The organism is Nocardia sp. XZ_19_231, assembly GCF_015355705.1.
Taxonomy (GTDB): domain Bacteria; phylum Actinomycetota; class Actinomycetes; order Mycobacteriales; family Mycobacteriaceae; genus Nocardia; species Nocardia salmonicida.
Window position 1 is genome coordinate 857,459 of record NZ_JACUZI010000002.1, and the last position, 57,671, is coordinate 915,129.

The 57,671-nt window shown below is 68.8% G+C and carries 28 protein-coding genes and 1 pseudogene (2 of these 29 running past the window's edge); 20 read left to right on the top strand and 9 right to left on the bottom strand.

The genetic code is table 11. The features are described 5' to 3' along the window. The 6 genes and pseudogenes from IBJ82_RS11315 to IBJ82_RS11340 all read left to right on the top strand — a co-directional run. Nucleotides 1–5,500: the 3' portion of a non-ribosomal peptide synthetase gene (locus IBJ82_RS11315; protein ID WP_194825846.1), read on the top strand. 1,850 nt of this gene lie to the left of the window's left edge; 5,500 of the gene's 7,350 nt are visible here — the last part of the coding sequence; its start codon lies beyond the left edge, outside the window; its stop codon occupies nt 5,498–5,500. A gap of 78 nt (nt 5,501–5,578) precedes the next feature. Further along, nucleotides 5,579–11,428 (top strand): annotated as a pseudogene (locus IBJ82_RS11320) (amino acid adenylation domain-containing protein); the annotation flags it as partial. Between the two features lie 141 nt (nt 11,429–11,569). After that, entirely contained in the window at nt 11,570–19,078 is a 7,509-nt protein-coding gene (locus IBJ82_RS11325) for a non-ribosomal peptide synthetase (protein WP_194825848.1), read from the top strand. 71 nt (nt 19,079–19,149) lie between these two features. Beyond that, nucleotides 19,150–36,045 carry an amino acid adenylation domain-containing protein gene (locus tag IBJ82_RS11330; RefSeq protein ID WP_370585269.1) on the top strand — a complete coding sequence of 5,632 codons (16,896 nt, stop codon included), beginning with the start codon at nt 19,150–19,152 and terminating at the stop codon, nt 36,043–36,045. A gap of 226 nt (nt 36,046–36,271) precedes the next feature. Further along, on the top strand, nt 36,272–37,294 hold the full coding sequence (locus tag IBJ82_RS11335) for an alpha/beta hydrolase family protein (RefSeq protein ID WP_194826225.1): 1,023 nt from the start codon (nt 36,272–36,274) through the stop codon (nt 37,292–37,294). 144 nt (nt 37,295–37,438) lie between these two features. Then, entirely contained in the window at nt 37,439–38,677 is a 1,239-nt protein-coding gene (locus IBJ82_RS11340; RefSeq protein WP_194825850.1) for a TetR/AcrR family transcriptional regulator, read from the top strand. Nucleotides 38,678–38,681: 4 nt separating this feature from the next. Here IBJ82_RS11340 and IBJ82_RS11345 read toward each other — a convergent pair whose 3' ends face one another. After that, the gene (locus tag IBJ82_RS11345; protein WP_194825851.1) at nt 38,682–40,190 is read right to left on the bottom strand and encodes an aldehyde dehydrogenase family protein; all 1,509 of its coding nucleotides are present in this window, start codon (nt 40,188–40,190) and stop codon (nt 38,682–38,684) included. Between the two features lie 316 nt (nt 40,191–40,506). Here IBJ82_RS11345 and IBJ82_RS11350 point away from each other — a divergent pair, with 316 nt between their 5' ends. Genes IBJ82_RS11350 through IBJ82_RS11360 form a run of 3 tightly spaced genes read left to right on the top strand, consistent with a single transcriptional unit; the run spans nt 40,507 to nt 43,159 of the window. Next, nucleotides 40,507–41,508 carry an ATP-binding cassette domain-containing protein gene (locus IBJ82_RS11350; RefSeq protein WP_194825852.1) on the top strand — a complete coding sequence of 334 codons (1,002 nt, stop codon included), beginning with the start codon at nt 40,507–40,509 and terminating at the stop codon, nt 41,506–41,508. Between the two features lie 5 nt (nt 41,509–41,513). After that, nucleotides 41,514–42,317, top strand: a complete 804-nt coding sequence (locus tag IBJ82_RS11355; RefSeq protein ID WP_370585270.1) for an ABC transporter permease — start codon at nt 41,514–41,516, stop codon at nt 42,315–42,317. Next, nucleotides 42,314–43,159: an ABC transporter permease gene (locus IBJ82_RS11360; protein WP_194825853.1), complete on the top strand. Its 846-nt coding sequence runs from the start codon at nt 42,314–42,316 to the stop codon at nt 43,157–43,159. The genes IBJ82_RS11355 and IBJ82_RS11360 overlap by 4 nt, the downstream gene beginning before the upstream one ends. Nucleotides 43,160–43,210: 51 nt before the next feature. Here the strand turns inward: IBJ82_RS11360 and IBJ82_RS11365 are convergent, their stop codons facing one another. The 4 genes from IBJ82_RS11365 to IBJ82_RS11380 all read right to left on the bottom strand — a co-directional run bounded on the left by IBJ82_RS11365 (nt 43,211) and on the right by IBJ82_RS11380 (nt 47,149). Further along, nucleotides 43,211–44,395 (bottom strand): lycopene cyclase family protein, encoded by a 1,185-nt coding sequence (locus tag IBJ82_RS11365; RefSeq protein WP_194825854.1) that lies wholly within the window; start codon nt 44,393–44,395, stop codon nt 43,211–43,213. A 111-nt stretch (nt 44,396–44,506) separates the two neighbouring features. Then, entirely contained in the window at nt 44,507–45,733 is a 1,227-nt protein-coding gene (locus tag IBJ82_RS11370; RefSeq protein ID WP_370585271.1) for an ABC transporter permease, read from the bottom strand. Continuing rightward, a complete protein-coding gene (locus IBJ82_RS11375) occupies nt 45,730–46,608 on the bottom strand; it encodes an ABC transporter ATP-binding protein (RefSeq protein WP_194825855.1) in 879 nt (292 codons plus the stop codon). The genes IBJ82_RS11370 and IBJ82_RS11375 overlap by 4 nt, the downstream gene beginning before the upstream one ends. 64 nt (nt 46,609–46,672) lie before the next feature. Further along, complete coding sequence (locus IBJ82_RS11380; protein ID WP_194825856.1) at nt 46,673–47,149, bottom strand: hotdog fold domain-containing protein; 477 nt, start codon at nt 47,147–47,149, stop codon at nt 46,673–46,675. A 556-nt stretch (nt 47,150–47,705) separates the two neighbouring features. Between IBJ82_RS11380 and rpsJ the strand changes: the two genes are divergently transcribed. Genes rpsJ through rpsQ form a run of 11 tightly spaced genes read left to right on the top strand, consistent with a single transcriptional unit; the run spans nt 47,706 to nt 52,959 of the window. Further along, complete coding sequence (rpsJ, locus tag IBJ82_RS11385; RefSeq protein WP_040804197.1) at nt 47,706–48,011, top strand: 30S ribosomal protein S10; 306 nt, start codon at nt 47,706–47,708, stop codon at nt 48,009–48,011. A gap of 14 nt (nt 48,012–48,025) precedes the next feature. Continuing rightward, entirely contained in the window at nt 48,026–48,691 is a 666-nt protein-coding gene (gene rplC / locus IBJ82_RS11390; protein ID WP_056818490.1) for a 50S ribosomal protein L3, read from the top strand. Further along, a complete protein-coding gene (gene rplD / locus IBJ82_RS11395; protein ID WP_194825857.1) occupies nt 48,688–49,362 on the top strand; it encodes a 50S ribosomal protein L4 in 675 nt (224 codons plus the stop codon). Before rplC ends, rplD begins: the two co-directional genes overlap by 4 nt. Next, entirely contained in the window at nt 49,359–49,664 is a 306-nt protein-coding gene (gene rplW, locus IBJ82_RS11400; RefSeq protein WP_194825858.1) for a 50S ribosomal protein L23, read from the top strand. Before rplD ends, rplW begins: the two co-directional genes overlap by 4 nt. 32 nt (nt 49,665–49,696) lie before the next feature. Further along, the gene (gene rplB / locus IBJ82_RS11405; protein WP_056818484.1) at nt 49,697–50,533 is read left to right on the top strand and encodes a 50S ribosomal protein L2; all 837 of its coding nucleotides are present in this window, start codon (nt 49,697–49,699) and stop codon (nt 50,531–50,533) included. Nucleotides 50,534–50,547: 14 nt separating this feature from the next. Further along, nucleotides 50,548–50,829 (top strand): 30S ribosomal protein S19, encoded by a 282-nt coding sequence (gene rpsS / locus IBJ82_RS11410; RefSeq protein ID WP_056818481.1) that lies wholly within the window; start codon nt 50,548–50,550, stop codon nt 50,827–50,829. Further along, nucleotides 50,826–51,239, top strand: a complete 414-nt coding sequence (gene rplV, locus IBJ82_RS11415; protein WP_062982460.1) for a 50S ribosomal protein L22 — start codon at nt 50,826–50,828, stop codon at nt 51,237–51,239. Before rpsS ends, rplV begins: the two co-directional genes overlap by 4 nt. Then, a complete protein-coding gene (rpsC, locus tag IBJ82_RS11420; protein ID WP_062982459.1) occupies nt 51,240–52,034 on the top strand; it encodes a 30S ribosomal protein S3 in 795 nt (264 codons plus the stop codon). It abuts the gene before it with no gap. A gap of 3 nt (nt 52,035–52,037) precedes the next feature. Continuing rightward, the gene (gene rplP / locus IBJ82_RS11425; protein ID WP_056818475.1) at nt 52,038–52,454 is read left to right on the top strand and encodes a 50S ribosomal protein L16; all 417 of its coding nucleotides are present in this window, start codon (nt 52,038–52,040) and stop codon (nt 52,452–52,454) included. Further along, nucleotides 52,454–52,693, top strand: a complete 240-nt coding sequence (gene rpmC / locus IBJ82_RS11430; RefSeq protein WP_056818473.1) for a 50S ribosomal protein L29 — start codon at nt 52,454–52,456, stop codon at nt 52,691–52,693. Before rplP ends, rpmC begins: the two co-directional genes overlap by 1 nt. Further along, entirely contained in the window at nt 52,690–52,959 is a 270-nt protein-coding gene (gene rpsQ / locus IBJ82_RS11435) for a 30S ribosomal protein S17 (RefSeq protein WP_056818470.1), read from the top strand. The genes rpmC and rpsQ overlap by 4 nt, the downstream gene beginning before the upstream one ends. Before the next feature lie 151 nt (nt 52,960–53,110). On the opposite strand, the gene IBJ82_RS11440 is transcribed toward rpsQ, so the two are convergent. The 4 genes from IBJ82_RS11440 to IBJ82_RS11455 all read right to left on the bottom strand — a co-directional run. Then, on the bottom strand, nt 53,111–55,075 hold the full coding sequence (locus IBJ82_RS11440) for a helix-turn-helix domain-containing protein (RefSeq protein WP_194825859.1): 1,965 nt from the start codon (nt 55,073–55,075) through the stop codon (nt 53,111–53,113). A gap of 135 nt (nt 55,076–55,210) precedes the next feature. Beyond that, entirely contained in the window at nt 55,211–56,047 is an 837-nt protein-coding gene (locus IBJ82_RS11445; protein ID WP_194825860.1) for an SDR family oxidoreductase, read from the bottom strand. 203 nt (nt 56,048–56,250) lie between these two features. Then, nucleotides 56,251–56,985 (bottom strand): CPBP family intramembrane glutamic endopeptidase, encoded by a 735-nt coding sequence (locus IBJ82_RS11450; RefSeq protein ID WP_194825861.1) that lies wholly within the window; start codon nt 56,983–56,985, stop codon nt 56,251–56,253. A 127-nt stretch (nt 56,986–57,112) separates the two neighbouring features. After that, nucleotides 57,113–57,671, bottom strand: partial view of an RluA family pseudouridine synthase gene (locus IBJ82_RS11455; RefSeq protein ID WP_194825862.1) — the 3' portion only. The gene runs 383 nt beyond the window's last position; the window shows 559 of its 942 coding nt (coding positions 384–942); its start codon lies beyond the right edge, outside the window; the stop codon is at nt 57,113–57,115.

A 57,671-nucleotide genomic window follows, 5' to 3' on the forward strand; every position in this document is an offset into this window, starting at 1 on the left:
CGGTGCGGGCCAGGAGCTGGTCGCGCAGCAGCGCCCCGATTCGATCCCGCTGTCGTTCGCCCAGCAGCGGATGTGGTTCCTCAACCAGTTCGATCCGGCCAGCGCCGTGAACAACATGCCGATCGCGGTGCGCCTGTCGGGTGCCCTCGATGTCGACGCGTTGCGCGTCGCGGTCACCGATCTGGTGGCGCGCCACGAGGTGCTGCGCACGATGTATCCGCCGGTCGACGGGGTCGGCACGCAGCTGGTACTGCCGCTGTCGGACCAACGCGCCGTGCCCACCCTCGCGGCCGACGACGCTACCGAGGACGCGATCGCCGCCCTGGTCACCGAGACCGTCGGCGCGGGCTTCGATGTCACCGTCGCCCCGCCGCTGCGGCTGCGTCTGCTGCGGCTGAGCGCGACCGAACACGTGCTGGTCTGCGTGATGCACCACATCGCCGGTGACGGCGTGTCGATGGGCCCGCTCACGCGCGACCTGATGACGGCCTACGTCCAGCGCAGTGCGGGCAGCGCGCCGGGCTGGCCCGAATTGGCCGTCCAGTACGCCGATTTCACGCTCTGGCAGCGCGCGGTGCTCGGCACCGAGGACGATCCGGAGTCGATCCTGACCCAGCAGATCGATTTCTGGCGCACCCAGCTCGCCGGTGTGCCCGATCAGCTCGAGCTGCCGACCGACCGGCCACGGCCCGCGACCGCCTCCTACCGTGGGGCGAGCCTGGACTTCCGGATCCCGGCCGAGGTACACGCCGGGCTGGATCAGCTTGCCCGCGCCCACAATTCGACGCTGTTCATGGTGGTGCACGCCGCGCTGTCGGCGCTGCTGGCCCGGCTGTCGGGCAGCACCGACATCGCCATCGGCACGCCCGTCGCCGGTCGTGGTGACGCCGCGCTCGACGACCTGATCGGCATGTTCGTCAACACCCTGGTGCTGCGCGCCGAGGTCGACCCGGCGGCAAGCTTCGAGGAGCTGCTCACCCGGACCCGTGCGGTCGATGTCGCGGCCTTCGGCCACGCCGACGTGCCGTTCGAGCGCCTGGTCGAACTGCTCGACCCGGCCCGTTCGACCGCGCGGCATCCGCTGTTCCAGGTGATGCTCGCCTTCCAGAACATGGCGCGCACCGCACTGGAGTTGCCCGGACTGACCGTCGCGGGCGTCGAGCTGACCATTCCGTTCGCCAAGTTCGATCTGCAGTTCGAGATGGTGGAGGACACCGATCGCCACGGTGCGCCGCACGGCATCGCGGTCGGGCTCACCTATGCCACCGACCTGTTCGACGCCGAGACCGTCGCCGGGTTCGCCGACCGGTTCCAGCGGTTGCTGGCCGCGATCGTCGCCGCGCCTGCCGAGTCGCTCGGTGCGATCGAGCTCCTGGAACCTGCCGAGCTGGACCGAATCCTGGTGCAGTGGAACGACACTCGCCACGACCTCGCACCGGAGCTGCTGCTCGACGGCTATCGGCGTGCCGTGGCCGAATATCCCGATGCCGTCGCTGTCGCCTACGAGGGCGCCGAGCTGACCTATCGGGAGTTCGACGAGCGGGTCAACCGGCTCGCCCGGCTGCTGATCACACAGGGTGTCGGTCCCGAATCCCTGGTCGGACTGGCGGTTCGGCGTTCGCTCGACCTGGTGGTCGGGATGTACGCGATCGTGACCGCCGGTGGCGCGTATGTGCCGATCGACCCGGATCATCCGACCGATCGCATCGCGCACATTCTCGATACCGCCGCGCCCGCCGCTGTCCTGAGCACCACCGCGGATGCGATCGAGGTGCCTGCCGGCGTGCCAGTGATCCTGGTGGATTCCGTACCGCTCGAGGAGTTCTCGGCCGCGCCGGTCGAGTTGGCCGAGTCGGTTCGGCCCGAGAATCCGGCCTACGTCATCTTCACCTCCGGTTCCACCGGGCGCCCCAAGGGCGTGGCGGTGTCGCACGCGGCGATCGTCAACCAGATGATGTACATGGGCGCCGAGTACGGGATCGGTCCGTCGGATGTGTACCTGCAGAAGACGCCCGCCACGTTCGACGTGTCGCTGTGGGGTTACTTCTTGCCGCTGCGGACCGGCGCGAAGCTGGTCGTGTCGACCCACGACGGACACCGCGATCCGGTGTATCTCGCCGAAACCATCGCGGCGCAACGTGTCACGCTCACCGACTTCGTGCCGTCGATGCTCTCGGTCTTCGCCGCGCACACCACCGCCGGCTCGATCCCGAGTCTGCGCGCGGTGTTCGCTGCCGGTGAGGCGCTGCCCACCGAGACCGTGGCCGACGTCGCCCGCGTCTCCAGGGCGCGGGTCCACAACCTGTACGGACCTACCGAAGCTGCCGTCACGGTGACGCGTTGGCCCGCAAGCGATTCCGATCGCGGTTCGGTGCCGATGGGCGTGCCGGAGTGGAATACCCGTGTCTACGTCCTGGATTCGCGGCTGCGTGCCGTGCCCGCAGGCGTGGTCGGCGAGTTGTACCTGGCCGGTGACCAACTGGCGCGCGGTTATGTCGCCCGTCCCGGTCTGACCGCGGATCGGTTCGTCGCCAACCCCTTCGAGCCCGGCGCGCGGATGTATCGCTCCGGTGACCTCGTGCGCTGGGGTGGAGCGTCGGCCGAGCCCGCGCTGGAATACCTGGGCCGCACCGACTTCCAGGTGAAGTTCCGTGGTCAGCGCATCGAGCTCGGCGAGATCGAGACGGCTCTGCTCGCGCAGGACGCGATCAGCCAGTCCGTGGCGCTGGTGCTCGACACCGCATCGGGCCAGCATCTGGTCGCGTATGTGGTGGCGCGCCCCGGCGAACAGCCGGACGCCGCGGCGCTGCGGACGGCGGTGGCGGAATCGCTGCCCGCCTACATGGTTCCGACCGTCGTCACGGTGCTCGACAGCTTCCCGCTGAACCCGAGCGGCAAGCTCGACCGCAAAGCTCTTCCCGCCCCGGCCTTCACCGCGGGCGAGTTCCGTGCGCCCGCCACCCCCGCCGAGGAGATCGTCGCCGGGATCTTCGCGGAACTGCTCGGCATGGCCCGCGTCGGCGCCGACGACGACTACTTCGCCCTCGGCGGCAACTCGCTGCTGGCCACCCGCGCGATCGCCCGCATCAACGAGGCACTCGACGCCCAGCTGGCCATCCGCGACCTGTTCGAGACACCCACCGTGTCGGCCCTGGCCGCGCGCATCGGCGGTGCGAGCGGTGCGGCCGCGCGCCCGGCGCTGGTCGCGACCGAACGCCCGCAACGCATTCCGTTGTCGCTGGCTCAGCAGCGCATGTGGGTGGTCAACCAGGTCGACCCCACCTCCGGCTCCTACAACATCCCCTTCGCGATCCGGCTCACGGGCGAACTCGACATCGCCGCCCTCGACGCGGCGGTCATCGATGTACTCGGCAGGCACGAGTCGCTACGCACCTTCTTCCCAGTGGTCGGCGACGCGGGTACCCAGGCCTCCGGCGGCTCCGGTCGCGCACAGACCAGTGGTGACGCCGCTGTGGTGGCCGACGGTATGCCCGTCCAGGAAATTCTCTCTGTGGCCGAAGCTCTGCCCGACGGGCTTCAAGTCGAGACGACCACCGACATCCTCACTCGTGCGGCCGAATTGGCCGGAACCGGCTTCGATGTGACGCGTGAGGTTCCGCTGCGCGCGCGGTTGCTCACCGATGGAACTTCCGCGGACCGGCTGCTTGTTGTTGTGGTGCATCATATTTCGGCCGACGGTGCGTCGTTGGCGCCGCTTGCTCGCGATCTGATGACCGCTTATGTGGCTCGTGCCGCGCACCAGGCCCCGGCGTGGACACCGCTGGAAGTCCAGTACGCGGACTACGCGCTGTGGCAGCGGGCGGTCGTCGGCGACGACGAGCAGCCGCAATCCCTGGCCGCCGCACAGCTCGACTACTGGCGCGAGCAGTTGGCCGACGTGCCCGCGCTGCTGGAGTTGCCGCAGGACCGCCCGCGTCCCTCTGTGCCGACGCTGCGCGGCGCCACCACCGAGCTGCGTCTGCCCGCCGAGGTGCACACCGCGCTGAATCACCTCGCGCGCGAGCACAAGTCGTCGCTGTTCATGGTCGTGCACGCGGCGCTGGCCGTGCTGCTCGGCCGGTTGTCGGGCACCTCCGATATCGCCATCGGTACCGCTGTCGCCGGGCGCGGTGAGCGGGCGCTCGACGAGCTGGTCGGCATGTTCGTCAACACGTTGACGCTGCGCACCACCCTCGATCCGGCCGGTTCCTTCGACGAGGCCGTCGACGTGGCCCGCGAGACCGATCTCGGCGCGTTCGCCAATGCCGACCTGCCGTTCGAGCGGGTCGCCGAGGTCGTCGCGCCGGGTCGGGGCAGTGCGCAGAGCCCGCTGTTCCAGGTGGCGCTCACCTTCAGCAACAACGAGGCGGCCGCGCTCGAACTGCCCGGCCTCACCGTGAACGCCCTGGAGACCGCGATCGCGGCCAAGTTCGACCTCCAGGTGGACGTCGAACCGCGCTTCACCGCCGCCGGTGATCCCGACGAGCTGGTCACCCTGTTCAACTACGCCACCGACCTGTTCGACGAGGCCACCGTGCGCAGCATCGGCGCCCGGTTCGCCCGCATCCTGACCGCCGTGGCCGCCGACCCGCAGATCCGCATCGGCGATATCGACATCCTCGACGAGTCCGAACGTGCCCGGCTGCTCGCAGGCGCGGCACCGGCGCCCGCGTCGAGCACCCCGTCGGGCGGCACCACGCTCGCGCAGGCCTTCACCGCTGCCGCCGAGGACGATCCCGACGGACCCGCCCTCGTCTGGGGCGACGACGCGCTGACCTACGACCAGCTCGACGCCCGCTCCGCGCGCCTGGCCCGCCTGTTGATCGCCAGGGGCTTCGGCCCCGGAGACGGGGTGGCCGTCGATCTTCCGCGTGGTGTCGACTGGGCCGTCGCGGTCTGGGCGATCCTCAAGGCAGGCGCGGCCGTGGTCCCGGTGACCGGCACCCAGCCGCACACCGAACCCATCGCGAAACTGAGCATCACGGTCGGCGAATCCCGTGGCGTCGACTGGATCTCACTCGACGATCCGGCGATCAGGACCGAGCTGTCTACCCATTCCGCCCGCCCGGTCACCTACGCCGACCGCACCCGCGCCCTGCGCGGCGGCGACCCGGTCTTCGTGGGCGCCGACGGCACCCACAGCTACGACGAACTCGCCACGGCGGGTGCGCGGGTGCGCGCCGACACCGACCTGACCTTCGAAGCGCGAACCTTCGGGTACGGCGCTGTGGACAGCTTCACCGCCCTGGTGGAGCCGGTCGCCGCGGGTGTAGCCGGCGCGTCGATGGTGCTGGTGCCGGATGCGGTGGACGGTTTGTCGGCGGCCCTGGCCGACGAGTGGGTAACCCACGTGTTCGGTGATCGGGCCGGGATCGAGGCACTCGACACCGCCGAACTCGGCGATCTGCAGGCGCTGATCGCCGACGACGCCGCACCGGGCAATCCGGGCTCGGCCGATGTGGTGCTGGTACTCGGGGACTCGCGCGCCCAGGTGGCATGACCCCGGCGCTTCGCGCCGATGGGCGGGAGCTGATGCGAGACAACAAGTTTCGGTGATGGGTGAGGTGGAACAGCTATGACACGACCGGCAAGAACCCGACCGGTACGTACGCGTCGCCCGCGCGTCACCGCGTTGGCACAGCTGCTGGCCACCGCGGTCGAGACCAACCCCGACGGTCTCGCGGTCGTCCTCGCCGACGCCACCCGCACCATCGGCAGCCTCACCTACGCCGAACTCGATGACCGCTCCAATCGCATCGCCCGCCTGCTGATCGACCGCGGCATCGGCGCGGGCGACCTGGTGGCAATCGGAATCCCGCGCTCGGTCGAGTCCGTGCTCGCCGTCTGGGCCGTCACCAAAACCGGCGCGGGCTTCGTCCCGGTCGACCCGAACTACCCGCCGGACCGCGTGGCCCACATGGTCACCGACTCGGGTGCGGTGTTCGGCTTGACCGTCGCCGCGGTCGCCGACCGCCTCCCCACCGAGGTGCGGTGGCTGCCACTCGACGGTCACCAGCCGGGTCGGCCTGCCGACGGCGACGAGCCCTTCTTCGACAACATCTCCGGTGCGGCGATCACCGCCGCCGACCGGCTGCGTCCGGTGCGGGCCGAGGACCTCGCCTACCTCATCTACACCTCCGGCTCCACCGGCCTGCCCAAGGGTGTCGCGGTGACTCAGGCCGGACTCGCCGGATTCAGCGCGGAACAGCGCCGCCACTACGGTGTCGAATCCGATTCGCGCACTTTGCACTTCGCCTCACCGTCGTTCGATGCCTCGCTGCTCGAACTGCTGCTGGCGATCGGGGCAGGCGCCACGATGGTGATCGTCGACCCGAGTGTGTACGGCGGCGACGATCTGGGCGCCCTGTTGCGGCGCGAGCGGGTGAGCCACGTTTTCATCACCCCGGCCGCGCTGGCCTCGATCGATCCGGACGGGCTCGACGATTTCCGGGTGGTGGCGGTCGGTGGCGAGGCCGTGCCGCCGGATCTGCTGCGGCGCTGGGCGATACCGCTCGCCGACGGCACCCTGCGCGAGTTCCACAATGTGTACGGGCCCACCGAGACGACCATCGTCACCAACATCAGTGTGCCGTTGAAACCGGGCGATCCGATGACCATCGGCGGCCCGATCAACGGCGTGGCCGAATATGTTCTCGACGACCGGCTCGGCCCCGTTCCGCCCGGCGTCACCGGCGAGCTCTACATCACCGGGGCCCAGCTGACCCGTGGCTACCACGCCCGCCCCGGGCTCACCTCCTCGCGCTATATCGCGAATCCGTTCGACCCGGCCGGGTCTCGCCTCTACCGCACGGGCGACCTGGTCCGCTGGACCGCCGAAGGTGCGCTGGACTATGTGGGCCGCAACGACTTCCAGGTGAAGATCCGCGGCTTCCGGATCGAACTCGGCGAGATCGACGCGGTGCTCTCGGCGCACGAGAGCCTCGACTTCGCCGCCACGATCGGCCACGAACTCGACAGCGGCGCAACCATTCTGGTGTCCTACGTGCACGCGGCGCCGGGCGCTGCCGTCGATACCACCGCCCTCACCGCCTTCGCCGAGCGCAGTCTGCCCGCGCACATGGTGCCGACGGTGCTGATGGAACTCGACACCATCCCGCTCACCCCGGTCGGCAAACTCGATCGAAAGGCGCTTCCCGCGCCGATTCTCGAGCACGCCGAATTCCGCGCCCCCACCACACCGGTGGAGCAGATCGTGGCGGGCACCTTCGCCCAGGTGCTCGAGCTCGGCGACACCCAGCTCGGCCTCGACGACGATTTTTTCGCCCTCGGCGGTAACTCGCTGATGGCCACCCAGGTGGCCGCCCGCCTCGGCGCCGCGCTGGACACCGACTTCCCGGTCCGACTGCTGTTCGAGGCGTCGACGGTGGAAACGCTGGCACGTCGACTCGCCGAATCCGCCGGTGCTGGTGCCCGTCCCGCGCTGGCGGCGGGGGAGCGGCCCGCGCGGATTCCGCTGTCGCTGGCCCAGCAGCGGATGTGGTTCCTCAATCAGTTCGACCCCGGATCGGTCGCCTACAACATCCCGATGGCGGTGCGGCTGCACGGCGCCATCGATGTCGAGGCGCTGCGCGCTGCCGTGGCCGACCTCGTCGCCCGGCACGAAACCCTGCGCACGATCTACCCCGAGACCGACGACGGGCCGATCCAACAGATCCTGGCCGAGACCGAGGCGACGCCCCGGCTCGAGGTGCGGTCGATCGCGTCCGATCAGCTCACCGCCGCCATGCACGAGTTCGGTTCGTCCGGGTTCGATGTGCGCGATCAGGTGCCGTTGCGGGTCGCGCTGTTCGAGCTCGACGCCGACGTATCGGTGCTCGCGGTGGTGGTGCACCACATCGCCGGCGACGGCTCTTCGCTCGCGCCGCTGACCAGGGACCTCATGCTGGCCTATGCGGCGCGTTCGGCCGGTAACGCGCCGGAGTGGGCGCCGCTGACCGTGCAGTACGCCGATTACGCGCTGTGGCAGCGGGACCTGCTCGGCAGCGAGGACGACCCGCAGTCGCTGGCCTCGGCTCAGCTCGCCTACTGGCGCGCGGCGCTGGCCGGGCTGCCCGACCAGCTCGACCTGCCCGCCGACCGGCCGCGTCCGGCCGTGCAGACCTTCGCCGGTGGTCGCGTTCCGATCGAGGTCGACGCCGAAACCCATCGCGCGCTGCTGGCTTTGGCGCGCAAGCAGGGTGCGACGCTGTTCATGGTCGTGCACACCGCCCTCGCGGTGACCCTGGCCAGGCTGGCGGGCACCGACGATCTGGCGGTCGGTACTCCCGTCGCCGGCCGCGGTGAGGCCGCGCTCGACGACCTGATCGGCATGTTCGTCAACACCCTGGTCTTCCGCACCACCCTCACCCGAGGTGAGTCGTTCACCGAACTCCTCGCCCGCCAACGGGACAGCGACCTCCAGGTGTTCGCGAACGCGGACCTCCCGTTCGAGCGCCTCGTCGAGGCGATCAACCCCGCCCGCTCCACGGCCCGCCATCCGCTGTTCCAGGTCGGCCTGTCCTTCCAGAACCTCAGCCGCACCGGCCTCGAACTCGGCGAGACCGCGGTCGAGGGCGTCGATGTGGACCTCGCGGTCTCCCAGTTCGATCTGCACGCCATCGTCGCCGACGCCTACGACAGTGACGGCGTCGCGCAGGGGATCAGTGGCGTATTCACCTATGCCACAGACCTGTTCGACGCGTCGACCGCCCAGACCTACGCGGACCGTTTCGCGCGAGTGCTCACCGCGATCGCCACCGCGCCCGAACGTCCCGTCGACGAGCTCGAACTGCTCTCCGATGCCGAGCGGGTGCGAATCCTGCACGACTGGAACGCAACCGACCACTCGGGCCCGTCCGCGACGCTGGCCTCCTTGTTCGCTGACAGCGCGGCAGCCGACCCCGATGGCGTGGCGCTCGTCGATGCCGACGGCGCGCAGCTCACCTACCGTGATTTCGCCGCGCGGGTGAATCGGCTTGCGCGACATCTGATCACGCAGGGTGTGGGAGTAGAGGACCGCGTGGCGCTGGCGATCCGGCGCTCCACCGACCTTGTCGTCGCGATGTACGCGGTGACACAGACCGGCGCGGCCTACGTTCCCGTCGACCCGGATCAGCCCGCCGACCGCGTCGCTCATGTCCTCGATACGGCGGCGCCTGCCTGCGTATTGACCACCACGCGTGACGGATTCGCCGCTGCGTCGGCGCCGGTGATCGCCATCGACACGCTCGATATGTCCGCGGTCTCGACCGCGCCGATCGTGGTGAGCGAGCGCGTCGGAGTGCTGCGCCCGGAGAACACGGCCTACATCGTCTTCACCTCCGGGTCGACCGGCAAGCCGAAGGGTGTGGCGGTCTCGCACGGCGCGATCGTCAATCAGTTGCTCTGGAAGACAGCCGCTTTCGGCCTCGGTCGCGACGACTCGGTCCTGTTGAAGACCGCCGCCACTTTCGACCTCTCGGTCTGGGAGTTCTGGTCGGCCGCGATCTGTGGTGGCCGCCTGGCGATCGCCGCCGCCGACGGCCACCGCGACCCCGCCTATCTGCTGCGGGTACTCGCCGCGCAATCGGTGACAACCCTGCACGTGGTGCCCTCGATGCTCGACGCGTTGCTCACTGAATCCGCCGGTGCTCTCCCGCGTTCACTGCGCCGCGTACTCGCCATCGGCGAGGCCCTGCCCGCCGCTACCGCCCAGCGTTTCCTGGCGACGACCTCGGCGGCACTGCACAACCTGTACGGCCCCACCGAAGCCGCGGTCTCCATCACCGACCACCGCGTCACCACCGCCGATCGCCCCACGGTCCCGATCGGTCGACCGGTGTGGAACAGCGGCGTCTACGTCCTCGACGCCCGGCTCCGGCCGGTCCCGGTCGGTGTCGCAGGCGAGCTGTATCTCGCGGGCGCGCAGCTCGCCCGCGGTTACTACGCCCGCGCCGACCTCACCGCCGACCGCTTCGTCGCCGACCCCTTCGCCGGACCCGGCGGCGCGCGCATGTACCGCACCGGCGACCTCGTCGCCTGGACGGCTGACGGCGAGCTCGAGTACCGCGGTCGCACCGACTTCCAGGTGAAGATCCGCGGGTTCCGCATCGAGCTCGGCGAGATCGAGGCCGCCCTGCTCGCCGCACCGCGGATCGCCAAGGCCGCGGTGATCGCTTCGACGGATCCGCAACTCGGCGACCGGCTCGTGGCCTACGTCGTCCCCGCGTCCGAGACCTCGCTCACCGCCGCGGAGGCCAAAGCCGCCGTAGCGCAGGTGCTCCCGTCCTACATGGTTCCCGCCGCCTTCGTCGTCCTCGACCACCTCCCGCTGAACGCGAACGGCAAACTCGACAGAGCCGCACTCCCGGCGCCGGTACTCGAACCGCGCCGCTATCGCGCACCCGAGACCGATCACGAGATCGCCGTAGCCGCCGTCTTCACCGAGGTCCTCGGCGCGCGAACTCCCGGCCTCGACGACGACTTCTTCGCCCTCGGCGGCAACTCACTGCTGGCCACCCGCGTCGTGCACCACCTGCGCGAACACACCGGCGTCGAACTCACCGTCGCGGCGTTCTTCGCCGACCCGACCGTCGCCGGTCTCGCAGCGAGAATCAGCGACGGCCCAGCCGGCGCCGCCGACCTCGAAGCCGCACTCTCGGTCGTGCTCCCGATCGCGCGCCGCGGCACCCGCCCGCCGCTGATCTGTGTGCACCCGGTCTCCGGTCTGGCATGGGCCTACGCGAGCCTGGTGCCGTATCTGCCCGACGATCAGCCCGTGGTCGGCATCCAGTCGCCCGCACTGAGCGAACCGGAATTCCGGCCCACATCGGCCGAAGAACTGGTCGACCGCTACCTGGCCGAAATCCGTGGCGTGCAACCGCATGGCCCCTATCAGCTGCTCGGCTGGTCGCTCGGCGGCGTGCTCGCACAGGCCGTCGCGACCCGTTTACAGGCCGAGGGTGAAACGGTGGCATCGCTGACGATGCTCGACAGCCTCCCCGGCGCCGCACTCGCCGATTTCGGTACCGAATTGCGGCACGTGCTCGTCGAACTCGGCATCCCCGAGCACCAGCTACCCGACCGGCTCACCGAGCTGGGCGAGGAGGCGCTCGCGTCGCTGCACGACGCGCTGGCGGGTGACGCGCCGATCTCGCGTGCGCAATTCGTCGGCATGTACCGCGGCGCGCTGCACTCGGTGGCGTTGCTCACCGAGCTGGAGCACGCCAGATTCGAGGGCGATCTCACCTATTTCACCGCCCTGCAGACCCCCCAAAAGCAGGGGGACGGCGCCTCGCGATGGCGGCCGTTCGTCAGCGGGATCATTGCTGACCACCCGGTCCAGGCCACTCACCAGCAGATGCTCTCGACTGTGGCGGTAGCCACGTTCGCAGCGGCAATTGCCCAGGTCGTCGCGGGTATGCCCGGATCCGTCGATATGTGTCCGTAACGGGCTCGATGGGCATTACGATTCCGTTGCGATAGAGTTGGTGTGTCGTGGCGCACACCTCGGCGACGGTCGGCAGCGGCTATGTAGGTGTGGCTATGCTGTGTCCGACTCGGCCGCCGGACGCGAGAGGTGTATTGGTCTGTGGAAACCCCCCGCCGCACGGGCCGTGCCGGTCGCCGACGTGCTACCGGCGTCCCGTTGTTCGGTCAACTGCTCACGGCCGCCGTCGAATCCGCGGCCGATTCGATCGCGCTGCGCTACAACCCGACCGGGATGCCCGGTGCGGAACACAACCTCACTTATCGTGAGCTCGACGAGCGATCCTCGCGCTTGGCCCGTGAACTCATCGACCGTGGTATGGGCGCGGGCGATGTCGTCGCGATCGCGATCGCTCGATCGATCGAATCCGTGCTCGCCGTGTGGGCCATCGCCAAGACCGGTGCCGCGTACGTGCCGGTCGACCCGGCCTACCCGGCCGACCGGATCGCCCACATCGTGGCCGACTCCGGCGCGACCATCGGCCTGACCACTGCGGCCCATCGCGCCTGCCTCGGCACCACCGCGTATTGGATCGAACTCGATGACCCGGTGGTCGCCGAACGTATCGCCGTACGGCCCGCGCACGCGGTGAGCTACGCCGACCGGGTCCGCCCGATCGACGAACGTCATCCCGCCTACGTCATCTACACCTCCGGCTCCACCGGCAAGCCCAAGGGCGTCGTGGTGACCCATGCCGGGCTGGCCACGCTGGTAGCAGCCGAGCGCGAACACTTTGGCGTGGAACCTGATTCGCGCGTGCTGCATGTTTGCTCGCCGAACTTCGATGTGTCGGTGCTCGAGCTGCTGCTGCCCTTCGGCGTCGGTGCCACGCTGGTGATCTCGCCGCCACGGGTGTTCGGCGGTTTCGAACTGTCGGACCTGCTGCGCCGCGAGCGCATCACCCACCTGCTGATCACCCCGGGCGCGCTCGAGTCCGTCGATCCGGCCGGGCTGCCGGATCTGGCGACCGTGATCGTCGCGGGCGACCGGTTCGGTCCTGAGCTCGTCGGCCGCTGGGCGACCGGTGGGCGTGCGTTCTACAACGGCTACGGGCCCACCGAGGCCACGATCCTGGCCACCAGCACCGCGGCGCTGCGGGCGCACGCCCCGATCACCATCGGCACCGCGGTGCCCGGCATGGGCGTGTACGTGCTCGACGCGCGGCTGCGGCCGGTGCCCGCCGGGGTGGTCGGCGAGCTGTACCTGTCCGGCCCCGCGCTGGCACAGGGGTATCTGGGCAGGCCGGGGCTCACCGCCGAACGCTTCGTCGCCTCGCCGTTCGGGCCGGGCAGGCTGTACCGAACCGGCGATCTGGTGCGCCGCTACGAACACGACGGCACGCTGGAATACCTCGGCCGCACCGATTTCCAGGTGAAGGTGCGTGGCTTCCGGATCGAGCTGGGCGAGATCGACAACGCGCTCACCGCGCACCCCGACCTCGACTACGCGGTGACGCTGGGCAAGACGATGCCATCGGGTGCGACGGCGCTGGTCGCCTATGTGCTGCCACGCGTCGGCCACACGGTCGATACCGGTGAGCTGGCGGAGTTCCTCGCGGAAACGTTGCCCGCGTACATGATTCCGTCGGTCATCATGGTGCTCGACGCGGTGCCGCTGACCCCTGTCGGCAAGCTCGATCGCGCCGCGCTGCCGACGCCGGTGTTCGCCGTGCGCGGCTTCCGCGTGCCCGCCACCCCGGCCGAACAGGTGGTGGCCGATGTGTTCGCCGCACTGTTGCTGCGTGACGGCGCGGGCCGGGTCGGCGCCGACGACGACTTCTTCGAACTGGGTGGCGACTCGCTGCTCGCCGCCCAGGCGGTGGCCCGCATCGGTGCCGCGCTGGATGTGCGGGTGCCGGTACAGGCGGTCTTCGAGGCGCCGACCGTCGCCGGTCTGGCCAATCGCGCCGAGCAGCAGCGACTGTCGGCGCACGCGCTCCCGTTGACGCCGCGTCCGCGCCCCGAACTGGTCCCCCTGTCCTACGCCCAGCAGCGGATGTGGTTCCTCAACCGCTTCGACCCCGCGTCGGCGGTGGACAACATCCCGGTCGCGGTCCGCCTCTCCGGTCGCCTCGACCTGCCCGCCCTTCGCGCCGCGATCGCCGACCTGATCGCCCGCCACGAAGTTCTTCGCACGGTCTATCCGGTGTCCGACGGCGTCGATTCCGAGGGCTTCGGCGCGGTGCTCGACGGCGAAGGTCACCAGCTGGTGCTGGCGGCGGGCGATCCGGCCGCGATGCCCGAGTTCGATGTCGTCGAGGTGGCCGAAGACGAGCTGACCGAGGCGATCGGCGCCGCGGCGCTGACCGGTTTCGACGTCACGGTCGGTCCGCCGGTGCGGGTCCGGGTGCTGGCGATCTCGGACAGTGAGCACGTCATCGTGTGCGTGGTGCACCACATCGCCGCCGACGGATTCTCCTTCGCGCCACTGACCAGGGATCTGCTCACCGCCTACGCCGAACGACGCGGTGGCGGCGCGCCGCAGTGGCCGCCGCTGCCGGTGCAGTACGTCGACTACACGCTGTGGCAGCGCGAACTGCTCGGCGTCGAGAACGACCCGAATTCACTGCTCGCCGCGCAACTGGCCTTCTGGCGTAATACCCTGTCCGGCCTGCCCGAACAGCTCGAACTGCCCACCGATCGCCCACGTCCGGCAGTCTCGAGCCGGGCCGGCGGCTCGCTGAGCATTCAGGTGCCCGCCTCGGTCCACGCCGGCTTGTCCGCGCTGGCCCGCGAGCACAACGCCACGCTGTTCATGGTCGTGCACACCGCGCTGGCCATGCTGCTGGCCCGGCTCTCCGGCACCCGCGACATCGCGATCGGCACCCCGGTCGCAGGCCGCGGTGAGCAGGCGCTCGACGAGCTGATCGGCATGTTCGTCAACACCCTGATTTTGCGCACCGAGGTGAATCCGGCGGCGAACTTCGCCGAGTTGCTCACCGAGGTTCGGTCGCGCGATCTCGCGGCCTTCGGACATGCCGATGTGCCGTTCGAGCGGCTCGTCGAACTGCTGGAGCCGGTGCGTTCGACCGCGCGGCACCCGCTGTTCCAGGTGATGCTGACCTTCCAGAACCTGGCCCGTTCCGATCTCGCCCTGCCCGGCCTCGCCGTGTCCGCCGCCGATTTCGCGGTGCCGCTGGCGAAGTTCGACCTGCAGGTGGAGCTCGCCGAACACATCGGCATCGACGGCGCAGCGCAGGGGCTGGCGGCCACGTTCGTCTATGCCACCGATCTTTTCGACCGCGCCACGGTCGCCGACTTCGCCGACCGCTGGACGCGGGTCCTCGCCGCGGTGGTGGCCGATCCGGCAAAGCCCGTGGGCGATATCGACGTGCTCGCGCCCGGTGAGCGTGAACTCGTACTACGCGAGGGCAATTCGCCCGGCATCGCGGTTCCCGAGGTGACCCTCCCCGATCTGATCATCGCCCAGGCACGCCAGCGACCCGATGCGATCGCGATCAGAGCGGGGGAGCGGTCTGTCACTTTCGCCGATCTTCTCGGCCGGGCATCGGCTCTCGCGCGTGCGCTCATCGCGCAGGGCGCGGGCCCGGAAACCCTGGTGGCCGTGGCTGTCCCGCGCACCGAGGAGTTGCCGGTCGCGTTGCTCGCGGTGCTGTTGTCGGGTGCGGGCTATCTGCCGATCGACTCCGGATACCCGGCGCAGCGCCTCGGCTACATCATCGCCGACGCGAAACCCGCTGTCCTGCTGTCGAGCTCGGCGGAGCACGAACTGCTGACGCCCCTCGCGAACCTGCCTGTGGTGTTGCTCGACGAGCAACCCGTCTACTCCGACGCCCCCCTGCATCCCGGCGAACGCCGCGCCGCGCTGCACCCCGATCATCTCGCGTACGTCATCTACACCTCGGGTTCCACCGGCCTGCCCAAGGGCGTCGGCGTGACCCATCGCAATGTGCTCGAGCTGTTCGCCAACACCCAGTTGCTGTTCACCTTCGACGAGGACGACGTGTGGACGGTGTTCCACTCCTTCGCCTTCGACTTCTCGATCTGGGAACTGTGGTGCGCGCTGGCAGGCGGCTCGTCGGTCGTCGTGGTCGATCACCTGACCTCCCGTTCGCCGATCGAATTCCGTGAGCTGCTGGCCACCGAACACGTGACGGTGCTGAGCCAAACCCCCACTGCCTTCGCGCAACTGGACGAAGCCGACCGCGCCGCACAGGCCGCCGGCGCCACACCGCTGCCACTGCGCTACGTGGTCTTCGGCGGCGAGGCCCTCGACCCCCGCAAGCTCAACCGCTGGTACGACCGGTACGGAAACGGCCACGGCGCACCGGAACTCGTCAACATGTACGGCATCACCGAGACCACGGTCCACGTCTCCCACCAGGTCCTGACCTCGCGGACGGCGGAGATCGTGGCCGACCGGGCGGACATGGCGGGAGCGGATGCGGCGGTAGAGCGGCGTGAGGATGCCGCCGAACTGCCCGGCAGCCTCATCGGCCGCGCACTGCCAGGGCTGTCGGTGGTGGTCCTCGACGACCGGCTGCGCCCGGTGCCCTTCGGCGTCGCGGGTGAGCTCTACATCGCGGGCAACCAACTCTCGCGCGGCTACCTCGGCAAGCCGGGCCTCACCGCCACCCGCTTCGTCGCCGACCCGTTCGGCGAACCCGGTGCGCGCCGCTACCGCTCCGGTGATCTCGGCCGCTGGATCGGTTTCCGCGGCACCCCCACCCTCGAATACGGCGGCCGCGGCGACCAACAGGTCCAGTTGCGTGGTTTCCGCATCGAACCGGGCGAGATCGAGGCCGCCCTGCTCCGGATACCCGGCGTCGGTCAGTCCGCCGTCATCGTGCGGGCCGACGAGCACGCCGGTGACCGCCTGATCGCCTACGTCGTCCCGGCGACAGGTGTAGTCGAGCCCGATGTCGCCGGTCCGAAGAGCCCGGTAGGGGCACGCTTCGAACGTGGCGGTGCGGGCTTCGCCGACGAAGACTCCGGGCCGCGCGTGGCCACGGCACTCGACCCGGTGCAGGTGCGCGCCGCCGTTGGCGACTTCCTCACCGGCTACATGGTTCCCGACGCGGTCGTGGTGGTCCCCGAACTGCCGATGACCACCAACGGCAAGCTCGACCGGGCGGCTCTGCCCGCACCGGAGTTCACCGCCGCCAACACCTTTCGCGCGCCGACCACTCCCATCGAACTCAGCGTCGCCGAGGTATTCGCGTCCCTGCTCGGCGTGCCCGAGATCGGCCTCGACGACAACTTCTTCGACCGCGGCGGCAACTCGCTGCTCGCCACCAGGGCCATCGCCCGCATCGACCAGGCACTCAGCACCGACCTGGTGGTGCGCGATCTGTTCGAGGCGCCGACCGTCGGCTCGCTCGCCGCGCGCGTGCGCCCTGGTTCGGTGACCGCGCCACGACCGCCGCTGATCCCGGCGCAGGATCGGGGCGTCATTCCGCTCTCGCCCGCGCAGCAGCGGATGTGGTTGCTCAACCGCATCGATCCCGACTCACCGGCGTACAACATCCCGCTGGTCCTGCGGCTGCGCGGCGCGCTCGACACCTCGGCACTGCGCTACGCCGTCGCCGACGTGCTCGAACGGCACGAGGCACTGCGTACCCGCTTCCCGGCCGATGACGCCGAAGCTGTTCCGTACCAGGAGATCCTGCCCGTCAGCGCGGTGTTGCCCACCGGCCTCGCGCTCGAGGAGTGCGATGATCCGCGTGAACGGGTGATCCGCTTGCTCTCCGGTGGTTTCGACGTCGCCGAGCGAGTTCCCTTGCGCGCCGGGCTGTTCACGGCCCGCGCCGACGATCCGCTCGCGGAGGAGGAATATGTGCTCGCCGTGGTGGTGCAGCACATCATCGCCGACGGCGCCTCCCTGGCTCCGCTGGCGCGTGACCTCGTGATCGCCTACCGGGCCCGCGTCGAAGGTCGTTCGCCCGCCTGGGCGCCACTGCCCGTGCAGTACGCCGACTACGCGCTGTGGCAGCGCGAGGTGCTCGGCGCGGAATCCGATGAGAATTCCACCGCCGCGAGGCAGCTGGAATTCTGGCGGCACACCCTGTCCGGACATCTCGGCACGGTGGAACTGCCGCACGACCATCCCCGCCCCTCGCACGCCTCGCTGCGCGGCGCCGACGTGAGCGCCACGCTGCCCGCCGACGTCCATGTCGGCCTCGCCGAGATCGCCCGCAGGCACAACGCCTCGCTGTTCATGGTCGTGCACGCGGCACTCGCGGTGTTGCTCGCGCGGATCTCCGGCAGCACCGATATCGCGATCGGCACCCCGATCGCCGGACGCGGCGAACCCGAACTCGACGACCTGGTCGGCATGTTCGTCAACACCTTGACCCTGCGCACCGAAGTCGACCCGCGCCGCGGATTCGACGAATTGGTCAGCGCCGCCCGCGAAGTCGGCCTCGCCGCGTTCGCCAATGCCGACCTGCCGTTCGAGCGAGTCGTCGAGGAGGTGGCCCCGACCGGCACCGTGTCGCACAACCCGCTGTTCCAGGTGGTGCTCTCGTTCCACAACAACGAGACACCGGTGCTTCGCCTGCCCGGCCTCACCATCGAGGCGATGGACCTCGCGGCCCGGCCCGCCAAGTTCGACCTGCAGGTCAATGTCGAACCACGCCTGTCCGCGACCGGCGAACCCGACGAGATCGGCGTCGTCTTCACCTACGCCACCGATCTTTTCGACGAGCACACCGTGGCGGCCTTCGCGCGCGGGCTCACCGAGATCGTCACCGCGGTCGCCGCCGATCCCACGGTGCGAGTCGGCGATATCGACCTGCGTGATGCCAGAGAACGCGAACGCGAACTGACCGCCGCGGCCTATGCGCCCGCGCCGTCGGCCAACGGCGCCGCGCTGGCACAGGAACTGGCCTCGGCGGTGGAGGAGGACCCGGACGCGCCCGCTCTCGATCTGGGTGGATCCGAGATCGTCTACGCCGAATTCGACGCCCGTTCTTCGCAATTGGCTCGCTCGCTGATCGCCCGCGGCGCCGGGCCCGGCACCGGGGTCGCGGTGCGCCTCGACCGCGGGGTGGATGCGGCGATCGCGACCTGGGCGGTGCTCAAGGCCGGCGCCGCGGTGGTGCCGCTGATGACGATGAACGCGCGCCTGCCGGGCAGCCTCGAGGTGAAGCTCGGCCTGACCATCGACATCCTCGACGCACCCGACGGCCTCGACTGGTACGACCTCGCCGACCCGGCACTGCGCGCCGAACTGGCCGCGGAATCACCGCGCCCGATCGGCTACGCCCATCGCACCCGCGCGCTGCGCGGCGACGACGTGGCCTTCGTCGGCGGTGGCCGCACGCTGAGCTACGACGAATTGGCGACCGCGGCCGAGCAGGTGGCCGAGCGCACCGGGCTCAACTTCGAATCGCGGACGCGAGCGGCGGGCAGACCGGATTCGGTGGCGGGCGTGCTCGAGATCGTCGCGGCCGCGATCGCGGGTGCGACGTTGGTGATGGGGGCAGACCAGGGGGGTGCGGACGAGGTGAGCCACGTGTTCACCGAGGCCGCGGTGGCCGTCGCCGAACCCGGCGACGGGACCGGTGCGAGGATTGTCGCGCTCAGTGAGATGATCGGCAACGCCGGGCAGCCGCACGAGCGGCGCACGGTAGTCGGGATGGATGGATAGGTGGAACGAACACTGGCTGGTCCGCGCGCGGTGCGGATGAGTGGCAGTGCGCGTCGATATCGGTACGAGGTGTGCATGACCGGGCAACGGCAAGTCGACTCCGTCGATCGGACGGAACTGTCGTGACCCGGGCGAACCGGGCGTCTGGCGCCCGCGCCCGGCAGCGCGGGAAGTCGCTGCCGCAACTGCTGTCCGTGGCCGTGGAGTCGAACCCGAGCGGGCTCGCGCTCTCCTGGGACGACGGTGTCTCGGCACCGGTGCGCTGGACCTACGCCGAGCTCGACGAACGTTCCAACCGCCTGGCGCGGCTGCTGATCGCCCGCGGCGTCGGTCCGGAGGACGTGGTCGCCGTCGGCATTCCGCGTTCGCCGGAATCGGTGCTGGCGATGTGGGCGGTGACCAAGACCGGTGCGGCGTTCCTGCCGGTGGACCCGAACTATCCGCCCGCCCGTGTGAGTCACATGCTCGGCGATTCCGGTGCTGTGCTCGGCGTCGCGGTCGGTGCGGCGGTGGACCGGTTGCCGGGTGCGCTCGATTGGCTGTGCCTCGACGACGACGGCGTGCGTCGCGCCACCGACGATCAGTCCGGCGATCCGGTGACCTTCGCCGACCGGGTGCGCCCGCTGCGGCTGCAACACCCCGCCTACGTGGTGTACACCTCCGGTTCCACCGGCCTGCCCAAGGGCGTTGTGGTGACGCACGCCGGGCTGGCCGGGTACTGCGCCGAGCAGCGCGCGCACTACGCGATCGAGCCGACCTCACGCACCCTGCACTTCGCGTCGCCCTCGTTCGACGCGGCGGTGCTCGAACTGCTGATGGCGGTGGGCGCCGGGGCCGCGATGGTGCTCGTACCCGCAGGCATTCTCGGCGGCGCCGAGCTGGCCGATGTGCTGCGTCGCGAGGCCGTCACACACATGTTCATCACTACTGCCGCGTTGGCCTCGCTCGATCCGGCCGGGCTGGACGCGCTGGCCGTGGTCACGACCGGTGGCGAGGCCTGCCCGCCGGACCTGATCCGACGCTGGGCCACGGATTCGCGCCGGTTCCACGACTGTTACGGGCCGACCGAGACCACCATCGTGACGAATATCAGCGCGCCGCTGGTGGTGGGCGACACGATGAACATCGGTGCGCCGCTGCGTGGGGTGACCGAGTACGTGCTCGACGAGCGCCTGGTTCGGGTGCCAGACGGGATGATCGGCGAGCTGTACATCGCGGGCAACGGGTTGGCGCGTGGATATCACCGTCAGCCTGGATTGACCGCGTCGCGCTTCGTGGTCGACCCCTTCGCCGGTGCCGACGGGCGGATGTATCGCACCGGCGACCTGGTGCGTCGCCGGGTGGACGGTGCGATCGAGTTCGTGGGGCGCAACGACTTCCAGGTGAAGGTGCGCGGGTTCCGGATCGAGCTCGGTGAGATCGATACCGTGCTGACCGCGCACGACACCGTCGACTTCGCCGTGACCATCGGGCACGAACTCGACAACGGCACCACGATTCTGGCCGCCTACGTGCATGCCGCACCCGGCGCGCGAATCGACACCGACCAGCTGTTCGAGCACGCCAGGACCGGTCTGCCCACGCATATGGTGCCGACCGCGCTGACCGTGCTCGACGCCATCCCCTTGACTCCCGTCGGCAAACTCGATCGGGCCGCGCTGCCCGCACCGACCCTGCGTGCCGAGGAATTCCGTGCGCCCTCTGGTGCGATGGAAGAGCTGGTGGCGCACATCTTCACCGAGTTGCTCGCGCCGGAGAACCCGGTGGGCGCCGATGACGACTTCTTCGCGCTCGGCGGCAATTCGCTGCTCGCCACGCGGGCGGCGGCGCGCCTCGGGGCGGAGCTCTCGGCGCGGGTACCCGCGGGTCACGTCTTCGAAAGTCCCACTGTCGCAGGACTGGCCACGCTGCTGGAGCCGCTGAAGGGTGCGGGCGGGCATGCGCCGCTGGTACCGCGCGAGCGTCCCGAGCTGATCCCGCTCTCGCCCGCGCAACAGCGGATGTGGTTCCTCAACCAATTCGATCCGAATTCCACCGCCGAGACGATCCCGTTCGCGCTGCGACTGTCCGGACCGTTCGACCCTCGCGCGCTGCACGCGGCGCTGTCGGACCTGGTCGGTCGGCACGAATCGCTGCGCACGTGGTACCCGGTCTACAACGCCGACGAGCGTGAGCGTGGTGCGCGCGCAGGCGAATACGGTGCTGTGGTCGACGGTGTCGGCCACCAGGTGGTCCTGCCGATGGCCGAGGCTGTCCCCGATGTGCTGGTCGACTCGCTCACCGAGGACGACTTGCCGCTGTGGCTGGCGGAATTCGCCGGGACCGGGTTCGACGTCGCCGCCGGTGTGCCGTTCCGGGTGGCGTTGGCCGAGCTCGGGCCGCATGACCATGTGCTCGCCGTGGCCCTGCACCACATCACCGCCGACGGCGCCTCGGTGGCGCCGCTGCTGCGTGACCTGCTCGGTGCCTACCTCGCTCGTCGCAACCGCTCGCGACCCAGGTGGCAGCCACTGCCGGTGCAGTACGCCGACTACACGCTCTGGCATCGCGAGTTGCTCGGCTCCGAAGAGGACCCGGATTCGGTTGCCACCGCCCAGATCTCGCACTGGCGTAGCGCGCTCGCGGGTCTGCCCGACCGCCTCGACCTGCCCACCGATCGCCCTCGCCCGCCCGTATTCACCGGCCGCGGCGCCGAATTCGGCTTCCAGATCCCGGCGCCGGTGCACACCGCGCTCGCCGCGCTCGCCCAGCGCAGCGGCACCTCCGAATTCATGGTCGTACACGCGGCTTTCGCGGTGCTGCTCGGTCGTGTCGCGCACACCGACGACGTCGCCATCGGTACCCCGGTGGCCGGGCGTGGCGCCCGCGAACTCGACGACCTGATCGGCATGTTCGTCAACACGCTGGTGTTGCGCTCACACCTCGACCCGCGAGCGAGTTTCGCCGAACTGCTGCGCGCGACCAAACGCGCCGACCTCGCCGCGTTCGCCCACGCGGACCTGCCGTTCGAGCGCCTGGTCGAATTGCTCGATCCGGTTCGCTCGCAGGCCCATCACCCGCTGTTCCAGGTAGCCCTGTTCTTCCAGAACCTCGACCTGCCCAACCTGCGACTACCCGGCCTCGACGCCACGCCCGTCGAATTCGGTGGTGCGGTGGCACGGTTCGACCTGCAGCTCACCATCGTGCCCGGTGCCGATCCGACCGAGCCGATGGCCGCGTCGTTCAACTACGCCACCGATCTGTTCGACGCCGACACCATCGAATCCCTGGCGGCCCGGTTCACCCATCTGCTCGACGCGGTCGTCACCGACGCCGATATCGCGATCGCCGACATCGATCTGCTCACCGAGGCCGAGCGTGAGCAGACCCTGGTGAGCTGGAACGACACCCGTCATCCGGTACCGCCGGAACCGATGCTCGACGCGTATCGCCGTGCGGTGCAGATACATCCGGACGCCACCGCGCTCGTCTACGCGGACACGGAGCTGACCTACCGGCAGTTCGACGAGCGCGTGAACGTCCTCGCCCGGGTGCTGATCGAGCAGGGCGTCGGTCCCGAAAGTCTTGTCGGCCTGGCCATCCGCCGCTCACCGGAACTGGTGATCGGCATGTACGCGGTGCTCACCGCGGGCGGCGCCTATGTGCCGCTCGACCCCGACCACCCGGCCGAGCGCATCGCCTACATCCTCGACACCGCCCGGCCCGCCTGCGTGCTGAGCACCCGCGCCGATGCCATCGCGGTCCCGGCAGGCACCTCGTCGCTGGTGCTCGACGATCTCGATGTCGTCGGAGTACCGGGTCATCCGCTCCTCCCCTCGGAATTGCGCGCGCCGCTGCGCCCCGAGCACCCGGCCTACGTCATCTTCACCTCGGGTTCCACCGGTAAGCCCAAGGGCGTCGCGATCTCGCACGCCGCCATCCACAACCAGCTGGTGTGGATGCTGGCGAAGTACCCACTCGCGCTGGGTGATGTGTACCTGCAGAAGACCGCGACCACCTTCGACGTGTCGCTGTGGGGCTATTTCATGCCGCTGCGCGTCGGCGCGAAACTGGTGCTGGCCACCCCGGACGGCCATCGCGACCCCGCCTATCTGATCGACCTGATCGGCAAGCACAAGGTCACCGTCACCGACTTCGTCCCGTCGATGCTCACGATGTTCGCCGCCCAGGCAGCGGCCGCCGACCCGGACTCCGGGCCCGCTGGCCACGCCGACCTGGAGTCGCTGCGCGAGATCTTCGTCATCGGCGAGGCGCTCCCCGCGGAGACCGTCGATGCCATGGCCGCGGTCAGCTCGGCCAGGTTGCACAACCTGTACGGTCCGACCGAAGCCGCTGTCTCGGTGACCTACTGGCCCGCCCGTCCGGGTGAGCGCTCGGTGCCGATCGGACTGCCGCAGTGGAACTCCCGTGTCTATGTCCTCGACGAGCGGCTGCGGCCGGTGCCCCCCGGTATCGCGGGGGAGCTCTATCTCGCGGGGGATCAGCTCGCCCGCGGGTACCTCGCGCGACCCGGCCTGACCGCCGATCGCTTCGTCGCCGATCCCTTCGCCTCGGCGTCCGGCGGCGGGCCCGAAGGGGTGCATACTCCAGGCCCCGTGCGGGGCGCGCGGATGTACCGGACCGGCGACCTGGTGGTGTGGCGACGGCCCACCTCGAACGCCCCGCACCGACTGGACTACCTGGGGCGTATCGATTTCCAGGTGAAGTTCCGTGGTCAGCGGATCGAGCTCGGTGAGATCGAGACCGCGCTGTTGGCGCACGAATCCGTGAGCCAGGCAGTGGCATTGGTCGTCTCGACCGAGCTGGGTGACCAGCTGGTCGCCTACGTGGTGCCGGCCCACGGTCACGGCACCGAGCCGGACCGGCTTCGGGCCGCTGTCTCCAAAACCCTTCCGGTCTATATGGTTCCGGCTTCGATCACCGTGCTCGGCGAACTGCCGCTCAACCCCAGCGGCAAGCTCGACCGCAAGGCACTGCCCGCGCCGAGCTTCACCGCGCGGGCGTTCCGCGCACCGAGTACCACCCAGGAGCGGCTCGTCGCCGGTCTGTTCGGCGAAGTCCTCGGCCGTACCGATATCGGCGCCGACGACGACTTCTTCGCTCTCGGCGGCAACTCGCTGATCGCCACCCGCCTGGTCGCCCGGCTCGGTGCCGCCACCGGTGGCCGAGTCGCCGTGCGCACGCTCTTCGAAACCCCCACGGTTGCCGCGCTCGCCGCTGTTCTCGGCTCCGATGTGGTGGCGGAACCGACCTCTGGGCTGGGCACCCTGTCCCGCCCCGACGTGCTGCCCCTCTCGCCCGCCCAGCGCCGCATGTGGTTCCTCAACCGCTTCGACCAGGGCGCCGACGACGGAGCCGCCGCCTACAACCTCCCCTTCGCGCTACGCCTGACCGGCACCCTCGACGTGCCCGCCCTCACCGACGCCCTGCGCGACGTGTTGGCCCGCCACGAGGTGCTGCGCACGATCTACCCCGACACCGCCGACGGACCGATCCAGCAGATCCTGCCGGTCGACGCGGTGGACCTCGACGTCACCGTGCACCGGATCGGTGCCGACCACGCGACAGCACAGGTGACCGCACTCGCGTCGACCGCGTTCGACGTGACGACCGAGGTTCCGCTGCGGGTCCGGCTGCTCGACATCACCGGCAGCGGACCCGACGCGCCCACCGAGCACGTGCTGGCCGTGGTGGTGCACCACATCGCCGCCGACGCCTCGTCGATGGCGCCGCTGGTGCGCGACGTGACCACCGCCTACCTCGCCCGAGCAGCGGGCCATGCCCCGGATCGGCCGCCGCTGCCGGTGCAGTACGCCGACTACGCGCTGTGGCAGTTGGACCGGCTCGGTGCCGAAGACGACGCGGATTCCGCCGGCGCCGAACAGCTCTCGTTCTGGCGTTCCGAACTCGCCGACCTGCCGGATCTGCTGGAACTGCCTGCCGACTACCCGCGGCCCGCGGTCGCCTCCCTCGCGGGCGGCCGGGTGCCGGTGCGTATCGGCGCCGATACCCACGCCGCGCTCACCCGGATCGCGCGGGAGAGTGGCGCGACCGTGTTCATGGTGTTGCACACCGCCTTCGCGGTGCTGCTGGCGCGGTTGGCCGGCGCCGCCGATGTCGCGGTGGGCACTCCGGTCGCCGGACGCGGTGAGCGTGAACTCGATGATCTGATCGGCATGTTCGTCAACACCGTCGTGTTGCGCACCCGCTACGACGGTGGCGCCACCTTCGCCGAACTGCTCGCCGCCCAGCGCGCGAGCGATCTCGCCGCGTTCGCCGCCGCTGATATTCCGTTCGAGCGGCTGGTCGAGGTGCTCGATCCGCCGCGCTCCACCGCACGTCATCCGCTGTTCCAGGTGGGTCTTTCCTTCCAGAACGTGGACCGTGCCGAACTGGAGTTGCCTGGATTGCGGATCGCGCCGGTGTCCGCGGAACTGGCTGTGTCGCAATTCGATCTGCATCTGATCGTCGGCGACGGGTACGACACGGACGGGGCTCCCACCGGCATCGAGGGCTTCTTCACCTACGCCACCGATCTCTTCGACGCGGCGACGGTGACAGCCTTCGCCGACCGGCTCGCGCTGGTGCTCGATGCCGTGGTGCGCGAGCCCGCCGTGGTGGTGGGCGATATCGAGCTACGAACGGCCGTCGAGCGGGCATCCGAAACAGTCAGCGGGGCAGCGGATCTCGCTGTGCCCGGTGGCACGCTCGCCGATCTGCCGCTGGTCGCCCGGCCCGAGGCCGTCGCACTCGTGGCCGATCTGCCCGAGGGTCGCCTCGAGCTCACCTACGCCGAGTTCGAATCACGCGTGAACAAGCTCGCGCGCCACCTGATCTCGATCGGGGTCGGCCCGGAATCACTGGTCGCGCTCGCCCTGCCGCGTTCGATCGATCTCGTGGTCGCGATGTACGCGGTGACCAGGTCCGGCGGAGCCTACGTGCCCATCGACCCCGATCAGCCCGCCGATCGCACCGACTACATCCTGCACACCGCCGCCCCGATCTGCGTGCTCACCAAGGGCTTCCGTACCGACGCCGCGCCGGTGGTGCGGGTCGACCACCCGGTGATCGCCTCCGCTGATCCGCGCCCGATCACCGACGCCGACCGCCGTGCACCGCTGCACCCGGAGAACACCGCCTACGTCATCTTCACCTCCGGCTCCACCGGTCGTCCCAAGGGTGTCGCGGTGCCGCACGCGGCGGTGATCAATCAGTTGCAGTGGCTCCGTGGTGAATTCGGTACGACCGCCGCCGATGCCTTCCTGCTGAAGACCCCCGCCACCTTCGACCTGTCGGTCTGGGAATTCTGGTCCGCCGCCGTCTGTGGTGGCCGCCTGGTGATCGCCGCCCCCGACGGCCACCGCGACCCCGCCTACCTGGATGCCCTGATCACCGACGCGGGCGTCACCACCCTGACCGCCGTGCCCTCCCTGCTCGAGGCGCTGTCGGGCTACTGGGAGTCGCACTCGCACGACGAGAACGGCGCCGGGCTGACGGGTTCGGGCCGTGTCGGTCCATTGACCCGCATCCTCGCGATCGGCGAATCCCTGCCCGCCGCACTGGCCCAGCGCCTGCTGAAGGCCTTGCCGGGCACCAGGATCGACAACCTGTACGGCCCCACCGAGGCCGCCGTCTCGATCACCGATCACCGGGTGAGCGCCGCCGACGTGCTGACCGTGCCGATCGGCGGTCCCGCATGGAACAGCCGCGTCTACGTCCTCGACGAGCGCCTACGCCCCGTCGCCCCCGGCATCAGGGGCGAGCTGTACCTCGGCGGCATCCAGCTGGCTCGCGGCTACCTGCGCAAGGCGGCCCTGACCGCCGAACGCTTCGTCGCCGACCCGTTCGAGCCCGGCGCGCGTATGTACCGCACCGGCGACCTCGTCGCCCGCACAGTGGGCGGCGAGCTGATCTACCTGGGCCGCAGTGACTTCCAGGTGAAGGTCCGTGGATTCCGGGTGGAGCCCGGTGAGGTGGAAACCGTCCTGCTCGGGCTGCCCGAGGTGACGCAGGCCGCGGTGTTGGCTCGTACCGACCCGCACTTCGGTGACCGGCTGGTCGCCTACGTGGTCGGCGCGGATCTCGATGTCGCGCAGCTGAAGTCCACGCTGCGCGACAAGCTGCCGACCTATCTGGTCCCCGACGCCTTCGTCGCGCTCGCGGAGCTGCCCTACACCGTCAACGGCAAGCTGGATCGAAAGGCGCTGCCCGCACCGGTCTTCGAGGCCGCCACCTTCCGTGCCCCCGCGACCCACACCGAACAGTTGGTCGCGGAGGTCTACGGCGAGATCCTGGGCGTCGCCTCCGTCGGCGCCGACGACGACTTCTTCGCCCTCGGCGGCAACTCGCTCCTCGCCACCAGGGCCGCGGCCCGGATCGGGACGGCGCTCGACCGCGCGGTCGGGGTCCGGTTGCTGTTCGAGGCGCCGAGGGTGGCCGATCTCGCACTGCGCGTGCACCGATCGGACGAGGCGACCGCGCCGCGGCTGCTCGCCGGACCGCGCCCGCAGCGGGTGCCGTTGTCGCTGGCACAGCAGCGGATGTGGTTGCTCAACCGGCTCGATCCCGATGCGACCGTGTACAACATCCCGGCCGCGATCCGCCTCACCGGCGCCCTCGACCTGCCCGCCCTCAGCCTCGCCGTCGCCGACCTGTTCGCCCGGCACGAGGTACTGCGCACCCGCTATCCGGCGCGCGGGGACGTGCCGATCCAGGATGTGCTCGCGCCCGATGCGGTCCGCGTCGACCTGACACCGGTCGAGGTCGCGGGCGACGAGCTCACCGACGAGGTGCGCCGCACCGTCACCACCGGATTCGACGTCACCGCCGCGCCGCCGGTCCGGTTGCGGCTGCTGCGCCTCGGCGCCGACGACCACGTCCTGGTGTTCGTCGCCCACCACATCAGCGCGGACGGGTTCTCCATGGGCCCGCTCACCCGCGACCTCGTCCTCGCCTACACCGCGCGCACGGCGGGCTCGCCGCCCGCGTGGTCGCCGCTGCCGCTGCAATACGCCGATTACGCCGTGTGGCAGCGAGACGCACTCGGCGACGAAGCGGACCCCACCTCCACGGCCGCCGCCCAGCTGGCCTACTGGCACGACGAGCTCGCCGGGCTGCCCGAGGAAATCGCGCTGCCCGCCGACCGGCCACGCCCGGCGGTCCAGTCGTTCGCGGGCGGCACCAGCACCTTCGAGATCGACGCCGCACTACACGCCGAGCTCGCCGGACTGGCCCGCGCGCACGGCGTCACGGTGTTCATGGTCGTGCAGGCCGCGCTCGCGGTGCTGCTCGCCAGGCTCAGCGGCACCGACGACGTCGCCATCGGCACCCCGATCGCGGGCCGTGGCGCCCGTGAGCTCGACGATCTGGTCGGCATGTTCGTCAACACCTTGGTGCTGCGCAGCCGGATCACCGAGAGCGATCCGTTCACCGCGCTGCTCACCCAGACCCGCGACACCGACCTGCGCGCCTTCGCCCACGCCGACGTCCCGTTCGAGCGGGTGGTCGAGGCGATCCAGCCCGCGCGGTCGGCGGGCAGACACCCCCTGTTCCAGGTGGCCCTGTCGTTCGAGAACCTCGCCCCGGTGGCCTTCGAACTGCCGGGGATCACGGTCGGCGCGTTGGATGCCCGCACCGCCGAGGCCAAGTTCGACCTGTTGCTCACCGTGCGTGAGCAGCAGGACAACGGCGGCATGTACGCCGAATTCGGCTACGCGACGGACCTGTTCGACGCGGAGACCGTGCGGAGCTTCGGTCAGCGCTTCGTCCGTCTGCTCGCCGCCGTGGCCGCGGACCCCGACCTCGCCGTGGGCGATATCGACCTGCTCGACCCCGCCGAATTCCGCGCGCAGATCACGTTCGCGGGCCCGGCGGCCGAGCCGGCACGTACCCTCGCGCAGTTGATGGACGATGCGGTGCGCGCAAATCCGAGCGGCATCGCCCTGCGCGGCGACGGTCGCGGATTCACCTACACCGAACTCGACGCCGCCGCCAACCAGCTCGCGCGCGGACTCATCGCGCGCGGTGCCGGCCCGGAAGCCACTGTCGCCGTGGCGATTCGGCGCTCGATCGAATCGGTGCTCGCGGTGTGGGCGATCGCACGGACCGGTGCGGTGATCGTGCCGATCGACCCCGGCTACCCCGCCGAGCGGATCAGCCACATGGTCACCGACTCGGGCGCCGTCTTCGGCATCACCCTCGCCGCCGAACTCGCCGAATTGCCCGCGCTGCCCGGCGACGGCGGCTGGGTCGCGCTCGACGATCGGGCATTCACCGCCGAGATCGCCGGTTGCGCGACCGTCGGCCTGCGCGAAATCGAACTGCTCGCCCCGCCGAACACCGGCAACGCCGCGTACATGATCTACACCTCCGGCTCGACCGGTCTGCCCAAGGGCGTCGTCGTCACCCACGCCGGACTCGCCAACTTCTGCGCCGAGCAGAAACAGCGCTACCACCTCGACTCCGCTACGCGCGCACTGGCTTTCGCCTCACCGTCGTTCGACGCGTCCATGCTGGAACTGCTGCTCGCCATCGGTGGCGCGGGCACCCTCGTGGTCGCTCCCGCCGGATCCGTCGGTGGCACCGAACTCGCCGAGCTGATCCGCACCGAGGGCGTCACCCACACCTTCCTGACCCCCTCGGTTCTGGCCACTCTCGACCCCGACGGCCTTCCAGGTCTGCGCGCCCTGATCGTCGGCGGCGAACACGTACCCGCCGACCTGGCCGTACGCTGGAACACGCTGCCCAAGCGACATTTCCACAACGGGTACGGACCCACCGAAACCACCGTCATGACCGCCATCAGCGACGCGCTGCGTCCTGGCGACTCGGTCCACATGGGCGGCCCGATCCGTGGCACCCGAGCCCTGATCCTCGACGAACGCCTACGTCCGGTCCCCGAAGGCGTCACCGGCGAGCTCTATCTCGGCGGTGTCCAACTGGCCCGCGGGTACCACCGGCGCCCGGCTCTGACCGCGTCGCGCTTCGTCGCCGACCCCTTCGGCGATCGGCCCGGCGCCCCCGCGGGCGCACGCCTCTACCGCACCGGCGATCTCGTCCGCCGACGCGGCGATGTTCTCGAGTTCATGGGCCGCAACGACTTCCAGGTCAAGATCCGTGGTCTGCGCATCGAGCTCGGTGAGATCGACGCCGTGCTGGCCGCCGCACCCGGCGTCGCCTGGGTCACCACGCTCGGCCGCGACAACGGCAGCGGCTCGACCATGCTGGTGTCCTACGTCATGGCCGATCAGGGCAGGGCTCTCGACACCGCCGAGCTCACCGGGCTCGCCGCACAGGTGCTGCCCGACTACATGGTGCCTGCCGCGATCGTCGTCCTCGACGAGATTCCGCTGACCCCGGTCGGCAAGCTGGATCGGCGCGCGCTGCCGGACCCGGCCGCCGTCCGCGGCGAATACCGCCCGCCACGCACCGCCGCCGAGAAGACCATCGCCCGCGTGATCGGCGACGTTCTCGGCCACCACCGGGTCGGTCTCGACGACGACTTCTTCGCCCTCGGCGGCGACAGCATCACCGCCATCCAGGTGGTGTCGCGGGCCACGACGGCCGGCGTGGTGCTGCGACCGCGTGATCTGTTCGACGCGCGCACCGTCGCCGCGCTGGCCGGACGCGCCGACGTCACCGTCGAACCGGGCGTCCCGTCCGCCACGCTCCCGCTCACCGCGACCGCCGCCCAGCTCACCGAAGCGGGAGGCAGCGCCGTCGAACCACGTGCGGTGCTGCTCGAGGTACCGGCCGACTGCCCGGACCAGGCCGTCGCGGCCGCCGCGGCCGCGGTGATGAGCCAGCATCCGATGCTGTGGGCACTGCTCGACCGCACCGGCGACACCCCGGTGCTGCGCATCCCGCCGCCCGACGAACGTACCGGCGGCGCCTTCCGCAGGCTCGACACCGAAGACGGTGAGTCCTCGCTGCCCGTCGACGACATCGTCACCGCGGCCGCCGCGGCGCTCGACCCGGACGAGGGGCGCAATATCCACTTCGTGCTCACCGGCGACGCCGGTAGCTCGGCCACCCTGGTCGTCGTCGCGAATGCCCTTGTCCTCGACGAGAATTCGTGGCGCGCGGTGATCGACCAGCTGACCTCGGCATGGAGCCGCGGCCGACACGCGGCACCGGCCGCGCCCGATGCCGGACTCGGTGACCTGGTACGCCGACTCGCCGAGTACCCGGCCACCCCCGCGGCGCGCGTCGAACGTGAGTACTGGCACCGCGCGATCCGTTCCAGGGCAGGCGAATCCGTCGATCTGCACCAGCGCAACCGGGTCTCGCTGAGCATTACCGGTGAGGGCACCACCGCGGTGCGCACGGTCGCCGACGCCTACCGCGCCACTGTGGACGAGGTGCTGCTCACCGCCGCCGCGCTGGCGCTGCACACCGGGGCCGACACCGCCGCGGCACGGGTGATCGGCACGGTGGTGCGGCTGCGCGCCGACCAGCGCCTGCTCGGTCGCCCCGACGCCGAGGACGTGGTCGGCGGGTTCACCACCGACTACCCGCTGGCGCTGCGCCTGGACGGGATCGACGTCGCCGACGCGCTCGTCGGCGGCCCCGCCGCGGGGACGGCCCTGGCCCAGATCAAGGAACTGCGCCGCGCGGTCCCCGCCCACGGCGCCGGTTTCGGCCTGCTCCGCTACCTCGACGCCGAGACCTCCGACAGCGTCCGCACGCTGGACCGCGGCCGCTTCGCGGTGCGCATGCGCGACCTGCGCCCGGCGCGTGTGCACACCGACGTCGCCACCGACGACCTGGCACTGGTGCTCACCGTCGATGCCACCGACGACGGATTGGTCGCCCGATTCGACTACGCCACCGCCGTACTCACCGCGGACGCGGTCAAAACCTTCGCCGAACACTGGATCCGCGCGCTCGGTGGACTCGCCGAACACGGATTGCGGCCCGGTGCGGGCGGATTCACGCCGTCGGACTTCCCGCTGGTGCGTCTCGGCCAGACCGAGCTGACGCGCCTGGTCCGCCGCTACCCGCTGCTCAGTGACGTATGGCCGGTGACCCCGCTGCAGTCGGGAATGCTGTTCCACGCGCTGCTCGCGGAGAACTCGGTCGACCCCTACATCACCCAGTTCGTCCTCGACCTCGACCCGTCCGTGGCCGCCGAACGACTGCACGAGGCGGCCCAGGCCGTGCTCGACCGGCACGACAACCTGCGCGTCGCGTTCGCCACCGACGCCGCGGGCACCCCGCTGCAGGTGGTGCTCGACGACATCGACGTGCCGTGGCAGGTCATCGACGCCGACGACGCCGCCTACCAGCGCATCCGCGCCGCCGACCTGGCCACGCATTTCGATATGGCCGCCGCGCCGCTGCTGCGGTTCACCCTGGTGCGCACCGAGGGGACCGCGCATCTGCTCGTCACCAGCCATCACATCCTGATCGACGGCTGGTCGACGCCGCTGCTGCTGCAGGAGCTGCTCACCGCGTACATGATCGGCGGCCGGAGCAGGCGTCTGCAGAAGGTCGCGCCCTACCGCGACTACCTGGCCTGGCTCGTCGCCCAGGATCTCGAAGCCGCCAGGACGGCTTGGCGCACCGCGCTCACCGGTCTGGCCGAGCCCACGCCGCTCGCACCCGTCGATCAGGGCCGCGAGATCGCCACGGGCACGGGGGAGACCGGCTTCGCGCTCTCGCCGTCGGACACCACCGCGCTGAGCGAGCTCGCCGCGAGCCTGGGCGTCACGGTGAACACCGTGGTCCAGGCGGCGTGGGGTCTGCTCATCGCGCGGCTGGTGGATCGCGACGACGTGGTGTTCGGCGCCACCGTCTCCGGTAGGCCCGCCCAGCTCGCGGGTGTGGAGCGGATGGTCGGGCTGTTCCTCAACGCGATTCCCGTGCGGGTGCGGTTGCATCCCGGCGATACCGTCGCCGAGTTGCTGCGCAGGCTGCAGGACGATCAGGCCGCGCTGCTCGATCATCACTACCTCGGCCTCGGTGAGATCCAGGAGATCGCGGGCATCGACGCGCTGTTCGATTCGCTCGTCGTGTTCGAGTCGTTCCCGGTCGACCGCGAGGGGCTCGCGCAGGCCGCGTCCGGGTCGGCCGCTGTCACCGGGATGGACGCCGCCAACGGCACCCACTATCCGCTCACCGTGCAGGTCGTCGCCGACGGGCAGCTCCGGGTATCGGTGAAGTACCTGCGCGATGTGTTCGGTGAGGACACCGCGAATGCCATGGCGCAACGCCTCTCGATGCTGCTGGCGAGGTTCACCGCCAGCCCGAACGCCAGGATCGCCGAGATAGACGTGCTGCTCGCGGAGGAGCGCGCGACGCTGGCGGCGGTCAATGCCACCGACGCACCCGAACTGCTCGACGAGGCCACCCTGCTGTCGTTGTTCGACGCGCAGGTCAAGCGCACACCGGACGCCACCGCACTGGTCGACGGTGAAACCGCCTACACCTACACGGAATTCGACGACCGCGTGCGCGCACTCGCCGCCGGGCTTCGGGCCAGGGGAGCGCGGCCGGAGACGCTCGTCGCGGTCGCGATGCGGCGCGGGATCGACCTGGTGACCGCGATCTACGCGGTGCTGCGGACCGGCGCGGCGTATGTGCCGGTCGACCCGGACCATCCGGCCGAGCGGACCGAACGGGTGCTGGCCGCCGCCGCGCCGATCTGCGTGCTCGCCGTCGGCGGATTCACGACCACCTCGGGCATTCCCGTCATCGAGATCGACGCTGTCAGTGGGGAAGTGACCGAGCTGGAGATGCCGAAGGCGGACAATCTCGCCTACGTCATCCACACGTCCGGGTCCACCGGAACGCCCAAGGGCGTCATGCTGACCCACCGACAGCTGGTCAACCAGTTCCGCTGGGCGCAGCGCACCTACCCGCACGGCCCCGGCGACGTGGTGCTGCACAAGACCCCGGTCACCTTCGACATCGCCACCTGGGAGTTGTTGTGGCCGTTGCACACCGGCGCCACCGTGGTGATCGCCGCCCCCGACGGGCACCGTGATCCGGCCTACCTGGCCGAGGTGATCGCCGAACGCGCCGTCACCACCGTGCATTTCGTGCCGTCGATGCTCGACGCGTTCCTCACCGATCGCGACAGCGGCGAATTCCCCTCGCTGCGCTGGGTCTTCGCGGCGGGTGAGGCGCTGTCGTCCTCGACCGCCCGCCGGTTCGCGCAGGTGCTGCCCGAGGCGACGCTGGTCAACTGGTACGGGCCCGCCGAAGCCACCGTGGTCACCGCGGCCCAGGTCGAAGCCGGTCCCGCCGTGGGTATTCCGATCGGTACGCCGGTCGCGAACACCCGCGTCCACGTGCTCGATCGTCAACTGCGACCGGTCCCTCCCGGGACCGCGGGGGAGCTGTACCTGGAAGGCGTACAGCTGGCCCGTGGGTACCTCGGCGCTCCCACGCTCACCGCCGAACGTTTCGTCGCCCGTCCCGGCGGCGGCAGGCTCTATCGCACCGGCGACGTCGTGCGCTGGACCTCCGACGAGAGCCTGGAATACCTGGGCCGCAGTGACTTCCAGGTGAAACTGCGCGGACAGCGGATCGAACTCGGCGAGGTCGAGGCCGTGCTGCGCGACCACCACAGCGTCCGGCACGCCGCGGTCGCGCTCGTGCACGGCCCGACGGGTGACCGTCTGGTCGGCTATATCGTGCCCGCCGAGGCGCAGGTCGAGGAAGCTCGAGCGGAGGCTCGCCCCGAGGGGTATTCGATCGAAAGCGGCACCACCACTACCGGTTTCGATCAATCCGCGTTGCTCGCCCATGCCAGGGCGGCGCTCCCGTCCTACATGGTTCCGGCCAGCCTGGTGCTGCTGCCTTCCCTGCCGCTCAACGCCAGCGGCAAGCTCGACCGCAAAGCCCTGCCCGTCCCCGCCTTCACCACCCGCGCCTACCGCCCGCCGACCACACCGTTGCAGCGTGCGGTCGCCGAGGTCTACGCGGAGGTGCTCGGCGCGGGCAAGGTCGGTCTCGACGACGACTTCTTCGAACTCGGCGGCAACTCCCTGGTCGCCACGAAGGCGATCAGCCGATTGCGCACCAGGGTCGGCGCCGAGGTGCGGGTGCAGTGGTTCTTCACCGACGCCACCGTCGCCGCGCTGGCCGAGCGGATCGACGCCACCCAGTCCGCCGGCGGCGAACACGACCTCACCTCCGACCTCGAATCCGACGACGCCCTCGGTGTCCTGCTGGCCATCCGCAACCGGGTCCCGCACGGCACCGAGGCGGGCGGCGCGCTGTTCTGTATCCACCCGATGTACGGGCTGTCCTGGTGCTATGCCGGTCTGGCGCAGTACATTCCGGCCCGACGGCCGATCTTCGGCCTCCAGTCGCCCGCGCTGAGCGAGGCGGGCTACCTGCCGGGCACGCTCGCCGAGATGGCGCGCCGCTACGCCGCCGAGATCAGGACCCAGCAGCCACACGGGCCGTACCGGCTGATGGGCTGGTCGCTGGGCGGCGTGCTCGCCCATGCCGTCGCGACCGAACTCCAGGCGGCGGGGGAGCAGGTGTCGCTGCTGGCGATGCTGGATTCGCATCCCGATATCGACGTGCCCGATTTCCACACCGCGGTCCGCGACGCGCTCGCCGAACTCGGCGTCGACATCAGCGCGGCGCTGCCTGCCGCGGGCGTGCGTGAACTCAGCGAGGACGCACTGGCCGCGCTGCACGCGATCATCCCGGCCAACATGGCCGTGCTCACCCCCGAACGGGTGCGCCGGATCTATCGCAGCGCGGTGCGCTCGGCCGAATTGATCGCCGAGCACCGGCCCGCGGTGTTCCACGGCAGGATCGAATACTTCAGCGCGCTCGGACACGAGGCGGCGGCGGCTAATTGGGCCCCGTATGTCGACGGCGCGGTGCGTGATCGGCCGGTCGCGGTGGTGCATGATCAGATGACTTCGCCGCAGGCGCTGGCCGAGATCGGGCCACGTTTGGCGGAGCTGCTCGACGCCGGTGACCGTGCGGCGGGGGCGCGATGACATTTACGCCGGGGCGCGATGACATCAGTGGTGCCGGTGAGGCATGATGTGACCGCGCTGTTGTAACGATTACCCCTGTTGTAGCTACCGGATAACCCGTAGGGTCTGGCGTGTTGCAACTTCGTGCCCTGCAGGGGAGCACGGACCGAATCGGAATTCGAGACGAAGCGAAGGTGCGAAATTGATGCGTCGGCACACCCGGCGTCGTGGCTCCCGGGCCGCGGCAATGATCGCGGCAACGGCAGTGGCGGCGGGACTGATGTCCGGCATCGGTACGAGCCCGGCATCAGCTGACCCGATCATCGATTCCAAGAGCCTGCTCGCCAACCCGGTCTCCGAGGACGGCTCCAAGATCGTCAAGGCCGAAGTGAAGGACTCGCGCAGTCTGCGACTGCACGTGTACTCCGCGGCCATGGACCAGAACATCATCGTCGACGTGCAGCGCCCCGCCGACGCCTCGGTCCCGCGTCCCACCCTGTACCTGCTCAATGGTGCGGGCGGCGGCGAGGATTCGGCGTCGTGGGTGGCCAAGACCGACGCGCTCAAGTTTCTCAGCGACAAGAACGTCAACGTCATCCAGCCGATCGGTGGCGCCTGGAGCTACTACACCGACTGGATCGCCGACGACCCGGTCCTCGGGCGCAACAAGTGGAAGACCTTCTTCACCGAGGAACTGCCCCCGCTGGTCGACGGCGCGCTCGGCACCAACGGTGTGAACGCGATCGCGGGCCTGTCCACCTCGGGCACCACCGTCCTCGCGCTGCCGATCGCCAAGCCCGGCCTGTACAAGGCAGCCGCCGCTTACAGCGGTTGCGCGCAGACTTCCGACCCCGTCGGCTCGGAGTTCGTCAAGGTCACGGTCGAGACCTGGGGCGGCGGCAACACCATGAACATGTGGGGCCCGCAGGGCTCGCAGGAGTGGGTCGAGAACGACCCGTACGTGAATGCCGAAGGTCTGCGCGGCGTGGATCTCTACGTCTCCACCGGTAACGGTCTGCCCGGCCCGTACGAAACGCTCGACGGTCCGTACGCGCTGCCCGGTGCCTACGGCCTGGCCAACCAGATCGTCATCGGTGGCGTCATCGAGGCGGGCACCAACTACTGCACGCATAACCTGGCCACCCGGCTCAACGAGCTCGGTATCCCGGCGACCTTCAACTTCCGCCCCAACGGCACCCACTCCTGGGGCTACTGGAAGGACGAGCTGAAGCTGTCGTGGCCGACGCTGGCTCGCGGACTCGGCCTGTAGACGGATCTTCTCCCGAACCGCCCCGGTAGCGAGTACGTCGCTGCCGGGGCGGTTCCATTTCTTAGACCTGCCCTCGACGTTTGCGAATTGTGGTTAACTTAGGTTGACTGGTCCAACCTGGTTCGCGCAACGGAAAGTGAGTGCATGGTCGCCGATCGCAGTGAGGCCGAACCGGCCCGCGAGCCGACGACCGCACCTGCCCGCGTCGTGCGCCGCAGGCCGAAGGACCGCAAGATGCAGATCATGCGGGCCGCCGCCCGTGCGTTCAGTGCGCGGGGCTACTACCCGGTCGGCGTGGACGAGATCGCCGCCGAGGTCGGTATCTCCGGACCCGCGCTGTACCGCCACTTCGCCAACAAATACGCGCTGCTCGTGGCCGCCGCCGAGGAGGGTGCTCGGGGTTTGCGCGATGTCGCCGCCGCGGCCGACGACCCGTCGCTGAGCCCGGAGGCCAGGCTGAACGCGGTGCTCACCGCCGTCGCCGAACGCAATATCGACATCCGCCGCGAGGCCGGGCTCTACCGCTGGGAACGCCGCTACCTCGAGCCCGATGATCGGGTGCGCATCCGCGCGTTCTATCGCGAACTCGAGGCGAACGTCGCCGCGCGGATCGCCGAGGTGCGGCCGGAGGCGAGCGCCGACGACGTGATCCTGCTCGCGGTCGGCGCGCTGAGTTCGCTGGCCAGTATCGCCGCGCACCGCACCACCCTCTCGCACGGACGCATGCTCGCGGTGCAGCTCGAGATGGCCTGGGCGATCGTGCGCGCCGAGTTGCCGCCGACGCCCGCCGCGGCCGAGCCCGACAAGCAGACCCGTGGCCTGCCGGTGACTTCGAAACGTGAACAGCTGCTCACCGAGGCGATCCGGATCTTCGGCCGCAACGGGTATCACGAATCGGGCATCGAGGAGATCGGCGCCGCCGTCGGCATCAACGCCTCGAGCGTGTACCGACACTTCGACAGCAAGGCCGACCTGCTCGCGGCGGCCTTTCATCGCACTGCCGACCGACTCGCTGTCGCGATCGGCGAGGCGCTGGCCGAAAGCAACGACCGCGCCGACGCTGCCCGCCGCATCGCCGACCAGCACGCTCGCCTCACCTTCGCGACGCCCGAGATCATGCCGGTCTACTACGCGGAGTTCAGCAACCTCCCGCAGGCCGAGCAGCACCGCCTGCGCGCCATCCAGCGACAGAACATCCTCGAATGGGCGAACCTGCTCGACGACGACCCGATCGAAGCGCGCTTCCGCGTGCACGCCGCCGTCGGTCAGATCATCGACGTCGGTCGCCTGCTGCGCTTCGACTCGCGTCCCGAACAGCTGGCCCGCCTCACCGCACTCACCGACGCGGTGTTGCTCGGCAGCGGCTCGGCGGACGAGAACTAGTAGGTCAGCCGCGGCCGTGGCGGAGGCGGAAGATCGCCCTCGCGGTCTGTAGATGCCCGGGGCGACGGTCGAAGGTGGACAGCCGGATCGGCGCCCGGTAGCGCCTGCGGGCGATCGACATCGTGCGGCTGTATTCGTGCAGACCCTGCTGACCGTGGCTGTGGCCCTGGCCGTATTCGCCGACGCCGCCGAACGGCAGAGCGGGGATGCCGGTGAACGCGGTCGACGAATTCACCGTCACCACACCCACTTTCAGCTGTTCGGCGATGAACTCCGCGCTGGGGATGTCGAGGGTGAAGATGGTGACGGCGATGCCGTTGCCCGCCGCGTTGACCCGGGTGACCGCGTCGGCCAGGTCGGCGACCCGGTTCACCACGAGTACCGGGCCGATCCCCTCGCCGGTGATCGCGATGCTGTCCTCGGGGACCTCGGCCAGCACGATCGGCTCCACATACGGGTCGCGGAACGAATCGAGTCCGCCGAGCACCGCGTGCCCGCCGTGGGCGAGCGCGTCGCGGACCTGTCTGCGCACCACGTCGACCTGGGCGGCATTGATCATCGGACCGTAGGAGGCGCGATTGTCGGCGCCGGGACGCAGCTTGGCCGCCCGCTCGGCCACTTTGGCCAGGAAGTCGTCGAACACCGAATCGGCGACATAACAGCGCTGGATGCCAGAGGAGTTCTGCCCGGCGTTGGCCATCGCGCCGAACACCGCCGCCTCCGCTGCCGCGTCGAGCACCGCGTCGACGTGCACGATCATGCTGCCCTTGCCGCTGTTCTCCACCACCACCGGCGTGAGCGACTGGGCGCACAGGGCGATCACCTCGCGTCCGCGGGCCTCGGGCCCGGCGTAGGCGATCTTGTCCACCTCCGCCTTGCACAGGGCGGTCGCGGTCCGCGAATTTCCGGTAACCGACTGCAGGACGGGCTGTTCGGGCGAGACCGCGGCCCAGCTGTCGGCCAGCCAGGTGCCGACACCGGTACTGAGCTCGTGCGGATTGAACACCACCGTGTTACCGGCGGCCATGGCGTAGGCGATCGCACCCATCGGCGTGAACACCGGGTTGTTCCACGCGCCGAGCACCCCGATCACACCCAGCGGCAGATAGCCGACGGAGGCGTGCTGATTGCGGGTGAACCAGCCGGTGGACAGGCGTCGGCGACCCAGCGTGCGCGCGGCGTTGCGGGCGGCCCAGTCCAGATTCTCCACCGCCAGCATCACTTCCAGGGTGGCGTCGGCCTCCGGTTTGCCGGTCTCGCTGCGCAGAATATCCACCAATTCGCCTGCGTTGCGGGCGATCTGGCGGCGCCAGTCGAGTAACAGGCGCTTGCGCTCACCGAATTCCAGTTCCCCCCACCAGTTCTGGGTGGCCCGTGCGGTGCGCACCGCACGGGTGACCTCGGCGGTGCCGTGGATGTGATACTGCGCGAGCTGTTCACCGGTGCGCGGATCGAAGGCCGTGAGCACATCGGATCGACCGATCGGCGCGGCAGTGGAAGCCGACTCGACCATGGTCACCTCCCCACAAGATCGAACACGCCCGCGTGCGGGCCGGTGAGACGAAGTGTTTCCCCGCTGTCAGCGTATGGGTGCGCGGCCCGGCCGACAAGGTCAGCGCACTGCCCTTGCACTGCCCACGTGAGCAACACCACTGCGGTAGCCGAAGTCGGGACCGGCAAACCGGGCGCATCGACGCCGACCTGGGCCGGGAAAACCGCCGGACCGGTAACATCGCGCCGAACGGTATGGATCACTTACCGGGAAGAATTTTTCCGCGTGCGCTCGTCTCGTTCAGGGCCGTGCGCACCCGGCCGATGGTGGAGAGTTGATGCCGAGTTCGATCTCAGTGGATTCGCCCGCAGGTGGCGTCGCGTCGCGCGACAGTGAACCCGCGGTGCTGGTGTCCGACGTGCGCAAGTCGTTCGGTGACGTGCACGCCCTGCAGGGCATCAGTTTCCAGGCCGAAAAGGCCAGTGTGCTGGGCATCCTCGGACCCAACGGTGCAGGAAAGACCACCATGGTCAAGGTCTTGTCGACGCTGCTGCGCCCCGACTCCGGCACCGCCGTTGTCGCCGGGCACGACGTGCTCACCGACGCCGCGGCCGTGCGTCGCTCGATCATGATGACCGGTCAGTACGCCGCCCTCGACGAGAACCTGACCGGCCGGGAGAACCTCGAGCTGTTCGGTCGCCTGATGGGCCTGACCAAGTCGGCCGCCCGCAAGCGCGCCGAGGTGCTGCTCGAAGAGTTCGACCTGGTCAGTGCGGGTAAACGAGCCGTGCGCAACTACTCCGGCGGTATGCGCCGTCGCGTCGACATCGCCTGCGGACTGGTCGTGCGGCCGGAGGTGGTGTTCCTCGACGAGCCGACCACCGGCCTCGACCCGCGCAGCAGGCAGGGCGTGTGGGACCTGGTCACCGCGCTCAAGAACCAGGGCATCACGGTGCTGCTCACCACGCAGTACCTCGAAGAGGCCGACGTCCTCAGCGACAACATCATCGTCATCGACAAGGGCACCGTCATCGCGGAAGGCACCGCCGACCAGCTCAAGGCCAAGACCGGCGGTAGCTACTGCGAGATCGTCCCGCTGGACCTGAGCCGCCTCCCGGCGACCGTGCAGGCCCTCGGTGACCTGGTGCCCGCTGTCGTCGCCGCCGATATCGAGGGCGCAGACAAGCTGTCCATCCCCGCTCCCGACGGCGCCGCTACCCTCGCCGAGGCGCTGCGCAGGCTCGACAACGCGGGCATCGATCTCGCCGACATCGCGCTGCGCAGGCCCTCGCTCGACGACGTGTTCCTGTCGATCACCGGTCACTCGGGCGGCCACTAGTGAGCGTGTCCACCCCTGCGGCGAACATGTTGTTCGCCGAGCTTCCCGCTGTGCACCCGAGCAGTTTCGCGCAGTGGCGCGCGCTGACCGGGCGCATCGTGCGCACCATGGCCACCAAGGGCGAGCTGATCGTCGCGGTGCTCACCCCGCTCGTGGTCACCGTGGCCTTCTACCTGCCGTTGCGGTACGTGATGCAGGTCCAGGGCATCGACTACGCGCAGTACGTGATGCCGATCGTCGTGCTGCAGACGATGGCCATGACGATGATGTCGAACGCGCAGCTCGCGGCGTTCGAAGCGCTCACCGGGTTGAGTACCCGACTCCAGACGATGCCGATCGGTTCGCTGGTTCCGCTGATGTCGCGGATCTGCGCGGGTCTGGTGCGGTCGATCGTCTCGCTGATCGCGACCGTCGGCTACGGCTATGTGATCGGCTTCCGGTTCACCGGCGGCTGGGCGCAGGCTCTGGCGTTCTGCGGATTCGCGCTGGGCGTCGGCGTGGTGCTCACGCTCGGCGCCGACGCGCTCGGCAGCCTCACCAAGAACCCCGAGGCGCTCAGCCAGGCCCTCACCCTGCCGATTCTGATCTTCGGCATGATGTCGACCGGGTTCGTGCCGGAGGCCAGCTTCCCGGCGTGGGTGCGGCCGTTCGCGCGCAACCAGCCGATCTCCCAGTTCGCCCAGACCCTCAGCGATATGGCCGCGGGCCATCTGAGCTGGGCAGGCACCTGGGTGTCGATGGCGTGGCTCGGCGGACTGGCTGTTTTCTTCCTCCCACTGGCTGTGTGGGCGAGTGTGAGGCGATCATGACAACAATCGAGAAGTCGTCGGTCGAGGAGGCCGCGGCCGACCTGCCGGTGGTGCATCCCAAGCCGGAGAGTTCGGTGTCGGTGTGGTTCACCCACAGCCTCATCCAGACCAAGCGGCTGCTGATGGTGTGGTTGCGTGACCCCTCGACGACCATCCAGACCATCGCCTACCCGGCGGTGACCCTGCTGATGTTCCGCATCGTGCTCGGTGACTCGATCACCGCGGCCACCGGCGCTCCCAGCATCTACGGCCAGGCCGCGCTGCTGACGCTGGTCGCGGCCATGACCGGCGCGGTGGTGAGTGCGCTCGGGTTCAAGCGGGAGAAGGCATCGGGACTGCTCAGCCGGTTCTACACGATGCCGCTGAACAAGGCTTCGCTGCTCACCGGCCGACTGCTGGCCGAGATGCTGCGCATCCTGATCACCACGTTGATCGTGCTGCTCGTCGCGGTGCCGCTCGGATTCCTGTTCATGGAGGACCCGCTCGCCAATATCGCGCTGGTCCTGGTGCCGGTGCTGTTCGGCATCGGGTTCGCGGTGATGGTGACCGCCCTGGCCACGATCACCGAGGGCGTCATGCTGATCAGCCTCATCGGCATTCTCAATACGCTGCTGATGTTCTTCAACACCGGCTTCGTTCCGGTCTTCGCCTACCCGACCTGGTTGCAGGACGTGGTCGCGAATCAGCCGATGAGCTGTGCGATCGATGCGATGAAGGGGCTGTCCTACGGTGGGCCGGTCGCTGAACCGCTGCTCAAGACCGTCGCCTGGACGGTGGGGATGGTCGCGGTCTTCGCCTACCCGGCGATCGTCGGCTACAAGAAGGCCGCCGAGTCGTCCTGAGACCGCCGCACTCTGATCGCCGCCACGAACGCTGTGGCGGCGATCAGTGCGTTATCGGCTGGGTGAGTCGGCGCCGGCGGGTGCGAAGGGGTAGTCCACCCAGCGGTCGCGGTTGGTCCAGCCGACGAGGTCGTAGCGCCAGCGGAACGGCCAGGTGTGGGCGACGGTGTTGAACAGGGCTGCGCCGAGCGCGGAGTAGTCGTCGTGGGCCGAGAGCAGCGCGTGCTGGCGGCGTTCGGATTCGGTGAAGAAGGCGTCGAACATGGCGATGGACTGGTCGGTGGTGAGTCGACCCAGACCCCACAGGCCACGCATCCGCATCCAGTACACGGCCCTGGCCCGCCACGGCCAGAGGGCTTCGATCGGATCCTCGCCGCGCTGCACCGCGGCTACCGCGGTGTCAGCCAGCGCGAGTGAGTCGGCCACGCTGTAGCCGGTGCACGGGTGCATCATCCCGCCGCGCGAGCCGAACGGCACCGCCACCGCGGTGCCCTTCTTCGGCGGTGGCTGATCCAGGGGATAGTGGGCGGCCTCGTGCGGTTCGTCGCCGGTGAGAGTGATCCCGTGGGCCGCGAGCCTGGTGAGGGTGCGCTTGCGCAACTCGTGCTGCGGCATCCCACCGCGCAATCCGAGGCTGGTCTCCTCGAAGATCACCCTCCCGTCCCCGAGCGGCACCGCGTAGAGGAACGACGGCGGCTCGTCGGGGCCCGCACCGTTCTCCGGCCGCCAATCCAGCAGCAGCCCTTCGCCTTCCGCGACCATCGGCGCCGCGGTCTCGGCGTCGACGAAGATTCCGTGGGCCGAGGCGGCCCTGCGCTTGCCCAACGTCGGCAGCCCCCGCGTATCGAACACCACCCCCGCCGAGATCACCGTCCCGTCCGCGAGCTCCACCTCGTGGGCGTCCACCCGCCGCGCCCGATCCGCGAAGACGGTCGCGTCGTCCAAGGCCAACGCCGCGTGCAGCCCAGCTTTGGAGAGCACGCAGTACGGCCGCTCGATCCGGTGCTCGCCTTTGGTCCATACCGTCGGCGCCGCGATCCGCTGCGCGATCGCACTCGCGGGCAACCACTCCGGCAACTCATCGATCCAGCACGAGAATGTCGGCGGGAACAGCCGCTCCGGCCGCGGATCCACCGCGGCCACTCGCAACCCGGCCACCGCGGCCCGATGGGCCAACCCCCGCCCGGTCGGCCCCAGCCCGACCACGCAGATATCGAATTCCCGCACAACACTCACGTCCGCATTCAATCGGCCCCACCCGTCACCACGCAAGCGCCAGTGACCCGGTCGTCACTCGCCCCGATGCCGCACGGTCGGCCGCGGAGGAAACCCGGGCTCGCGGGATTCCTAGTCCTCCAAGGCCAGGGCCTGACGCATAGTCAGGCGAGATTGGGTCTGCATCAGCGAGCGGCGGTAGATCTTCTCGGCGACGACGACAATCGCGTAGGTGGCGATCGCCATCAGGGCCAGGGCGATGAAGGGTTCCCACCAGGCGGCGGTGCCGTCGGCCAGGCGGGCGGGCATGGCGACGATGGACATGATCGGGATATAGGAGCCGATGACACGGGCGGTGCCGGTGAGGAAGATGCCCGCGAACAGCACGATCATGATGAGCAGCCCGAGCGGAGTCGAGGTGGACTGGAGGTCTTCGCTGCGAGTGGCGAGCGCGCCCGCGACGGCCCAGAGGCTCGCCAGGGCGAGGAAGCCGACGAGGAAGAAGACGATGAACCAGCCCGCGGCCCCGGCGATCTGACCCAGCTGAGCACCCTTGCCGGTCGCCGCCAACCCGACCAACCCCGCCCCGACGAACAGAGCCAACTGCGCGAACGCCAGTGCCGCGTTGCCGACGACCTTGCCGATCAGCAACTGCCGCAACGGCATCGCACTGGCCAGGATCTCCACGATGCGGTTCTGTTTCTCCTCGACCACACTCTGCGCGATGGACATGCCGAACAGCACCGACGCCAGATAGAAGAGGAACGCGAAGACGAACGAGACGATCTTGGCCAGGCCGGGGTCGATCGAGCCCTTCTCGAGCAGGTCGTAGGTCACGGTCGCACCGCGGGCCAGCTCGTCGAGCGAGACGCCCGCGGCGGCGGCATTGCGCTGCAACGCGATCTGCTGTGCGGCGGCGGTGATGTAGGTGGTGGCGTTGTCGTCCTCGGCGGTCTTGCCGATCAGCTGCCATCCGTCGGGGTCGGCGGGCACCAGGCCCACGTCGACCTCGTCCTCGCGGACCAACTGCTCGACCGCGGCCCGGTCGGCGACGGGTCGCGCGATGAAGCTGGCGTCGGTCCCCGCGTTCGAGGCCAGGGTGTTCGCCGTCTCGAGCACGACCGAGCTGTCCGAACCGGTGATCGCCACGTCGATCTTGTCGGGCCTGCTGCTGAGGAACCCGGTGAGAACCAGCGAAGCGACGATCACCAGCAGCGTCACCACAGTCGAGATGACGAAGTTGCGGTCACGCAGCTTCACCGCGATCTCCCTCGCGGCAACGATCCGCCACACCCCACTCATGCTGACGGGGTTCACCGTGGCCGTACGAGGCGTGGTCTCCGTGCTCTGACCTCTCACTTTGTCACCTCTCGGTAGATTTCGGCGACTGTCGGCCGGGCCTCAGTGAACTCCCGCACCGACCCCCGCGACAGCGCCTCCTTCAGCACTCCGTCGGTGCCACCACCGTCGATCTCGAACAACACACCCGGCCCGACACTCTCGACCACGCGAACCCCCGGGTACCCCCTCAGCCACCCCGCATCACCCTCGAGCACCAGCCGATACCGTGAGCCGCCGCTGGACCGCAGCTCGTCGACCGAGCCCTGCCCGACCACCCGGCCCGAGGCGAGCACCACCAGCTGATCGCACAGCTGCTCCACCAGATCCAGCTGATGCGAGGAGAACAGCACCGGCACACCCTGATCGGCGTATTCGCGCAGCAACTCCACCATCGAATCCACGGCCAGGGGGTCGAGCCCGGAGAACGGTTCGTCCAGGATCAGCGCCGTGGGCTGTGCGATCACCGCCGCCGCGATCTGGACGCGCTGCTGATTGCCCAGCGACAACGATTCGAGCTTGTCCTTGCCGCGTGAGCCCAGATCGAACCGCTCCAACAGGGTTTCGGTGCGCGCCTTCGCCTCGTCGGCGGGCAGCCCACGCAAGCGGGCCAGGTACACGAGCTGGTCGAGCACCGGCTGCTTGGGATAGAGGCCCCGCTCCTCGGGCATATATCCGAACGAGCGCCGATCCAGCTCGGTCACCGGCCTGCCTGCCCACCGGATCTCGCCGGACTGAACGGCCAAGACTCCCATGATCATTCGCATCGTGGTGGTCTTGCCCGCCCCGTTGCCACCGACGAAACCGGTCAGCGCGCCGGGCGGGACCGCGAACGACACATCGTCGACCGCGACGTTCTCCCCGAACCGGCGCGTCACATGGGCGACTTCCAACATCGGACTCCCCGTCTTTTGTGGCCTGAGCCACAACCGTACCGATGCAATGGTTCCCACGCCGGGATCAGCGCGGTGAAACCCAGGTGGTGATGTCGGCGTGGACGACCTCGATGCCGTCCTTGTCGTAGATCGAGACGGGGACCGTGAGTTCCTGGCCCTTGGTGATCGCCGAGAAGTCGGGGATCACGTCGAGTTTCGCCACCGCGCGCAGGCCCGATTCCGCCTTGGCCAGGTACTGGACGTTCATCGACTTGGGGATCCAGCGATGGGTGGTGGGAACGGTGGCCTCGCTGAGCATGCCCATCGCCACCTCGGCGAGGTTGCAGGCCGCGATCGCGTGGAAGGTGCCGAGGTGGTTGTGGATGCCGAACCACTTCGGGGAGGTCACCTCGCAGACGCCGGGCTCGAGGCGAACCACCTGGGGGAGCACGGTGCCGAAGTAGGGGACCCTGGCGACCATGCCGAGCGAGAACAGTGCGTGTCCGATGCGGTTGTCCGGCAGCTTCTTCCAGCCGCGGAAGGTCGCGGTTTCCTGTGTCATGGCTGCTATCTTACTCAGAAGTAAGGTAGCGGGAAACCCTCCGATGACCAGCGGGGGCGACGAGCCAGCTACCATTGCTCGGTACAGCCCAGCCGGCGGTGCGGTCCAGGTAGTAGCCCCCTTGGTGGCGTGATCGATACCTCATGACCCCCGATTTGAAGGACGTCGTCGGCATGGTGCATACTGTTCGGGTTGCCTTGCGCAGGATCCCCAACTCTTCGGAGCGGATGACCTGAGCAAGGGGAGCAGTAGTTTGTATCTCGCCGGTTCGCCGGTGTGGATACGTTCGGGACCACGCACTTCCGACCCATGTTGAGTAATCGACCGGGGTCGGAGAATAAGCGTTAGGGCGACACGCCCGACCGCGTGGACCGGAGAACCATGACAGATGAACAGCGGCGAGGACTAGGTAGTGCCTTTTGGTGCGCCCTGGTTGCGGGTCTTTAGTGGGAAACCACGCTGAGGCGTCTTTCTGTGTTCGGGCTGTGCAAATTGAGGGTGGTGCGGGAGCAAGCTCCTGTGACCACGAAGGAAAGCGGAGAAAAGGACACTTAGCGTGGCGGGACAAAAGATCCGCATCAGGCTCAAGGCCTATGACCACGAGGCGATCGACGCGTCAGCGCGCAAGATCGTGGAAACGGTGACCCGCACCGGCGCCCGTGTGGTCGGGCCTGTGCCGTTGCCGACCGAGAAGAACATCTACTGCGTCATCCGTTCGCCGCACAAGTACAAGGACTCGCGCGAACACTTCGAGATGCGCACGCACAAACGCCTCATCGACATCCTCGACCCGACGCCGAAGACGGTTGACGCGCTGATGCGCATCGACCTGCCGGCCAGCGTCGACGTCAACATTCAGTGACGGGGACTCGAGACATGACTGACAACAAGAATCGGCCCCAGGCCGGAATCCTGGGCACCAAGCTCGGCATGACCCAGGTCTTCGACGAGAAGAACCGCGTCGTCCCGGTCACCGTCATCAAGGCGGGCCCGAACGTGGTCACCCAGATTCGTACCGTGGAGCGCGACGGCTATTCGGCCGTTCAGATCGCTTTCGGCGCCATCGACCCGCGCAAGGTGAACAAGCCGGTCTCCGGCCAGTTCGCCAAGGCCGGTGTCACCCCGCGCCGCCACGTCACCGAGATCCGCGTCGCGGATGCCTCCACCTTCGAGATCGGCCAGGAACTCTCGGCTGATGTCTTCGAAGAGGGCACCTACGTCGACGTGACCGGAATCAGCAAGGGCAAGGGCTTCGCCGGCACCATGAAGCGTCACGGCTTCAAGGGCCAGGGCGCCTCGCACGGTGCGCAGGCTGTGCACCGTCGCCCGGGTTCCATCGGTGGCTGTGCCACTCCCGGCCGCGTGTTCAAGGGCATGCGCATGTCGGGTCGTATGGGTAACGACCGCGTCACCACGCAGAACCTCTCGGTTCACAAGGTCGATGCCGAGAACGGTTTGCTCCTGGTCAAGGGTGCTATCCCCGGCCGCAAGGGCAACATCGTGATCGTCAAGAGCGCCGTGAAGGGTGGTGCGCACGCATGACCAGCCTCGACAAGAAGGCCAACCTGACGCTGACCGTTAAGGCTGCAGGCGGCAAGACCGAAGGCACCGTCGACCTCCCCTCGGAGATCTTCGACGTGACCGCCAACGTCGCGCTGATGCACCAGGTCGTTATCGCTCAGCTGGCCGCTGCTCGCCAGGGCACCCACTCCACGAAGACTCGTGGCGAGGTCCGTGGTGGTGGCAAGAAGCCGTACCGCCAGAAGGGCACCGGCCGCGCCCGTCAGGGCTCGACTCGTGCGCCGCAGTTCGCCGGCGGTGGCGTCGTCCACGGCCCGCAGCCGCGTGACTACAGCCAGCGGACTCCCAAGAAGATGAAGGCCGCCGCCCTGCGCGGTGCCCTCTCCGACCGGGCCCGCAACGAGCGCATCCACGTGATCACCGAACTGGTCTCGGGTCAGAACCCGTCGACCAAGATTGCCAAGGACTTCCTGGCCGAGCTCTCGGGCCGCAAGAAGTTCCTGGTCGTCGTCGGCCGCGAGGACGTCGCCGCGTGGAAGAGCGTGGCGAACCTGCAGAACGTGCTGCCGATCGCCCCGGATCAGCTCAACACCTACGACGTGCTCAACAGCGACGACGTGGTGTTCAGCGTCGAGGCCCTGAACGCTTTCGTTCACGGTCCCGCCGAGGCGGCCCAGGAGGAGAGCAAGTGACCACCATCGCCGACCCCCGCGACATTCTGCTCGCACCGGTCATCTCGGAGAAGTCCTATGGGCTGATCGAGGAAGGCACTTACACCTTCCTGGTGCATCCGGACTCGAACAAGACGCAGATCAAGATCGCCGTCGAGAAGGTTTTCGGCGTCACGGTCACCAGCGTCAATACCGCCAACCGTCAGGGCAAGCGCAAGCGGACCAAATTCGGTTACGGAAAGCGCAAGGACACCAAGCGCGCACTCGTGACCCTCTCGGCCGATAGCAAGCCCATCGAGATCTTCGGAGGACCGGTCGCGTAAGCGCCTGGGACTCCAGAAAGCGAGAAGAACTCATGGCAATCCGTAAGTACAAGCCGACAACGCCGGGCCGTCGTGGCTCCAGCGTCTCGGACTTCGCCGAGATCACCCGGTCGACGCCGGAGAAGTCGCTGCTGCGCCCGCTCACCAAGTCCGGTGGTCGTAACGCGCACGGTCGCATCACCACTCGTCACCGCGGTGGCGGTCACAAGCGTGCCTACCGTCTGATCGACTTCCGTCGACTGGACAAGGACGGCATCCCGGCCAAGGTCGCTCACATCGAGTACGACCCCAACCGCACCGCCAACATCGCACTGCTGCACTTTGCCGACGGCGAGAAGCGCTACATCATCGCGCCGAAGGGTATCAAGCAGGGCAGCCCGATCGAGTCCGGCCCCACGGCCGACATCAAGCCGGGTAACAACCTGCCGCTGCGCAACATCCCGACCGGTACCACGATTCACAACGTGGAGCTGCGTCCGGGCGGCGGCGCCAAGATGGCTCGTTCCGCTGGAATGAGCATTCAGCTGCTGGGCAAGGAAGGGCCGTACGCGACCCTTCGTATGCCTTCGGGTGAAATCCGCCGTGTCGACGTGCGCTGCCGCGCCACCGTCGGCGAGGTCGGTAACGCCGAGCAGTCGAACATCAACTGGGGCAAGGCCGGCCGTATGCGCTGGAAGGGCCGTCGTCCCACCGTCCGTGGTGTCGTCATGAACCCGGTCGACCACCCGCATGGTGGTGGTGAGGGTAAGACCTCCGGTGGTCGCCACCCGGTCTCCCCGTGGGGTCAGCCTGAAGGCCGTACCCGCAAGCCCAACCGCCCGAGCGACAAGCTCATCGTTCGCCGTCGTAAGACCGGCAAGAAGCGCTAAGGAGGAGGTAAGAAATGCCACGCAGCCTCAAGAAGGGCCCGTTCGTCGACGACCACCTCCTCGCGAAGGTGGACGTGCAGAACGAAAAGGGCACGAAGCAGGTCATCAAGACCTGGTCGCGTCGCTCGACCATCATCCCCGATTTCATCGGACACACTTTCGCCGTCCACGACGGTCGCAAGCACGTCCCGGTGTTCATCTCGGACAACATGGTCGGCCACAAGCTCGGTGAGTTCGCGCCGACCAGGACGTTCAAGAGCCACGTCAAGGACGACCGGAAGAGCAAGCGGCGATGACTGAAACCAATACTGAAACGGTTCAGAACCCGACTGCACGCGCTACCGCCAAGCACGTTCGGGTCACCCCGATGAAGGCCCGTCGCGTCGTGGACCTGGTCCGCGGCAAGCGAGTCGAGGACGCGCTGGCCATTCTGCGGTTCGCACCGCAGGCTGCCAGCGAGCCCGTGGCCAAGGTCGTGGCTTCGGCCGCGGCGAACGCCGAGAACAACCTCGGCCTCAACCCGGCCACCCTGGTCATCTCGACTGCTTTTGTCGACGAGGGCGCCACCATGAAGCGTTTCCAGCCGCGGGCCCAGGGCCGTGCGTTCCGGATTCGCAAGCGCACCAGCCACATCACCATCGAGGTCGAGAGCGTGCCCACCACCGGCGCTGACACTCGTAGCCGCCGGAAGGGAGGGGCAAAGTAAATGGGACAGAAAATTAACCCCCATGGCTTCCGCCTCGGTATCACCACCGACTGGAAGTCACGTTGGTACGCGGACAAGCAGTACGCGGAATACGTGAAGGAAGACGTTCAGATCCGCAAGCTCCTCGCCACAGGCATGGAGCGGGCAGGCATCTCGAAGGTCGAAATCGAGCGCACCCGTGATCGCGTCCGTGTGGATATCTTCACCGCGCGTCCCGGCATCGTGATCGGTCGTCGTGGAGCGGAAGCCGACCGCATCCGCTCCGAGCTGGAGAAGCTCACCAAGAAGCAGGTTCAGCTGAACATCCTCGAGGTCAAGAACCCCGAATCGGATGCGCAGCTGGTTGCTCAGGGTGTTGCCGAGCAGCTGTCCAACCGTGTGGCGTTCCGTCGTGCGATGCGTAAGGCCATTCAGTCGGCCATGCGTTCGCCGAACGTCAAGGGCATCCGCGTGCAGTGCTCGGGCCGCCTCGGTGGCGCCGAAATGTCGCGCTCGGAGTTCTACCGTGAAGGTCGCGTTCCGCTGCACACGCTGCGTGCGGACATCGACTACGGCCTCTACGAGGCCAAGACCACCTTCGGTCGCATCGGCGTCAAGGTCTGGATCTACAAGGGCGACATCGTCGGTGGTCGTCGTGAAGTGACCGCCGCCGCCGCTGCTCCGGATCGCCAGCGTCGCGAGCGTCCGAGCCGGCCTCGTCGGTCCGGTGCCACTGGCACCACTGCGACCAGCACCGAGGTCGGTCGCGCCGCCACTGCAGTGGCGGAGGCTCCGGCAGAGAACAAGGAGGGCTGACGCATGCTGATGCCCCGTAGGGTCAAGCACCGCAAGCAGCACCACCCCGGTCGCTCTGGCATGGCCAAGGGCGGCACCGCGGTGGCCTTCGGTGAGTACGGCATCCAGGCTCTCGAGCCCGCCTACGTCACCAACCGTCAGATCGAGTCGGCACGTATTGCGATGACCCGCCACATCAAGCGTGGCGGCAAGATCTGGATCAACATCTACCCCGACCGTCCGCTCACGAAGAAGCCGGCCGAAACCCGCATGGGTTCCGGTAAGGGTTCGCCGGAGTGGTGGGTCGCGAACGTGAAGCCCGGTCGGGTCATGTTCGAGATGTCTTACCCCAACGAGGAGACCGCTCGTGAGGCCCTGCGCCGCGCGATGCACAAGCTCCCGATGAAATGCAGGATCGTGACCAGGGAGGAGCAGTTCTGATGGCTACCGAAACACCGGCCGCAGAGCTCCGCGAGCTCAACGAAGAGGAGCTCGTCGCCCGCCTGCGTGAGTCGAAGGAAGAGCTGTTCAATCTGCGCTTCCAGATGGCAACGGGTCAGCTCGACAACAACCGTCGTCTGCGCGTCGTCCGCCACGAGATCGCGCGCATCTACACGGTCATGCGTGAGCGCGAGCTCGGCCTGGCCACGGCACCCGCTGGCAAGGGAGATGCGGCATGAGCGAGAACACCGAAGAGCGCAACAGCCGCAAGGTACGCAGCGGCTATGTTGTCTCCGACAAGATGAACAAGACGATCGTCGTCGAGCTGGAAGACCGTCACCGGCACAAGCTCTACGGCAAGATCATTCGCACCACCTCCAAGGTGAAGGCGCATGACGAGAACGAGATCGCCCACGTCGGCGACCACGTTCAGCTGATGGAGACCCGTCCGCTGTCGGCCACCAAGCGCTGGCGTCTGGTCGAGGTCCTGGAGAAGGCCAAGTAAGGTCCCTCCTCGATCCATCGAGATCGTTTCTTCGAAGGCCCGTTTCCCCGATGGGGAAGCGGGCCTTCGTCGTTGGACGACCCGGTTGTCGTCGCATCGCAAAAGGCCCGCTCCCGATGTTCGGGGGCGGGCCTTCGCTGTGTCGGCTGGGTCAGCCGGTGAAGGCGTAGGGCTGGCGGATCTTGTGGGCGAATTCGACGATATTGGTGACGGTGCTGCTCGGGACGCCGACTTCGCTGCCGATGCTGCGGGCAGACCAGGACTGGTCGGTGAGCTCGAGGATCTCCTCGATCTGGTCGAGGGTCAGGCGCAGGGGGCTGCGGTGGGCGATGCGGCGGGCCAGGGCGCGGACCTCGGTGTCTTCGTCGAAGTCGAAATCGTCTGGGGCGGGGAGGTCTTCGTCGTCGTCGAGGTGCACGTCGACTGGCTCGGCCGTGTCGGTGTCGACCAGCACTGGCTCGGGGGGCACGACGGGAGCGGGTTCTGTGGGCTCGGGCGCTACCTGCTCGGAGGTCTGCGCGGGTGCCGAAGGTTCACGCTGCGAGGGTTCTGGTCGCAAGATCAGTTGCTCGGCAGGTTCGGCGGTGAGGGTCAGCTGTTCCGGCGCTGCGACGGAAGGCTGTGGATCGTTGTGCACCGCTACCTGATCGGTGGGTGCCGAGGTGTCGCCATCAGGGTCACGGGCGACGGTGCCGGCGTGCATCGTCGCCTCGGGAACCGGGTCGGTACCGGTAGCGTCGCCCGCGCTGGCATGGGCGACGGTGGTGACCGGTATTCGGCGCAAGGTGGGGGTGGCGCCGTTGGTCCGGGTCGAGTGCTCGGCGCCGTTGCGGCGGTGGTCGGCCGCGGCCTTGTGGATCAGCTCGAGGGTGCCGGGGGCGTTCGGCTTGTCGGCGGAAGGGCGGCGCAGGCTGTGCGGGTAGGTGCGTTCGGCAGCCGTTGCCGCGATGGTTTCGGCTTCGGCGACGACAGGTTCAGCGCTCGGTGCCGGAGTATCAACGACCACTGGCTCCGGGACGGCCGGCGGGACAGGTGATTCGACCGCCTCTCGATCCGCGGTGATCGTCTGCTCGGACGACGCGATGGTCTCGCGATCCGTTTCGGCTGCGAGGGAATCCTGGTCGGGTATCGCGCAAAACTGGGTGTCTTGTGCCTCGGCGGCAGGCGGAGCGGTCGGGACGACAGCGGCGAGGTCGGACAGCGGCGATCGGAGCTCGGGCGCAACCCCGTTCATCACTGTGTGCGCGAGCGCTTGCCTGTCATCACCGAGCGAGGTCGCCTGCTGCGGAAACGCGGTCGCAGCGATCCGTTCGGCATGGGCGTACTCGGCGTCCCCGGGCAATTCGACAGAGGCGCTCTCGATCAACATCGCGTACCGAGCCGACACCCATGCGTGCAACCAGATCACCACACCCACCATCACCGGCGCGATGGCGAATTCGGCTGCGCGACCGAAGGATCCCGAGGCCAGATGGGGGCCCGCGTTGAGGGCGACGGTGGTGCCGAGGAGAGCGAGTTCGAACAGCAGTACCTTGCCGCGTTCGAGTTCACGGCCCCAGCGCGCGGCGGTGGTGGCGGCGATCATGATGACGATGATCGGGATCGAGATCATCGCCTCGATGCCGAAGCTGAGCCAGTAGAGCGGATCGCTCATGTCGCCGCTCGGCACGAGGTTGTGCTGCACGTTGACGCCCGCCCATACCATCCCGAGGACGACAACGGCGATCAGCGCGCGCGAGGACCACTCCGCCCGCCGATACAGCTGCGCGAGCCGGGCATCGGCGCTCGAGACGCGTCGTCGGGCGGCCAATGCCTTGCGATGCCAGCGTGCGTCGGCTTCGTCGGTGCGGCGGATGAGGGTGCCGGTGCGCCGGTCGCGCTGGTCGGCGGCGAGTTCGTCGACGATGGCGCGGCGCCGCTGTTTACGGCGCTGGGTCCGAATCCATTCGGCCAACTCGCGTTCGGCGCGGATCTCGTCGTCGGAGAGCGCGTCGTAGAGGGCGGTGTCGTGTTGCAGGGGGAGCTTGTCGCGAGCCGTCGCGACCTGCTGGGCGAGCGCTGTGATCTCGGTGTTCGGCGCGATGGCGGCATTCTCGCTCAACCGATCGTCGGACATGGTGCGCCTTCCGCCACTCGAACATATGGACTATCGAACATATGTGTGATTGCCAGAGAGCGTAAACGCCGACCGTGCCCCGGTCAACGACAACGAGTCGATTCCGTCGAATCCCCGGTAGCGACACGCCGGTATTCAGGAATCGGAATCGCTGCGGAGCAGCCTTTTCTCGTAGGCGGATCGGTTCGACGATCCGGCCACCGCCACAACCTGATTCGGCACGGTCCGCCGCAAGACGATGTCGCGCAACCACTGTGGCAGCACGCCGACGAGGCCGACCAGCGGTCCGAGATGCGCGGGCAATGTCACCTCGAATCGCGGCCGCTCGACGGCATCGAGAACAGCGGCGGCGACATCACTCGGCTGGAGTATTTGTGCTGCGCCCGTGCCGGTTCCGGCTGACAACTCGGTGTCGACCACGCCCGGCATGATCGCCGTGACGTGCACGCCGCTGCCGCGTAATTCCTCACGAACCCCGGTCAGATAACCGAGGACCCCGTGTTTGGTCGCGGCGTACGTCGCTTCACCGGCGGGGGAGACCTTGGACGCGAGTGACGCGATGGTGACGATGTGCCCACGCCCGCGTGTCCGCATCGCAGGCGCCGCCAGTCGCACCCCACGGATCACCCCGTGCAGATTCACCGCGAGCATCCGCGCCGTCGCACTGTCGGGCTCGGCATCGAACGGCCCGACCCACATCACCCCGGCATTGTTGACGAGCACATCGACCGGCCCGAGTATCGCCTCGGTGACGGCGAGGAAATCATGAAACGACCGCGCATCGGTCACATCGAGTTCGCACCCGTGCACAGTTCCTGGCAGCCCGGCCGCGGCCTCGCGCGCCGCGTTCCCTGACAGATCGCCGAGGCACACCCGAGCTCCCGCGACCGCGAACTGCCGCGCGATCTCCAGCCCGATCCCGGCGGCACCGCCGGTTACCGCGACGACCCTTCCGGTGTGCGTACGTGTCATGGCGAAAATGCCCTCTCGGTGGAAACCGCTACATCTGGCATGTCGTCATGCCAGAACTCGCCAGTATTCCACGCCGTCATGACGCGGCACAGCCTCAGCGGCCGACCTCTGGACACTCGACCCATCAGGCGCCGTCGGCGTTCGACTTTTACACAACACCGCGGCGGGGAGCGTGGGAATTCGACTGCCCGCTCGGAGCGACTTCAGCGCAGGGCGGTGTGCCAGACGACGGCGGCGGCGAGTGCGCCCGCTCCGTTGAGCGACCAGTGCAGGGCGATGGGCGCGAGGAGGCTACCGCTGCGGCGGCGCAGCCAGGTGAACACGACGCCCGCGGCGGCGGTGGCAGCGACGGCCAGTGCTATTCCGACCAGTTGGCCGAGCAGGCCGCCACCGACGATGCTGGACAGTCCCTTGTTGCCGGAGGTGAGGCCGAACGAGGACGCGATATGCCAGAGTCCGAACATCAGCGAACCTGCCGCGAAGAGCCCGCGGACGCCGAGGACGCGATCGAGGGTGCCGTGGAGTACGCCGCGGAACGCGAGTTCTTCGGGGATCACCGTCTGCAACGGGATGACGATCATCGACGCGATGAGGGCGCCGGAAATCGTCGCGTACCGATCGGCGAGGAAGAACGGCCTGGTGAGCGGTAGTAGCGCGCCGATCGCGACCGCGGTCAACACGATCCCGACCGCGCCGAGGGCGTACACCGTCCCGCGCTTCCAGTGCCGCGGTGACAGTCCCAGTTCGGACCAGCCAAGCCCCCGCTTGCGCATCAGCGCCAACAGCGCCAACGCCGCGATGGGCACGGTGACGATGTTGGCCCAGGCCGTCGTGAAGTGTGCGATCAGATTGGTACCGGCCAGCACGACGACAACCACAGCGATGTCGATGTAGGCATGCAGCTTCGGCCGGGAATCGGCGATGGCGGGTACGGGCACCCGACCGAGTGTACGGAAATATCACGAAAGTAAAACGGTCCGGTGAATGCGGGACAACGCGCCGACTCGGGCCTCGAGCGGCCCGGAGTGAGCCCATCAAGATCGTCGGGAATCGCCGCGCTGTGAGCTACTCGACAGCCGATCCGGACCATCCGGCCGCATCGTTCCACGCCTGCAGCGTGCGCTGGGTCTCGAAACGCCGTGGCACACCGCTCACCGGATCCGTGAATGCGAGCGACGCCGCCAGCAATTGCAACGGCCGCGTGTAATCGTCGACCGATTTATCGGTGATCACCGGATAGAAATCGTCGCCGAGAATCGGCACGCCGAGCCCGTTCATATGGATCCGCAGCTGATGGGTTCGCCCGGTGTGGGGGCGAAGACGGTAACGCCCGAGCCCGTCGCGGTGCTCGACCAACTCCACCTCGGTCTCGGCATTGGGCTCGCCGTCCACTTCATAGGCGGCGAGCACCTGCTTCTCCTTGATGATCCGGCTGCGCACGGTTCGCGGCAGTTCGAGCGCGGGATCGTAGGGTGCGATGGCCTCGTACTCTTTGCGCACGGTCTTGCGGTGGAACATCGTCTGATAGGCCCCGCGTCGCGCCGGGTTCACCACGAACAGCAGCAGGCCCGCGGTGACCCGGTCCAGTCGGTGCGCGGGAATCAGATCGGGGAGTTCGAGGTCG

Excerpts from the sequence above, each read along its gene's own strand:
- rpsC (WP_062982459.1), top strand. The coding sequence starts at position 51,240 with ATGGGACAGAAAATTAACCCCCATGGCTTCCGCCTCGGTATCACCACC.
- IBJ82_RS11335 (WP_194826225.1), top strand. The coding sequence starts at position 36,272 with ATGATCGCGGCAACGGCAGTGGCGGCGGGACTGATGTCCGGCATCGGT.
- rpsQ (WP_056818470.1), top strand. The coding sequence starts at position 52,690 with ATGAGCGAGAACACCGAAGAGCGCAACAGCCGCAAGGTACGCAGCGGC.
- rpmC (WP_056818473.1), top strand. The coding sequence starts at position 52,454 with ATGGCTACCGAAACACCGGCCGCAGAGCTCCGCGAGCTCAACGAAGAG.
- rpsS (WP_056818481.1), top strand. The coding sequence starts at position 50,548 with ATGCCACGCAGCCTCAAGAAGGGCCCGTTCGTCGACGACCACCTCCTC.
- rplV (WP_062982460.1), top strand. The coding sequence starts at position 50,826 with ATGACTGAAACCAATACTGAAACGGTTCAGAACCCGACTGCACGCGCT.
- IBJ82_RS11345 (WP_194825851.1), bottom strand. The coding sequence starts at position 40,190 with ATGGTCGAGTCGGCTTCCACTGCCGCGCCGATCGGTCGATCCGATGTG.
- IBJ82_RS11350 (WP_194825852.1), top strand. The coding sequence starts at position 40,507 with ATGCCGAGTTCGATCTCAGTGGATTCGCCCGCAGGTGGCGTCGCGTCG.
- IBJ82_RS11440 (WP_194825859.1), bottom strand. The coding sequence starts at position 55,075 with ATGTCCGACGATCGGTTGAGCGAGAATGCCGCCATCGCGCCGAACACC.
- IBJ82_RS11360 (WP_194825853.1), top strand. The coding sequence starts at position 42,314 with ATGACAACAATCGAGAAGTCGTCGGTCGAGGAGGCCGCGGCCGACCTG.
- rplP (WP_056818475.1), top strand. The coding sequence starts at position 52,038 with ATGCTGATGCCCCGTAGGGTCAAGCACCGCAAGCAGCACCACCCCGGT.
- rplD (WP_194825857.1), top strand. The coding sequence starts at position 48,688 with ATGACCAGCCTCGACAAGAAGGCCAACCTGACGCTGACCGTTAAGGCT.
- IBJ82_RS11380 (WP_194825856.1), bottom strand. The coding sequence starts at position 47,149 with ATGACACAGGAAACCGCGACCTTCCGCGGCTGGAAGAAGCTGCCGGAC.
- IBJ82_RS11445 (WP_194825860.1), bottom strand. The coding sequence starts at position 56,047 with ATGACACGTACGCACACCGGAAGGGTCGTCGCGGTAACCGGCGGTGCC.
- IBJ82_RS11340 (WP_194825850.1), top strand. The coding sequence starts at position 37,439 with ATGGTCGCCGATCGCAGTGAGGCCGAACCGGCCCGCGAGCCGACGACC.
- IBJ82_RS11375 (WP_194825855.1), bottom strand. The coding sequence starts at position 46,608 with ATGTTGGAAGTCGCCCATGTGACGCGCCGGTTCGGGGAGAACGTCGCG.
- rplB (WP_056818484.1), top strand. The coding sequence starts at position 49,697 with ATGGCAATCCGTAAGTACAAGCCGACAACGCCGGGCCGTCGTGGCTCC.
- rplC (WP_056818490.1), top strand. The coding sequence starts at position 48,026 with ATGACTGACAACAAGAATCGGCCCCAGGCCGGAATCCTGGGCACCAAG.